The sequence below is a fragment of the Bacillus thuringiensis genome, assembly GCF_022095615.2.
GTDB lineage: Bacteria > Bacillota > Bacilli > Bacillales > Bacillaceae_G > Bacillus_A > Bacillus_A cereus_AG.
In genome coordinates, this window is record NZ_CP155559.1 from 146,980 (window position 1) to 204,650 (window position 57,671).

Here is a 57,671-nt window from a genome sequence, read left to right on the forward strand (position 1 = left end):
CTGGGCTAATTATGGTAACGAAAGAGCAAATAGTGGAAGCGTTAGAAGGGATTGTAGATCCGTTTTTACATAAAACGTTAAAAGAAACAGGGGCAATTAAAGAGGTAACAGTTAAGCCTGAGAAGGAACATGTAAGTGTTAAAATTGCAATCGTAAAAACCGGTACAGCGGAACAAATGCAATTGCAATCTGGAATTGTAAAGTTAGTTAAAGAACTAGGAGCGGCAACAGTAGGGCTTCGCTTTGCAGAATTCACAGAAGAGGAATTAACTCAGTTTGCACCAGAACAGGAAGAAGAGCAAATTGAATCTTTATTGTCACCAAATTCAAAAACTACATTTTTAGCAGTGGCGAGTGGAAAAGGTGGGGTAGGGAAATCGACAGTTTCTGTTAACCTTGCTATTGCTCTAGCTCGTCTAGGGAAAAAGGTTGGTATCATTGATGCTGATATTTACGGTTTTAGCGTACCGGATATGATGGGGATAGAAAAACGTCCTGTTGTAAGAGGGGATAAAATTATTCCAGTGGAGCGTCTAGGTGTAAAGGTAATCTCAATGGGGTTCTTTGTAGAAGATAATGCACCGGTTATTTGGAGAGGGCCTATGCTTGGGAAAATGTTAAATCACTTCTTTACAGAAGTAGAATGGGGCGATTTAGACTATTTAGTTTTAGATTTACCACCGGGTACAGGTGATGTTGCGCTAGACTTACATTCGATGTTGCCGGCTTGTAAAGAGATTATTGTAACAACACCGCATCCAACAGCAGCATTTGTAGCAGCGCGCGCTGGAGCCATGGCTTTACGTACAGAACATAGTATTCTTGGTGTTGTTGAAAATATGGCGTATTTTGAAAGTAAAACAACTGGTGAAAAAGAATATGTGTTTGGAAGAGGTGGCGGAGATAAATTAGCTACAGAACTTCAAACAGAAGTACTTGGCAGAATCCCGCTTCAACAACCTGATTGGAATAAAGAAGACTTTGCACCGTCAGTATATGAAGATACACATATGACGGGTCTTATTTATCGCACGATAGCTGAGACGGTAATTGATAAAATAGCTGTCGCGCAAAAATAAAATAATAATGAGTGGACGATACATATATTGTCCACTCATTATAATTATTATTTTTACTGCTGCTCCTTTTTACCGTCTTGGGAACCACCTTCACCGCCTGCTTCCTTTTTATCGGATCCACTTTTTTCGGCCTTTTGTACACCTTTACTAATAATATCAATCATCTTAGCTTGGAAGAGTGGGCTTTCAGCAGTTTCTGTTAGTACTTGTTGTAAATATTGACGGTATTCTTTGCTCTTCATTGTTTGTAACATCATTTTTTCTACTTCAGGATTTTTCATAATTTCTATAACGCCTGCTTGGTATTCAGGGTCTTTTAGTAATGTTTTCATTAAGGTTGTTTGTTCTTTCCCCATACTTTTAGCGAATTTCGATGAGAACTCAGGGTCTTTAAAGAGCTTTTCCCAGAATTGTTGCCCTTTGTCGGATACCATTGCATCTTCAATCGTTTTCTTTACTACTGTTTCATCTAGTATGAGTGCTTGTTTCATTTTTTCATCAGTTAATACATCTTGAATAGCTTTCTTACCTTGATCGGTTTTTAAAATATCAACAATCATTTTCTTCGTTTGATCATAATCAAGTTCGGACTTTGCTTCTTTTCCTTGTGCACATGCTACAAGTACAAGAAATAAAAAAGAAGAAGTCAAAACGAGCAGCATCCGTTTCATAAGTTGGAACTCCTTTCAGCACAGTTCTCTCTTTTTAATATAAATATCTTTAAGGAATTTATACATGAACATGGCTAGCTTTTTGAAATTGTCATTGATACAATTTAATTAGAAATATAAGGATAATGGGGGATGTGTTGTGAATAGCCGCAAGTGGGTACGACTATTTTTTACGACGTTGTTTCTTGGTGGGATTAGTACAGTCATTCTTGGTTTTGTTTTGGAGTGGGACAAGTATGTTAAATTTTTTCAAAATTTCGACGGAAAGGAAATTCTAGCAGTTTCTTTCTGGTTGATGGGTGTAGGATTTATTTTTAGTGTTATAAGTCAAATGGGATTCTTTGCCTATTTAACAATCCATCGTTTTGGACTAGGTATGTTCCGATCACCTTCTTTATGGAATGCAGTCCAGCTCTTCTTTATTGCATTCGTTTTATTTGATTTCGTGTATTTAAGATCCGTATTGATTGCAAATGGGGAAGTTTCATTAGGGAATAATATACTTGTTGCGGGTGTGCTATTTGTGTTTGGGGCGATTGTTGCTTACATAAAAAGTAAAGAAACGAATAGAAAGGCATTTGTGCCCGCTTTGTTCTTTATGGTTGTTGTAACGATTCTTGAGTGGGTACCAGCGCTTCGTATTAATGATACAGATTGGTTATATTTAATGGTGATACCACTTTTATTATGTAATGCATATCAGTTACTTATATTACATCGTTTAATTGGAAAGACGAGTAAGTCGGCTTAAGTAAGAGAGGTTTTTTGAGTTTTTATGTAGGGTAGTTGGACGAATGAAAATATCGGGATGAAAAAAGCTCTATTACCTGAATGAAAGGTAATAGAGCTTTTTATGTGTGAAGGTAAGAGGGAAAAGAATTACTTTACATCTTCACTTTTCGTACTTGTGTTGGAAATAAGTTGTGATACTGATATTTGCTCATATCCGTCACTTTTTAATTTTTGTAGAAGCAGTGGTAAAGCTTTATTTGTTTGAAGAGCAGAATCGGATGCATGTAATAAGACGATATCTCCACCTTTTAAATTATTAGAGACATTGGAAACGATATTGTTTACACCTGGGTTTTTCCAGTCGTTTGAGTTATTGCTCCAATGGACGATGGTGTATCCGAGTGATTCTGCTATTTTAAGTGTTGCTTTGTTAAAGTCTCCACTAGGTGGACGTAATAGTTTGACTTGTTTCACGCCGAGTTTTGTAAAAACATCTTGTGCTCGTAAAAGATCGCTTCGTATTTCATTTGTCTCTAGAGAAGTGTAGGACGTGTAGTTATAACCCATACTCCCGACTTCATGTCCATCTTTTATGATGCGTTCAACAACATCAGGGTGTCTTTCTGCCCATGCAGCAGAAAGGAAGAAGGTTGCATTCTTAATGTCTTTTTCTTTAAGTGTATCAAGGATTGGAATTGCTTTTTTGTCTCCCCAACTAATATCAAACGTGAATGCAACTTGTTTTTTAGAGATGTCTCCTTTGTAAATAACTTTAGGTCCTGTAGCAGTTGAAAAAGCAGATTCATGTGAATATGTTTTCAAAAAGAGAAGCCATGCTGTAAATAAGGAAAGTATCACTATTAAGCTAATGTGTTTAAAAGCTCGTTTACTCGTAATAAAAAAGAAAAACATAATATTACGCCCCTTTGTCCAATCCTTTTCAGTTACATATATGCTTTAAATATTAAAAAGAGAACAAAGGATTAATATCGTAAGCGGTGGATATAATGAATGATAGGATTTTGATAAGTGAAAATGAGCGGAACGTTTATTGTTTTGTAAGAAATGATTGAGGTGATGATTTGCTTGGGTTTATGTTAACGAAAGAAGAGAAAAAAGAAATGGAATACATATTGAAGAGAGAGTTAGAAGAACTTTTATTTGATTTTGAAGATGAACGTATTCATGATGTTGTAAAAAAGGCGATGGAAGAAAGATATAAAATCATTTTTTGTTTGTTTCGAAGAGTCGCTAATGCAGAAGAATGTATGCGTTATGTAAGGAAAAGAACTTTTTATTAAAAAGTATTGACGCTAATGGTTATTATATGATAAATTAATAACCGTCGCTGATGCGGAAACGCAGAAAACGATAAAAAAGAAATTAAAAAACTTAGTTGACATCGAAAAACGAAGATGTTAACATAAGGAAGTCGCAAATGAGCGACCAAGTAGTTCTTTGAAAACTGAACGAAACAAACAACGTGAAACGTCAATTTTTATTTTTAGATGCTAGACAAACTAACTTTATTGGAGAGTTTGATCCTGGCTCAGGATGAACGCTGGCGGCGTGCCTAATACATGCAAGTCGAGCGAATGGATTAAGAGCTTGCTCTTATGAAGTTAGCGGCGGACGGGTGAGTAACACGTGGGTAACCTGCCCATAAGACTGGGATAACTCCGGGAAACCGGGGCTAATACCGGATAACATTTTGAACTGCATGGTTCGAAATTGAAAGGCGGCTTCGGCTGTCACTTATGGATGGACCCGCGTCGCATTAGCTAGTTGGTGAGGTAACGGCTCACCAAGGCAACGATGCGTAGCCGACCTGAGAGGGTGATCGGCCACACTGGGACTGAGACACGGCCCAGACTCCTACGGGAGGCAGCAGTAGGGAATCTTCCGCAATGGACGAAAGTCTGACGGAGCAACGCCGCGTGAGTGATGAAGGCTTTCGGGTCGTAAAACTCTGTTGTTAGGGAAGAACAAGTGCTAGTTGAATAAGCTGGCACCTTGACGGTACCTAACCAGAAAGCCACGGCTAACTACGTGCCAGCAGCCGCGGTAATACGTAGGTGGCAAGCGTTATCCGGAATTATTGGGCGTAAAGCGCGCGCAGGTGGTTTCTTAAGTCTGATGTGAAAGCCCACGGCTCAACCGTGGAGGGTCATTGGAAACTGGGAGACTTGAGTGCAGAAGAGGAAAGTGGAATTCCATGTGTAGCGGTGAAATGCGTAGAGATATGGAGGAACACCAGTGGCGAAGGCGACTTTCTGGTCTGTAACTGACACTGAGGCGCGAAAGCGTGGGGAGCAAACAGGATTAGATACCCTGGTAGTCCACGCCGTAAACGATGAGTGCTAAGTGTTAGAGGGTTTCCGCCCTTTAGTGCTGAAGTTAACGCATTAAGCACTCCGCCTGGGGAGTACGGCCGCAAGGCTGAAACTCAAAGGAATTGACGGGGGCCCGCACAAGCGGTGGAGCATGTGGTTTAATTCGAAGCAACGCGAAGAACCTTACCAGGTCTTGACATCCTCTGAAAACCCTAGAGATAGGGCTTCTCCTTCGGGAGCAGAGTGACAGGTGGTGCATGGTTGTCGTCAGCTCGTGTCGTGAGATGTTGGGTTAAGTCCCGCAACGAGCGCAACCCTTGATCTTAGTTGCCATCATTAAGTTGGGCACTCTAAGGTGACTGCCGGTGACAAACCGGAGGAAGGTGGGGATGACGTCAAATCATCATGCCCCTTATGACCTGGGCTACACACGTGCTACAATGGACGGTACAAAGAGCTGCAAGACCGCGAGGTGGAGCTAATCTCATAAAACCGTTCTCAGTTCGGATTGTAGGCTGCAACTCGCCTACATGAAGCTGGAATCGCTAGTAATCGCGGATCAGCATGCCGCGGTGAATACGTTCCCGGGCCTTGTACACACCGCCCGTCACACCACGAGAGTTTGTAACACCCGAAGTCGGTGGGGTAACCTTTATGGAGCCAGCCGCCTAAGGTGGGACAGATGATTGGGGTGAAGTCGTAACAAGGTAGCCGTATCGGAAGGTGCGGCTGGATCACCTCCTTTCTATGGAGAATTGATGAACGCTGTTCATCAATATAAGTTTCCGTGTTTCGTTTTGTTCAGTTTTGAGAGAACTATCTCTCATATATAAATGTATGTTCTTTGAAAACTAGATAACAGTGTAGCTCATATTTTTTTAATTTTAGTTTGGTTAAGTTAGAAAGGGCGCACGGTGGATGCCTTGACACTAGGAGTCGATGAAGGACGGGACTAACGCCGATATGCTTCGGGGAGCTGTAAGTAAGCTTTGATCCGAAGATTTCCGAATGGGGAAACCCACCATACGTAATGGTATGGTATCCTTACCTGAATACATAGGGTAAGGAAGACAGACCCAGGGAACTGAAACATCTAAGTACCTGGAGGAAGAGAAAGCAAATGCGATTTCCTGAGTAGCGGCGAGCGAAACGGAACATAGCCCAAACCAAGAGGCTTGCCTCTTGGGGTTGTAGGACATTCTATACGGAGTTACAAAGGAACGAGGTAGACGAAGCGACCTGGAAAGGTCCGTCGTAGAGGGTAACAACCCCGTAGTCGAAACTTCGTTCTCTCTTGAATGTATCCTGAGTACGGCGGAACACGTGAAATTCCGTCGGAATCTGGGAGGACCATCTCCAAGGCTAAATACTCCCTAGTGATCGATAGTGAACCAGTACCGTGAGGGAAAGGTGAAAAGCACCCCGGAAGGGGAGTGAAAGAGATCCTGAAACCGTGTGCCTACAAATAGTCAGAGCCCGTTAATGGGTGATGGCGTGCCTTTTGTAGAATGAACCGGCGAGTTACGATCCCGTGCGAGGTTAAGCTGAAGAGGCGGAGCCGCAGCGAAAGCGAGTCTGAATAGGGCGTTTAGTACGTGGTCGTAGACCCGAAACCAGGTGATCTACCCATGTCCAGGGTGAAGTTCAGGTAACACTGAATGGAGGCCCGAACCCACGCACGTTGAAAAGTGCGGGGATGAGGTGTGGGTAGCGGAGAAATTCCAATCGAACCTGGAGATAGCTGGTTCTCCCCGAAATAGCTTTAGGGCTAGCCTTAAGTGTAAGAGTCTTGGAGGTAGAGCACTGATTGAACTAGGGGTCCTCATCGGATTACCGAATTCAGTCAAACTCCGAATGCCAATGACTTATCCTTAGGAGTCAGACTGCGAGTGATAAGATCCGTAGTCAAGAGGGAAACAGCCCAGATCGCCAGCTAAGGTCCCAAAGTGTGTATTAAGTGGAAAAGGATGTGGAGTTGCTTAGACAACTAGGATGTTGGCTTAGAAGCAGCCACCATTTAAAGAGTGCGTAATAGCTCACTAGTCGAGTGACTCTGCGCCGAAAATGTACCGGGGCTAAATACACCACCGAAGCTGCGAATTGATACCAATGGTATCAGTGGTAGGGGAGCGTTCTAAGTGCAGTGAAGTCAGACCGGAAGGACTGGTGGAGCGCTTAGAAGTGAGAATGCCGGTATGAGTAGCGAAAGACGGGTGAGAATCCCGTCCACCGAATGCCTAAGGTTTCCTGAGGAAGGCTCGTCCGCTCAGGGTTAGTCAGGACCTAAGCCGAGGCCGACAGGCGTAGGCGATGGACAACAGGTTGATATTCCTGTACCACCTCTTTATCGTTTGAGCAATGGAGGGACGCAGAAGGATAGAAGAAGCGTGCGATTGGTTGTGCACGTCCAAGCAGTTAGGCTGATAAGTAGGCAAATCCGCTTATCGTGAAGGCTGAGCTGTGATGGGGAAGCTCCTTATGGAGCGAAGTCTTTGATTCCCCGCTGCCAAGAAAAGCTTCTAGCGAGATAAAAGGTGCCTGTACCGCAAACCGACACAGGTAGGCGAGGAGAGAATCCTAAGGTGTGCGAGAGAACTCTGGTTAAGGAACTCGGCAAAATGACCCCGTAACTTCGGGAGAAGGGGTGCTTTCTTAACGGAAAGCCGCAGTGAATAGGCCCAAGCGACTGTTTAGCAAAAACACAGGTCTCTGCGAAGCCGTAAGGCGAAGTATAGGGGCTGACACCTGCCCGGTGCTGGAAGGTTAAGGAGAGGGGTTAGCGTAAGCGAAGCTCTGAACTGAAGCCCCAGTAAACGGCGGCCGTAACTATAACGGTCCTAAGGTAGCGAAATTCCTTGTCGGGTAAGTTCCGACCCGCACGAAAGGTGTAACGATTTGGGCACTGTCTCAACCAGAGACTCGGTGAAATTATAGTACCTGTGAAGATGCAGGTTACCCGCGACAGGACGGAAAGACCCCGTGGAGCTTTACTGTAGCCTGATATTGAATTTTGGTACAGTTTGTACAGGATAGGCGGGAGCCATTGAAACCGGAGCGCTAGCTTCGGTGGAGGCGCTGGTGGGATACCGCCCTGACTGTATTGAAATTCTAACCTACGGGTCTTATCGACCCGGGAGACAGTGTCAGGTGGGCAGTTTGACTGGGGCGGTCGCCTCCTAAAGTGTAACGGAGGCGCCCAAAGGTTCCCTCAGAATGGTTGGAAATCATTCGTAGAGTGCAAAGGCATAAGGGAGCTTGACTGCGAGACCTACAAGTCGAGCAGGGACGAAAGTCGGGCTTAGTGATCCGGTGGTTCCGCATGGAAGGGCCATCGCTCAACGGATAAAAGCTACCCCGGGGATAACAGGCTTATCTCCCCCAAGAGTCCACATCGACGGGGAGGTTTGGCACCTCGATGTCGGCTCATCGCATCCTGGGGCTGTAGTCGGTCCCAAGGGTTGGGCTGTTCGCCCATTAAAGCGGTACGCGAGCTGGGTTCAGAACGTCGTGAGACAGTTCGGTCCCTATCCGTCGTGGGCGTAGGAAATTTGAGAGGAGCTGTCCTTAGTACGAGAGGACCGGGATGGACGCACCGCTGGTGTACCAGTTGTTCTGCCAAGGGCATAGCTGGGTAGCTATGTGCGGAAGGGATAAGTGCTGAAAGCATCTAAGCATGAAGCCCCCCTCAAGATGAGATTTCCCATAGCGTAAGCTAGTAAGATCCCTGAAAGATGATCAGGTTGATAGGTTCGAGGTGGAAGCATGGTGACATGTGGAGCTGACGAATACTAATAGATCGAGGACTTAACCATATAATATGTAGCAATGTTATCTAGTTTTGAAGGAATATATATTAAAATTCCTTTTGACATTCTGAAAAGAATGTGTATAATGATAAAAGTCTGGTAATGATGGCAGAGAGGTCACACCCGTTCCCATACCGAACACGGAAGTTAAGCTCTCTAGCGCCGATGGTAGTTGGGACCTTGTCCCTGTGAGAGTAGGACGTTGCCAGGCTTGTATTATTCCGCAGTAGCTCAGCGGTAGAGCTATCGGCTGTTAACCGATCGGTCGTAGGTTCGATTCCTACCTGCGGAGCCATTATGCTTCCATAGCTCAGCTGGTAGAGTACTTCCATGGTAAGGAAGAGGTCACCGGTTCAAGCCCGGTTGGAAGCTTGGAAAAAGTTTTAAATTTTTGGCCCGTTGGTCAAGTGGTTAAGACACCGCCCTTTCACGGCGGTAACACGGGTTCGAATCCCGTACGGGTCACCACTTTTGGAGGATTAGCTCAGCTGGGAGAGCACCTGCCTTACAAGCAGGGGGTCGGCGGTTCGATCCCGTCATCCTCCACCATATATATTTTAAATGTCGGAGGGGTAGCGAAGTGGCTAAACGCGGCGGACTGTAAATCCGCTCCTTCGGGTTCGGCAGTTCGAATCTGCCCCCCTCCACCATTTTCTTTAAAATAACCTGAGAGGGTTTATTTTTTTGAAAAGATAACCATACTAGTAAATATTAATGGGCTATAGCCAAGCGGTAAGGCAACGGACTTTGACTCCGTCATGCGCTGGTTCGAATCCAGCTAGCCCAGCCATTTACGAGCCATTAGCTCAGTTGGTAGAGCATCTGACTTTTAATCAGAGGGTCGAAGGTTCGAATCCTTCATGGCTCACCATTTTCGCGGAAGTAGTTCAGTGGTAGAATACAACCTTGCCAAGGTTGGGGTCGCGGGTTCGAATCCCGTCTTCCGCTTTATTACTAAGGGGCCTTAGCTCAGCTGGGAGAGCGCCTGCCTTGCACGCAGGAGGTCAGCGGTTCGATCCCGCTAGGCTCCATCTAATAGAGAAGCTTACATCATATGATGTAAGCTTTTTTTGTGTTTAAAAAGACAACTTTCATATTTGTCATTTAAAATGGAGAAAACGCGAAAATAAAGGATGGGGATAATTGTGAAAGTTGTTATTGCATCGGATTCATATAAAGAAAGCTTAAAAGCTATAGAAGTATGTGAGGCTATTGAAAGAGGTTTTGGAACAATTTTCCCTAAAGCAGAGTATGTGAAAATACCAATTGGAGATGGAGGAGAAGGAACGGTTGATTCACTTGTGGATGCTACAGGGGGAAGGATTATATCACTTCATGTAACAGGACCGCTTAGAGAACGTGTGCAAGCCTTTTACGGTATGTCTAAAGATAAAAAGACAGCGTTTATTGAAATGGCAGCAGCATCAGGATTACAATATGTTCCGATTAAAAAGCGAAACCCACTTATTACAACGACTAAAGGAACCGGAGAGCTTATACTACATGCGCTAGACGAAGGAGCTGAGCACATTATTTTAGGACTTGGCGGAAGTGCTACAAATGATGGCGGAGCAGGTATGTTGTCAGCTTTAGGGGTCAGGTTTATAAATAGAAAAGGGGAAGCAATAGAGCCATCTGGAGGAACGTTACATTCGATTGTCGCTATTGATTTTTCACGAATGGATTCACGCTTAACGCATATAAAGATAGAGGCAGCGTGTGATGTAGATAATCCGTTAGTTGGAATAAGGGGAGCATCTTTCGTATTTGGGAGGCAAAAGGGTGCGAATGCAGAGATGATGAAAGAGCTAGATGAGAATTTAAAGCATTATGCGAATATCCTTAAACAATACTTATCTTGCGACGTATCTAAAATACCTGGCGCAGGAGCCGCAGGAGGAATGGGAGCAGCTGTTATTGGAGTGTTAAAGGGAAGCCTGCGGAGAGGAATTGAAATTGTATTAGACTACACAAATTTTGATAAGCATATAGAAGGTGCAGATTTAATTATAACTGGCGAAGGGAGAATAGATGAACAAACAGCATATGGAAAGGCCCCTGTAGGTGTTGCGGAGCGTGCAAAGTATTTTCGTATTCCTGTCATTGCTATTGGAGGATCTGTATCTCCGAATTATCCAGCTGTTCACGAAAAAGGAATCGATGCAGTATTTAGTATTACAGCGAGTCCGATGACATTAGAAGAGGCATATAAAGTAGCGGAAGAAAATATCGAAATGACAGCAAAGAATATTGCCGCAGTATGGAAAATAGCATCAGAAAAACACTTCTAAATGTAGGAGTGTTTTTTATTATTATCTAATAATAATGATGGTAGTTGTTTCATTAGGTTAACTTTATACATAGAATAGTCTTAACATTTGGATTTTAAAGCGAATATAAGTGAATAATTTGTATATCCATACAGAAAAATGTCGAGTTGAGTCAGAGTATATAAAAGATTTAAAATATTTAGTGAAGGCACAAAAGGGGGATACTATCTATGAAAAAAGAAATTTCAGTTATTGGAGTTCCAATGGATTTAGGACAGATGCGTCGCGGAGTTGATATGGGGCCGAGCGCAATCCGTTATGCAGGCGTAATTGAAAGAATTGAAGAAATTGGATATGATGTTAAAGATATGGGAGATATATGTATAGAGAGAGAAAAAGAAGTAGATGAAAATACAAGCTTAAGAAACCTTACACAAGTTGCAACTGTTTGTAACGAATTAGCAAGTAAGGTGGATCATATTATAGAAGAAGGACGTTTCCCACTTGTATTGGGTGGCGATCATAGTATCGCTATTGGTACATTAGCGGGTGTTGCGAAACATTATAAAAACTTAGGTGTTATTTGGTATGATGCACATGGTGATTTAAATACAGAAGAAACTTCACCATCTGGAAATATTCATGGTATGTCACTTGCAGCAAGTTTGGGATATGGACATCCTTCACTTGTAGATTTATACGGGGCATATCCAAAGGTGAAAAAAGAGAACGTTGTAATTATCGGTGCACGTGCATTAGATGAAGGAGAAAAAGACTTTATTCGCAATGAAGGTATTAAAGTATTCTCAATGCATGAGATTGATCGTATGGGTATGACGGCTGTTATGGAAGAAACAATCGCGTATTTATCTCATACTGATGGTGTACATTTATCATTAGATTTAGATGGCCTTGATCCACATGATGCACCAGGAGTTGGAACGCCTGTAATTGGTGGCCTATCTTATCGTGAAAGCCATTTAGCAATGGAAATGTTAGCGGAAGCTGATATTGTTACATCTGCTGAGTTTGTTGAAGTAAATACTATTTTAGATGAGCGAAATAGAACGGCAACAACAGCGGTTGCTTTAATGGGTTCTTTATTCGGTGAAAAACTAAAATAAATGTAAGAAAAGCAACTGCGAAGTTGCTTTTTTTATTTGAAAATAAGCGTATAATAATGATTTATATTATACTGTACGATAATAATGTTTGACATCGTACCAATTTAGACTAAAGGGGGTTGTTTGTAATTGTTGTTTGTTTCATGTATGGTATAATTAACTAGTTGTTGGAAATACATACAGATAGAGCATAAAACAATATTTCAATATATGGATAGAATTGCTCGTAAGTAGGAGGAAGGGTTAGCATGCCTTTTGAAGATACGACCATTTTGAAATATCTTAGTACGGTATTAGATATTGCCGTTGTATGGTTTATTATATATAAGCTAATTCTCATAATCCGAGGGACGAAAGCTGTTCAACTTTTAAAAGGGATTACAGTTATTATTGTCGTTCGGATGATCAGTATTTTCCTTGAATTGCATACGCTATATTGGCTGACTGAGCAAGTATTAACGTGGGGATTTTTAGCCGTTATTATTATTTTCCAGCCAGAATTGCGAAGGGCACTTGAGCAACTAGGGCGCGGGAGTTTATTTTCGCGTGTTGGAACTCATGAGGATGATGAACCTGAAATCGTTGCAACAGCGATAGCGAAAGCAACGGAATATATGGGGAAACGTAGAATTGGTGCATTAATTACTTTGTCGAAAGAGACCGGTATGGGTGATTATGTGGAAACAGGTATTCCGCTAAATGCAAACGTATCATCGGAATTACTCATTAATATTTTCATTCCTAATACACCTCTTCATGATGGAGCAGTCATTATGCAAGGAAGTACCATTAAAGCAGCAGCTTGTTATCTTCCGTTATCGGAAAGTCCTTTTATCTCTAAGGAGTTAGGAACTAGGCATCGCGCTGCAATGGGAGTTAGTGAAGTTACTGATAGTATTACAGTAGTTGTGTCGGAAGAAACAGGTCAAATTTCTTTAACGAAAAATGGTAAGTTGCATCGTGATTTGAAGACAGAACAACTGAAAGATATGTTGTTAGCTGAATTTAGTGCGAGCGAAAAAACGACTTCTTCGTCTTTATGGAATTGGAGGAGAAAGCGTCATGGATAAGTTAATGGAGAATCATTGGTTTTTAAAAGGGATCTCATTACTATTGGCGTGTATGCTTTTTATGTCAGCGACTTTAACTGAAAAAAATACGACATCGGGGATACTACCTTTTGCAAATGATGCGAAAGAAACATTAACTAATTATGCTATTAACCTTAAGTATGATGAAGAGAAATATATTGTAAGTGGTATTCCGTCAGAGGGCGTTAAGGTGAAATTAGAGGGCCCAAAAGCAGCAGTTGCTACAGCAAAAGCAAAAAAACAATTTGATATACCAGTTGATTTGAGAGATAGCGAAAAAGGAACTTATGAAGTTTCTTTGAAAACGAACGGGCTTCCAGATGATGTGAAAGGAACAGTTCAGCCATCAACAATTAAAATTACTCTACATGAAAAAGCTAGAAAATACGTTCATGTAGACTTAAAATTATCAAATGAGGATCAAATGCCAGCAGGTTCTACTCTAGAAAAATCAAACATTAAACCTGATACTGTTGAGGTAGTTGGGACGAAAGAAGAAATTGAAAGTATTTCATCTGCTAAGGCGTATATTGATTTAAAAGGTGTTAATAAAACTGTTACAAAAACAGCCGAAGTTACATTATACAATAAAGAAGGAAAACGTTTAAATGTAAGAACGAGTCCATCTAAAATTAGTGTAACATTGAATGTGGCGACGCAAGCAACGGCCAATAATACTGAAAAAACTGTTCCTGTAACGTATACGAAAAAGGGGAGTTTACCAGAAGGATTGGCTGTTACAAATATTAGTGTTGAACCGAGAGAAGTAACGATAGCAGGTCCAAAAGATATATTGGATAATATACAATCGATAGAGGGGGTCGAAGTAGATCTTAGTCAATTGACAGAGTCTACAACATTCGATACCTCTGTTTTATTGCCAAAGGGTGTAACAAGTGCACAACCGAATCAAGTGAAGGTTTCAGTAGGCGTGCAAAAAGCAAAACAAACGAAAACAAGAACGATTGATGGTATATCAATTCAAAAAAATGGACTTTCTAAAGATGTTACGGCCCAGCTACTTTCGCCGCAAGATGGGAAGATAAGCGTTGATATTTCAGGAGAAACAAGTATAGTAGATAAAATAACAGCTGCTCAAATAACAGCAGCGATTAATCTGCAAAATGTATCTCCAGGGACGAAGGATGTTTCTATTCAAGTGAGCGGTCCTGGTAATATTTCAATAGAGCCAAAGCAAAAAAGTGCTAAAGTCACAATTGTGAAGAAAGAAAATCCAGATAAAGAAGTACAGGGTAACGGTGAAAAACCAGATTCAAATAATAACCAAGATAATCAAACTGAAAAACCAAAAAATCCTGAACCTGAACATAAGCCTGACCCGGAAAAGGAAAAGGAACAGGAACAAAATAAAGAAAAAGAAACTAGTCAAGAGCCAACAGTAGATAATCAAAAAGAGCCAGAAAAAGGAGCGAATCATAATGGGTAAATATTTTGGTACAGATGGAGTACGTGGGGTTGCGAACCAGGAGTTAACACCTGAATTAGCGTTCAAAATTGGACGTTTTGGTGGTTATGTATTAACAAAAGATACAGATCGTCCAAAAGTAATTATCGGCCGTGATACACGTATATCAGGACATATGTTAGAAGGAGCTTTAGTAGCAGGTCTATTATCAACTGGAGCAGAAGTAATGCGCCTTGGTGTTATTTCTACACCAGGTGTTGCTTATTTAACAAAAGCGTTAGACGCACAAGCAGGTGTTATGATTTCTGCATCTCATAATCCAGTAGAGGATAACGGAATCAAATTCTTCGGTTCAGACGGCTTTAAATTAACAGATGAGCAAGAAGCAGAAATCGAAGCTTTATTAGACAAAGAAGTTGATGAATTACCACGTCCAACAGGTACGAATCTTGGACAAGTGAGTGATTATTTTGAAGGCGGCCAAAAATATTTACAATATATTAAACAAACTGTAGAGGAAGATTTCTCTGGTTTACATATCGCTTTAGATTGTGCGCATGGTGCTACGTCTTCTTTAGCTCCATACTTATTCGCGGATTTAGAGGCTGATATTTCAACAATGGGAACTTCACCAAACGGCATGAACATTAATGATGGAGTAGGTTCTACGCATCCAGAAGTATTAGCTAAATTAGTAAAAGACAAAGGCGCTGATATCGGTCTTGCCTTTGATGGTGATGGTGACCGTTTAATTGCTGTAGATGAAAAAGGAAACATCGTTGATGGCGATCAAATTATGTTTATTTGTGCGAAGTACATGAAAGAAACTGGTCAACTAAAGCATAATACAGTCGTTTCAACTGTTATGAGTAACTTAGGTTTCTACAAAGCACTTGAAGCTAACAATATCACAAGTGATAAAACAGCAGTTGGTGACCGTTACGTAATGGAAGAGATGAAGCGTGGTGGTTACAACTTAGGTGGAGAACAATCGGGGCATATTATCTTACTTGATTACATTACAACTGGTGATGGAATGTTAAGTGCACTTCAACTGGTAAACATCATGAAAATGACGAAAAAACCATTATCTGAGCTTGCAGGTGAGATGACAAAATTCCCACAATTACTAGTAAACGTTCGTGTAACAGATAAAAAACTAGCATTAGAAAATGAAAAAATTAAAGAAATTATTCGTGTTGTAGAGGAAGAAATGAACGGTGATGGCCGCATTCTTGTTCGTCCATCTGGAACAGAGCCACTTATTCGTGTAATGGCAGAAGCACCAACACAAGAAGTTTGTGACGCGTATGTACATCGCATTGTAGAAGTTGTGAAAGCTGAAGTTGGCGCTGAATAATTAGATAAATTTATTGAAAAGGAGCACAAGAAGTGCTCCTTTTTCATATGTTTTATAGACGATGAAAAAAATTTCATTGACGGTTTATCCATGTTTGTTATAAGATGGTCTTGTTCTTTTTCTCAAAGGAAATATTGTAAATTATAGAAGCGCCAGAACTACAAGTAGTGTAGTTGACGAGGTGGAGTTTATCGAGATTTCGGCGGATGACTCCCGGTTGTTCATCACAACCGCAAGCTGTTACTTAAATCATTAAGGTGACTTAGTGGACAAAGGTGAAAGTGTGATGAGAGAAAAGGAACGGATGAAAACTAGCTGTATAAGTATATACGGACTTAAACCCAATCGAGAGGAAGGTGAAAGCCGTTACAAGCTTACAGGGCTAGCAATATGTAATCCGTTTTTTAGTATAAATAAAAATGGTATCGGACTATGTCGTTACATGTTCGCAGAGCAATGTAAGCATTTGTAACGGCGACTAAACATGTGTGGAATCGTAGGATTTATTGGAGAGCAAGATGCAAAGGAAATTTTATTAAAAGGTTTAGAAAAGCTAGAATATCGTGGATATGATTCAGCAGGTATTGCAGTACAAACAGAGAACGGTGTTGTTGTATACAAAGAAAAAGGTCGTATTGCAAAACTTCGCGAAATCGTAGATGTGAACGTAGCAGCAAGCGTGGGAATCGGTCACACACGTTGGGCTACACATGGTGTTCCAAGCAAAGTAAACGCGCATCCGCATCAAAGTACATCAAAACGCTTTACACTAGTTCATAACGGTGTAATTGAAAACTATGAATTAGTGAAAAAAGAATATTTACAAGATGTAACGTTCGTAAGTGAAACTGATACAGAGATTATCGTACAGCTTATGGAACAACAAGTGAGCACAGGATTAAGTGTAGAAGAAGCGTTCCGTAATACGCTATCTCTTTTACATGGCTCTTATGCAATCGGATTACTTGATGCTGAAAATCCAAACATGATTTATGTTGCTAAAAACAAAAGCCCGCTATTAGTAGGTGTTGGTGACAACTTTAATGTTGTGGCGAGCGACGCTATGGCGATGTTACAAGTTACAGATCAATTTATCGAATTAATGGATAAAGAAATCGTAATTGTAACGAAAGAAAGTATTACAATTAAAAACTTACAAGGTGAAACGATTGAACGTGCACCGTTTACAGCGGAATTAGACGCAAGTGATATTGAAAAAGGAACATACCCTCATTTCATGCTTAAAGAAATCGATGAGCAACCACTTGTAATCCGTAATATAATTCAAAAGTATCAAGATGAAAATGGCGAGATTGAATTAAATCAAGACATTCGTAATGCGATTTTAGATAGCGATCGTATTTACATCATTGCATGTGGAACAAGTTATCATGCAGGTCTTGTTGGAAAACAATTTATCGAGAAGTTTGCAAAAATGCCAGTTGAAGTGCATGTAGCAAGTGAATTCTCTTATAACATGCCATTATTAACAGAAAGACCATTCTTCATTTACATTTCACAAAGTGGTGAGACTGCAGATAGCCGTGCAGTACTTGTACAAACAAATGAAATGGGTCATAAAGCATTAACGATTACAAACGTACCTGGTTCTACGCTTTCTCGTGAAGCTGATTATACACTTCCGTTATACGCGGGACCAGAAATTGCAGTTGCATCAACGAAAGCTTACACAGCACAACTTGCAGTACTTTCAATTTTAGCTGCGGACATTGCTAAAGCAAAAGGCGAAGTTCTTGATTTCGATTTAACACACGAATTAGGACTTGTAGCAAATGCAATGATAGAACTTTGTGATCAAAAAGAAGAAATGGACGCATTAGCAAAACAATTTTTAGCAACAACGCGTAATTGTTTCTTCATCGGACGTAGCGTAGACTTTTACGTAGGTTTAGAAGGCGCGTTAAAGCTAAAAGAAATTTCTTACATCCAAGCAGAAGGATTTGCTGGAGGAGAATTAAAACACGGTACAATCGCCTTAATCGAAAACGGTACACCAGTTATCGCACTTGCTACACAAGAGCACGTAAACCTTGGAATTCGTGGTAACGTGAAAGAAGTAGTAGCACGCGGAGCTAACCCATGTATCATCTCAATGAAAGGCTTAGAAATGGAAGGTGACAGCTTCGTATTACCAGCTGTACACGAAGCATTAGCACCGCTAGTAGCAGTTATTCCATTTCAACTTATCTCATACTACGCAGCACTTCACCGCGAGTGTGATGTTGATAAGCCGCGTAACTTAGCTAAGTCTGTTACGGTTGAGTAGGAGATTGATAAGTTAATAAATATAGTTATGGCTTTAAAATAAATTTATGAATTTGTGCCCCTTTAGATATGTTATCTAAAGGGGTACTTTTGTGTCGAAAAAGAATATCTAAAATTGAAAAGTGGATAGAGGGAGATGGACAGAACACTACTAATAAAAGTTTCACTTTATTTTATCGGATTTGGAATAAAACTACTTTTATTTATCTGAATTTTCTATTATCATTTTAAGTATTCGTGAACAATTTCCTTTATTACTACAAAAAGAGACGAGAGATTTATAGACATTACAAGGGGGTATTAATGAAAGTGAATGAAAAAACATATTTAAGTATAGAAGAGATTATTTCATTACCGACCTTATCAAGTACAAATATAAGCGATGACGGAAAAAACGTAGCGTTTGTTAAGAGAACAGCTAACTGGAAGAGCAATACATATAGAAATCATGTATGGATATATGAAACAGATAAAGGGCAGAGTTATCCATTAACGAATATGAATATAGATAGTACATGCCCAATATGGTCCCCAGATTCTAGGGATATCGCATACCTTAGCCCTGTTGGTGATGGGGAAAATCAGATCTTTGTTAAGTCAATGGATGGTTATGATAGGGTTCAAATTACTGATGAGAAAGAAGGGATCAGTACATTCAAATGGGATCCTACGGGTAAAGGTTTTTATTATATTGCACAGTCAAAAGAATGTGAGGAAATAAAGAAACGTAAGGAACTATATGGAGATTTTCAACATGTAGGTAAGGAACACCAGAACAATTGTTTATATTACATTGAAATAAAAAAAGTGATACAAAATGATAAAGAGGAACGCGAGATTAACGGTGTTTATCAACTAACGGATGGTAAGGATTTTTATATACATAATTTTGATATTTCAAATGATGGGAAAAAGGTTGTATGTATGGCTACACCAAGCCTAAATGATCATATGAATGGTGATCTATACATATTAGATGTTGAATCTAAGGAACTACAAAAGATGAATACAGATAAGTTATTGGGAGGGAGTGTTTGTTTTTCTCCTGAGGGCAGCAAAATATGTTACTCAGCAAGCATAAGAGAGAAGGATTACTATAAAAACCATATACAAGAGAGTACATTAGAGATATATGATCTGAATGCTGGAGAACGAATTGTCCCTTTAACAGATTTTGATAGTACGATTATGCCATTACAGTGGACAGCTAAAGGAATTTTAATTCGATGGCAGGATAAAACGAATTACTGTATTGGATTGCTATGTGAGGATGGCACTGTGGAAATGTTAAGTGACAAAGTAGATGGCTTTATAATGGATGCCTTTATAACAATGGATGGAAACCATATAGCTTATAATAAGGCTATAACAAATGAAACTTTTGAAATCTATTTGGATGATAAAAAAATAACGAATGAAAATAGCTTTTTCGAAAGCAAGATTAAAAGTAACAGGGAAATCATCTCATGGCAAAGTAGTGATGGCCTTGAAATAGAGGGTGTTTTATCAACCCCTGTAGAGTTTGAAGCAAATAAAAAATATCCTTTATTAGTAGTAATCCATGGTGGCCCGGCTTGGGCCTCCTTTCCGATATTTTCAGACTGTTTTAATGAGAAGTATCCGATTGAACAGTTTGTTGAAAAAGGCTTTATCGTTTTAGAACCAAACTACAGGGGAAGTTCTGGTTATGGTAATGAATTCTTAAAAGCAAACCATAGGAAACAAGGAATTGCTGACTATGAGGATGTGATATCTGGAGTGGATAAACTAGTTGAAGAAGGGATTGTAGATAAAGATAGAGTAGGAGTAATGGGATGGAGTAATGGGGGATATATATCAGCTTTCTGTTCTACATTTAGTAGTAGATTTAAAGCTATTTCGGTGGGGGGCGGAATTACTAACTGGAGTACTCATTATGTACATACAGATATCCCTTACTTTATTAGAATGTATTTAGGAGATACTCCATGGAATGATCCAGAGATATATAAGAAAACATCAGCAATGACATATATTAAATCAGCTTGTACGCCTACCTTAATTCAACATGGGGAAAAAGATGCAAGAATTCCAATTACAAATGCATATGAGCTACATCAAGGGTTAAGAGATATGGAAGTTGATACAGAATTAATGATATTTAAAGGAATGGCATATAGTTCTAATCAGCCAGGAATTCATGTGGCCATTATGAAGCAGAATTTGATGTGGTTTTCACACTATATTCTTGGAGAAAGTATGAAAGATTTTTAGTACTATATAATGGATATTGGCACAGGTGTTTTTGCTGTGCAACTGAGTCAGCTTGTTGTAAACTGCGTTTAAATCATTACTGAGAAGATTTAAATGACTATAAGATTTAGAGTAAATAAGAAAGAGCCTATACGTAGGCTCTTTTTCTTATTTATATTTTAAAAGTAAACTGTTACTACGCAGTTTTACTTAATTTATATGTTTCATGGTTGTTTTTACGGAAAAGTTTAGGGAAAACATAGCCATCTAATCCAATACGTCCAGCATTCTGTCCTGCAACTAAAATGAACATAGTTAAAATAAGCAGGTTTGGATTTACACTAACAGTTCCGCTTAATAAAAATGAAAGGTTCATTATGATTCCGAAAAATGCAGCTGTTTTTGTTAATCCGCCTAAAATCAAACCTAGACCTACTAAAACTTCGCCCCATTGAACTAAAAAGCTAAATAGATCTGCATTTGGAAGAACAAAGTGTTGAAGGAAATCTGCCCACCAAACTTGTACAGCAGGGTGATCACCTGACGCCTGAGCGATAGCGCCTTTTAGAAAACCACTTGCGTCAAAGGATTGTCCGAAAACTTTACCTATCCCAGCAGTGAGCCATGCATATCCTATGTAAAGCCGTAAAAGTAATAATATGAAAGTAGCACGTTTATCAGTTCTTAAAAAATTGATAACCATTGAAATCCCTCCAATATTGTATTTACAAGTTTATTATATATCCATTGTGAGAAGATTCACAATGGATATAATGTGAACAAATTCTTGGTTTTTTATTTATAAAATTGCACATAAAATATTGTGAAGTTTATTTTTGAAAGTTGAGCAATAAATGAGGGATGGGAGCTATCTATTGTATTGGATAACTCCCGTAGTAAACAGATTCATGTACGTTCTTTAAGTTTATTTGGGCGCTCCTTATTATTTCTCCGGTTTTATATAAGGAACAACTTGCGCAGTCACCCCTACAGAAGCACCGCGAATAAAGTCTTGGTTTTCTAATGCCTTAAAGTTTTCCGTTTTTCCTGTTAGCATAACACCTAAAATTTTCACTTGATCGAATGGTTTATTTTCGTTTGATTTTAAAAATTTTTGAATGTCCTTGTCATACCCATCATTGTATTGTTTAAGGGAATCAAAGAAACCTTTGTACGATTCTTCGGGAGGGGTTCCTGGCTCAAATCCGTAAACTGGCATACCGGCAGGTCCTCCGCTTTCATCTCTAATGGGTGAGACCATATATAGCCATACGATATTTAAGTTATCTGGTATTTTTGTTTGAATTTCTTTTAATGTATAAGGTTGATTGAAAGAGATAGCGACTTCCGCAACATAGTTTTCCATTTTGGAAACTGCACTTAATTCATTTTTGACTCCATCGTAATATTCCTTGATGGCCGGATTATAAAATGTAGCAACTTTATTTTTCGTTTGTTTATCGTAATTATAAGACTCTGTATTAGACCTACCCCAATGAGTTCCTGGTATTAACTCATTGTAATCGATGTTAGAGCGAAACCAATCGTAAGGGCTTGTCAGTGTATTCCATCGCACTACGTAACCATTAATATTTTTAGAACGATTTGATGTAATATTGCCGCCAAACATAGATGAACTACTCGTTACTTGAGAATCAATTTGTACATTCGGCTCTGCAATTGCGTTATGTAAAAAGAGTTGTTCGTGAAGCCTCATAGAGCCTTTCGCTGCGAAGTAATTGCCCACTTTATAAATGATAGGGATTAGCATGATTACAACGATAATAGAAGTAAAGATGATTTTAAGTAACTGTTTCCTTTTAGCTTTTTTCAACGCATTTTTTAAAGAAGTATCCATTAATTTTTTCCTCCTACTTTAGAATGAATGGTCTTACGTGCACGATGTAACTTTTGTTTGACGCTGTTTACTTGAATATCTAGTATTAGGGCGATTTCCTCATATGTAAAATCGTAATAATACTTTAAAAAGAAAGCTTCTTTATATTCTAGTTTTATATCTTTTAATAGATAGAAAATCTCATGTTTATTTAAAACAGCATCCAATTCTCGGTCTGTATATTGTAATTTTGAATAAATCTCTTCAGTTAAATGGATGTTCTGTTGCTCTTTTTTTTTCTTCAAGTCAATGTATTCATTTAATGCGACTCTGAAAAACCATGGACGTATGTTATCCTCCGTTAAGCTATCTAGCAATGTGTATACTTTATAGAAAGTATTTTGGATGATGTCTTCTGCATCTTCTTTGATAGCCCCTTTCACTAGTAGTAGTTTGAACACTTCCTCCCCTAAATTGATAAGGTAGGAGGTTAATATATTTTCTTTTCCCATCATTTTTCCTCCCTACACTTATACAACGAATAGGTAATGGTAAATGTATACACTTAAATTAAAGTTTTGTTCTTTATAAAAATAGAAAAGGCATATAACAATCATATGTTATATGCCTTTTCTATTATATATTTAGTAATTTATTTAGGTAATGTAAATTTAACTTTTTTACCTTGTGAAATATCTTTAGCCTCTTTATTTCTCATAGGTCCTAACTCAATCTCAAAGCTTTTGTCTTTCCAGATCTTTTCATACTGCTCTTGATCTAAAATATATACTTGTAGTAATTCCCCAGACGTTCCTGTTTTGACTGCAGCATTATAGTCGTAATTTAATAGCATACCTTCGTTAATCGTATATTGTGTACCATCGTTCACTCTCAATGTAGAGCTTATAGGAGATAGTGAAACGTCTTGAGCATCTTTGTTATCAAGCTTAAAATTCACTGTTAATAGAACAATACCATTTTTGAAACTTGCAAAGCGTGGAGCTTCGACGGAATTTGGTGTGAATTGAGTGAATTGGTATCCATCTAATGTAACAATAACAGCGCCTAATTCTTGGCTGTTATTAATACTTGATTTCTCTTTTAACATTTTTTTATCGCCCATGTTATTAGCTGTAGCTTTATCTTGGTAGAAAGTTTTATCTGCTGAAACCTTTTCAGCACCTTGTTTGTTTAAGCTTAATGAAAAGCTTCCAGGGCTTCCGATTGGAGCATCGAATTTTCCTTTATTAGCTTGAGCAGTTGGGATTGTTACTGAGACTGTTGAGAGACTTGAAATTTTTGCTAGATCATCTTTTCCGAATGGATACGCGATATAACCAGAAATAGTTTCTCCTGCTTTTACTAAGTAATCATTCGTCGGAGCAAGCTTAGTTGGTAGCTGATCTTCTTTTGGAATTAAGTCTTTATAGTTACTATATACTTTCTGCGCACCAGTAAATGACATGTCCAATGTTGGCATATAATAAATATCTTTAGCTGAACTATTTTTTACGCTATAGTTCACAAGAATGACTCCGCCCTCTGTTTGACGGTTAAATGGAATGTTAAAGGCCGTATGGAATCCATTTAATTCAACTAATGTATAACTGTTCATTGATACTGAAACATCTTCAGCTTTATGAACTTGTGGTTCCTTATTTTCAAAAAGAACTTTTGTTTTCCCGCCTGTTTCTTTTTCCATGTAGGAAATAAGTTTAGAATAATCGCCTGAGCTAGTAGCGATATTTTCTGTCTTTTTATCTTCAGTTTTCTTGTCTTCGGATTTCTTTTCTTCAGGTTTCTTTTCTTTCGTTGAATCCGTTTTTTCTGTTTTGTTTTCTTTGGCTGCATTTTCTTTTTGTTCTTTATTTGTCGTATCACTTTGACCACAGCCAGTTATTACAAAAGCTGCTACAATTATTGTAGAAAATAAAGAAAGTAATTTTTTTGACATGTTTCTTCCCCCTATTTGTGTAAAACTAAACTCTCACATTAGCCCCACGTTATATTATAAAAAAGTTAGTAAAAATTTACCAGTGTTTTTTCTGATTGTTTTAATTGTTTAAATATTTCAATATAATAAAATCGGATAGAAGTTTAGAATGGAATGGTGGTTTGTATTTTTTTATCGTTTGAAATATTACATCATATTGGTATGATAGAAATAGAGATATATGGAAAGGAGACAAGGACTCAATATGTGGATGAACTTGTAATGATTAGAAATTAGATAGATGAATTTTTCTCTCATAAGTGAGGGGTTATTTAGCTATCTGTAAATCATGCAAGGACTGCGTAGTTGGCTTGTACATCCCCTTTGTAAGGATAGATACTTATGTGGGGAAATTCATATCTCTTATATAAAATATGCGTCCTTTAAAATTGGAGGAGTATATGATGAATCAATTAAAACATAAAGTAGCAGTTGTTACAGGTGTAAGTCGTTTAGATGGTATAGGCGCAGCGATTTGTAAAGAATTAGCTGAAGTAGGATACGATATATTTTTTACATATTGGACAGCTTACGATAAAAAGATGCCTTGGGGCGTTGATCAAAGTGAACAAATACAATTAAAAGAAGAGTTATTAAAAAACCGTGTGAAAGTATCGAGTATAGAGTTAGATTTAACTCAGAATGATGCACCGAAAGAGCTTATAAATAAAGTTACTGAACAACTGGGTTACCCTCATATATTAATTAATAATGCGGCGTATTCTACAAATAATGACTTCTCTAATTTGACTGCTGAAGATCTGGATAAGCATTACATGGTAAATGTTCGTGCGACTACGTTGTTAAGTAGTCAATTTGCCCGAGGATTTGATAAGAAATCCGGTGGTAGAATTGTGAATATGACTTCGGGGCAATTTCAAGGGCCTATGGCAGGAGAACTGGCATATGCAACAACGAAGGGAGCTATTGATGCTCTTACTAGTACGTTATCGGCGGAAGTGGCCCATTTAGGAATAACAGTGAATGCAATTAATCCAGGACCAACTAGCACAGGGTGGATGAATGAAGAGATAAAGCAAGGATTAAAACCAATGTTTCCTTTTGGCAGAATTGGTGAGCCAAAGGATGCAGCAAGACTTATTAAGTTTTTAGTAAGTGAAGAAGCAGAGTGGATTACGGGACAAGTTATTCATTCAGAGGGTGGATTTAAAAGATAAAGTGAAACTTTAATCAGTGGGGGGCATCCCCCACTGATTATTAACCCTCACCAATCGGGATTTTACGGGCAGTGGATTCCCCACCTAACTTCTTTTCTTCCGCTGAATTTTGAGGTGGGGGCTTACTGCCCACAAATAGAGGGATAAAAAGAAGGTATCTCACCCTGGTGAGATACCTTCTTTTTTAATCTTTCTTCAATCTTCGTGCAACACCATTTCCTAAAGACTGCAACCCTTGAACGAGGATAATTAAAATAAAGACTGTTGCATACATTACTTCAGGTTCGTAGCGTAAATGTCCGAATCGATACGCTAAATCACCCAAACCGCCAGCACCTACAAGTCCAGCCATTGCTGTTGCACCGATTAAACCAATCGTTGCAATTGTTAAGCCAAGTACAAGGGAGGGACGAGCTTCTTTCACCATAACGTGCCAAATGATTTTTATAGTAGAAACGCCCATTGCTTGGTACGCTTCAATAACACCACGATCCACTTCTAATAAAGCTGTCTCCATTAATCGTGCAATATAAGGAGCCGTGAATACGACAAGTGGTACGATAACACCTTGTACACCAATGGATGTTCCCATTAGAAACTTTGTGAAAGGTAAAATGAAGAATAGTAGAATGATAAATGGAAGAGAGCGAATGATATTAATAACGGTATTAAGAATAGGATAAATGATTTTATTTTCGTGCTGTCCACCAGGTCTCGTTAAAACAAGTGTGACACCAAGTGGCAGTGCAATAAGGATAGAGATGAATAGTGAAATAGATGTCATTTGAAATGTTTGGATTGTTGCTTCCCATATGACTTTACCCCATTCATCCAAAAAGGACTTGTTTCCCATAATCTGTTCTACCTCCTTCTACGATGATCCCTTGCTCTTGTAAGAATGATAAAGCGCGATCTACTTCATTTTTTTCACCCTGCATATGAATGACTAGTTTCCCATATGCTTCATGTTTTAACTGTGTGATATTACCGGATAAAATATTTGGATACACTTGAAAACGTTTTGTAGCGATAGCTAATGCTGGTTCGCCAGAAGAGTTTCCTATAAATGAAAGTATTACGATTTCTCCGGTTCTTTGTAGTTCTTTTTGTACCTCTTCTGGAATTTTAGCTGCAAATGCACTATTTACGAATTTCTTCGTTGTTATATGTTGTGGATTGGTGAAAATATCTTTCACAGTCCCACTTTCGATTACTGCTCCATGTTCCATAACAGCAACTCGGTCACATATACGCTGGATGACATTCATTTCATGTGTAATTAATAAAATTGTAATCCCGATTTCTTCATTAATCTTTAATAACAAATCAAGGATAGATTCAGTTGTTTCGGGGTCTAAAGCACTCGTTGCTTCGTCACTTAATAACACTTCAGGTTCATGAGATAGTGCACGAGCGATTGCTACACGTTGTTTTTGGCCGCCAGAAAGTTCACTTGGATATGAATCTTTTCGATTAAAAAGATCAACAATACGTAAATACTTTTCTACCCTTTTTTCAATTTCATTTTTGGGAAGCCCCGATAGGCGTAAAGGTAATGCAATATTTTCATAAACGGTAACGGTTTTAAGTAAGTTGAACCCTTGAAAAATCATTCCAATTTTTTGTCTCGCTTTTGCTAATTCTTTTGTCGACAGTGTAGTTAAATCTTTCTCGTTTACGATAATATTTCCTGTCGTTGGTTTTTCTAATAAATTTACACATCGAATTAATGTACTTTTACCAGCGCCACTATATCCAATGATTCCAAATACTTCGCCCTTTTTTACTTGAAGGGAAGTAGGTTTAAGAGCTTCTACATTCCCTTTTTTTGTTGTAAATACTTTGGATACATTTTTTAATTCAATCATTATCGTCAGCTCCTACCAAGATGGTAAAACTGAACCATCAAATTTTTTCTCGATAAATTCTTTTACTTCTTTAGATTGATAGGCTTTCTTTAATTTATTTACAACAGCATCATCTTTATTTTCAGTACGAACAACGACCCAGTTCACATATGGTGAATCTTTTCCCTCACGGAAGATAGAATCTTTCGCAGGGCTTAATTTTGCACCTAATGCAAAGTTTGTATTAATTGCAGCTGCTTTCACTTCACTTAGTTGTGTCGGTAATTGAGATGCCTCTAATTCAACAATCTTTAAATTCTTTGGATTTTCAATTACATCTTTCGCAGTAGCTTTTTCTGTAGCCTTTGGATCCACTTTTAAAACACCTGCTTTTTCAAATAGTTTTAAAGCTCGAAGTTCATTCGTTGGATCATTTGGTACAGCGATTGCGTCACCCTCTTTTAAGTCTTTTACATCTTTTATGTCTTTAGAATATACGCCCATAGGGAATGTTACTGTTGAAAATACTTCCGTTAATTTCATATTACGTTCAGCTTTAAATACGTCTAAATAAGATTTCGTTTGATAGCTATTTACATCAAGACTTTTTTCATCTAGGGATACGTTTGGTGCTACATAATCATTAAATACCTTTACATCAATTTCGAGCCCATCTTTCGCTGCCACTTCTTTTACCTTTTCAAAAATTTGTTCATGTGGTCCACCTGTTACACCGACAGTAATCTTTTTCTCATCTAATGCTTTTACCTCTTTGTCAGAATTAGCGCCACATGCGCCTAGCAATAATACCGCTCCACTTACAATGCTCAATAATACTTTTTTCATCTATAAGTCCCCCTTCATATACGTTACAAAATAAAAAGCACCTCTCAAAATAAGAGAGGTGCCGAATAGACAAAATAGGTTCCTCTCTTATCTTCCAAAACGAAAACTCGTTTTGCAGGAATTAGCACCTTAGCTTATACGTCATAAGCTCGGTTGCCGGGCATCATCGGGCCAGTCCCTCCGCCACTCTTGATAAGAGTATGTGTATGTAGTTTTTTAATATGGTACTAATAGTAAATCTTACAAAAAGAATTGTCAATGTTATTTTCTGAATATATTTTGTTTTAAGGTAATCGAAACGTTCCCTTTTTTATGCCCTTTTTCTACATATAAATGAGCTTCAGCAATTTCTTCTAATCGGTAAGTTCTATCAATAACGGGTTTTAAATTTTCTGTTTCCGTTAGTTTTTTTAGTAGAAACATATCTTCTTTACTGACCTTTGCCATCATGCCATTAACAGATACATATACACCAGTAGGCGTTAATGCTTTTTTTCCAAGGGATCTTTTATGTTTTCCAACAGCATCAAATATAACATCATAGTATTCGCCCCGCTTAGTAAAATCTTCTTTCGTATAATCGATTACTTTATCAGCTCCTAAAGATTGCACTAGTTCAAAATTTGAATGACTACAAACAGCTGTAACGGTTGCACCGAAATATTTAGCAAGTTGTACGGCAGCTGTTCCTACTGATCCAGATGCGCCATATATTAGCACTTGTTGCCCCCTTTTTATACGGGTCTTTCGTAGGAAATGTAGTGCCGAAGTTCCGCCAAAGGGAATAACTGCTGCTTCCTCATACGTTACATTGGTAGGTTTTAATGCTATTAATCCACTTTCATGTATACATGTATATTCTGCATAACCACCGACATTAAGCTCTGTTAATGCAAAAATTTGATCTCCTTTTTTAAATTGAGTTACATCTGTTCCTATTTCTTCGATTTCACCGGATAACTCTACACCGAGTATAGGCTTTCTCGGTTTTCTAAAACCTAATATGATTCGCATAGGAATCCAAAATAAGAGAGGGCTATTAAAGCTGCGCATTCTACAATCTCCAGTCGTTACACTTGTTGCGTGAATTCTAACTAATACTTCATTCTTTTTGGGAGTAGGCTTCGCTACATCCTGAAGTTTGAGAACATTAGGTGGTCCATACTTTGTGCAAATTATTGCTTTCATAATGACCTCCTGAAATGAGTTGTTATTACATCATATTTAACTAGTTCTTTAAAAATGTTGCTATGAGAGGAATAAAGTTAAATAGGGAGATTAAAAATTATATAGATTTCAGAGAGAAATAGATGATATCCTTTGGGGAAGGAGGGGGAATTATGAAAAAACTTATTTTAACTTCTAGTCTAGTATTTGCGGTTATGTTAGGTGCAGGATGTAGTAATGAGAAAACAGCAAAGACGGATGAACCGAAAAAAGAATCAGTTCAAAAAGAAAAGGAATTAGCAGCGAAGGATGTTTTCACGAAAACGAACGAAGCTTTTAAAAATGAAGAACATGTAACGATGACATATGATGTAGGGATAAAAGCTGAGAGAACAGAGATGGATATATTAAAGGCTAAGATGCAATTAGAGCCAAAGACAAAGAATTCTCGTTCTGAAATGAATGTTTCTGGTACGGATATTGTAGTATATACTGTGGATGGTAAAGTTGCAGGTCAGGTGAAAAATCCTGCTACAGGAGAAGTTATATCTGTATCAGAGGAGCAATTAAATGCTGGTGGGATGAAAGCAACTCAAGATATTATAGATAATTTAGAAGTGCCAGCAGTAGTGTTAGATAAAATGAAGATGGAGAAAAGCGGAGATAAATACAAACTGAAGTTCACATTAAAAGGGAAAGAAACAGAAAGTATGTTAACTAGCATGGATGAAACGCAGAAGAAAATGCTACAAGCGCAAAACGCAAAGATAGAAGAAGTGGATGGAGAATATATCATTACAAAAGATTTTAAATATGAATCAGCGAAGATTGATATGATTATGAGTAGTAATGGTAGGGATAAGGCACACATTATTACGAATGCAAAATATACATCGTACGAAAAGTTTGAGCCAATACAGATACCAGTAGCAAAGTAATGAATGTTAAGGGAGGTACCTGAAAGAATGGGTATCTCTTTTTGTTGCTAATAAGGAGAGTGTCATTTGAAAAAAAGAAAGATAGCAGTTGTCATTGTAGCGTATACCGTTTTGCTTGCAACGTCTGTACATACATATAAAAAACAACTTGATCATCCTATTATGAGTGATGTAGGCAAATTGCTTCCGACAAAAATAAAACGTGTTGAAAGTGCTACAGATGAGCGCTCGTTAATACAATTAGTGCGAGATGCAAATGTTTCAGGAGAGAAGATTTCTATCGCTGGTATGCAACATAGTCAAGGAGGACAAACATATTATCCGAACGGTACGATGCTCGATATGAAAGGATATAATAAAATATTAGAATTTGATCCGAAGAAGAAGCGAATCACGGTTCAAAGCGGTGTCACGTGGAATGATATTCAGAAGAAAATAAATCCATATGGTCTGGCAGTTCAAGTAATGCAATCTCAAAACATTTTTACTGTTGGTGGTTCATTAAGTGTAAATGTACATGGGCGTGATATTCGTCATGAAGCATTGATTGATACAGTAGAGTCGTTTAGGTTGTTAATGGCAGATGGTACGGTGCGTAATGTAAGTAGAGAAGAAAATGCTGATTTGTTTCCGTATGTAATTGGAGGGTACGGATTGTTTGGCGTGATTTTAGATGTGACGCTACAGTTAACAGATGATGCATTGTATGAAACGCATACGAAGGTACTAGATTATAAAGAATACGCGTCTTATTTCAAAGAAAAAGTGAAAAAAGATGAAAATGTTCGTATGCACTTAGCGCGTATTTCTGTTGCTCCAAACTCATTTTTAAAAGAGATGTATGTGACAGATTATACAGTGGCACAAAATCAAAATATGAGGGAAGAGTACAGTGAATTAAAGGAAGAAAATATTATAGCTGCACCGAAATTTTTGCTTGGGTTATCGCGTTATAGCGACTGGGGAAAGAATACGTTTTGGGATATACAAAGAAATTATTTTGAACGTACAGATGGAAAGTATGAGACGCGAAATAATGTTATGAGGTCAGATAGTGCTTTTATGGAATATGAAAATCCGAATAGGACAGAAGTGTTACAAGAATACTTTGTGCCCGTAGATTCTTTCACAAAATACATAGATGATTTACGTAACACATTAACCGAAGAAGAGCTGAATTTGCTCAACATTACGATTCGTTATGTGGAAAAGAATGAAAATGCAGTTTTATCCTATGCGAAAGATGATATGTTTGCGCTGGTTCTTTTAATTAATCAGGGACGCTCAGAGGGTGAGATAAGGAAAACAGAGGATGTCATTCGGAAGATGATCGATGTTACTTTAAAGCATAATGGTAGTTATTATTTACCGTACTATTCTTACCCAACGAAGGAGCAGTTAAAGAGGGCATATCCTCGTATAGAAGAATTTCTTCAAAAGAAGAAGGAAGTAGATCCAGAAGAGAGATTTGTGAATTTATTTTATAGGGAGTATACGAAATGACATATAGAAGATTTGTAGCGTCACAAAGCATAATTATGATGGCAGGAAGTATGGTATTTCCTTTTTACATTCTATTGCTTCGGAATGTTGGGAATAGCTTCTCACAGTTTGGTTGGGCGTATGGTTTATTTTCCTTAACTTCAGCTCTAGTATATCCATTAGTTGGAAGAATCTCTGATAGAGTAGGTGATAGAAAGTTATTAATTATATACGCCTGGTCCATGGCTATATTAATGCTTTGTTTTCCTATTGCAACAGAAGTATGGCATGTATATATTCTTCAAATTGTAATGGGTATTTTAGGGGCTGTGCAGCGTAATACGGAGAAGACATCGTTAGCACGAAAAGTTGTGCAAGAAAATGCTGGTTATGAGATTGGAAAATACCATGTGTGGACATCGATTGGAGGAGCATTAGCAATTATTGCAACGGGATATTTAGTAGATTTCTTTACGATTGGCACCATTTTTTATATTGCATCTATCTTATATGTAGTGAGTGGGATTGTATTAAGTAGTAAAAAAATATAATCATCCCCATTTTTACCTGAATACCCTTTATTTGCTATACTAAAAGGGAAAATAAAAGAAAAGGGGACATTGCCTTTGATGAAATTTTTAATTTTAGCTATTCTCACTTTGTTTTTGATTCCATGGACAAGAAGCGGTAGTAAACTTCGAGCAGTGGATAAGAAAGGGGATGAGAAGGTTGTAAAGGGTAAGAAATCATCCATTTTAGTTATTCCTGTTTTATTTTGGATAGGTATTGCAATCTACGAATATCTTTGGCTAATCGATGATCGAGCAGATTCGATTCTTACTCATTATTCCGTTGCAGTAGCAGTTTTAATTGGGCTTGTTTTATTTTCACAAAATCAAATAGGGAAATTAGAAGGTACGTTAAAGGGACTTCTAATGTTTGTTTTACTCGCAAGTTATGGCTATTTTGGTTATTTGCACGATATAGTAATCACGCAAACGAAATATGATTCTGTTGTGAAGATCGAGAAAGATATTTCAGAGCCATTTACTGAAAATGATCAACCGTTTACAGTGCCGCCAAAGACAGCGGAGAATAAGATGAAAAAAGTATTTGGGGATATTCCGAAAGTAGCTTATTTTGAGCTAGGAGAATTAACGCCACAAATGGTAAATGGCGAGGCCTTATATGTAGCACCAATTGAAGTTTCAGGATTTTTTAAAGCGCGTAAAGCTGAGACAATTCCAGGGTACGTAACGATGTCAGGTACGAATCCTGATGCGGAAGCGAAACTGCACCTTGGTTATAAAATGAAATATGTGCCAAGCATGTTTTTTGGTAATAAATTAGAACGTGTCGTTCGAAAAGCAGAACCGGATTTAATTTTTAAAGGGAAACCTAAATTTGAAGTGGATGATAAAGGGAAACCGTATTATACAATGACGTATGGTGAATTTATTTCAGGAAGATCTGGATTTGAAGTAGAAGGCGTTGTAGTAGTAGATGCACAAACAGGTGAAGTGAAAAGATACGACAAAGGAAAGGCACCTAAATTCGTTGATGGCGTATTAAATCACGAGACTGCATCTACATTAAATACGTATTTCGGTAAATATATTCACGGATTTTGGAATACAAAATTCTCGCAAACGGATATGAAGATTCCGACTGAGTGGGGAACGAAAGAAGGAGTTACACCAATCTTCGGTAAGGATGGAACGTTATATTATTTTACTGATTTCACCTCTCCGAAAGAAGGAGTAGATTCTGCACTAGGTTACTCGCTTATTGATGCACGTACAGGTAAGTTGTATTACTATAACGGAAAAGAAGTAAAGGGAATTATGGATGGTTCGGCTGCTACAGAAGTAGTGGATAATTCCTTTAAGAGAGAGAAGTGGCACGGAACGATGCCGGTTATTTATAACGTGTACGGTAAACCTTCTTGGATTGTACCTGTTATTGATGACGGAGGATTAGTACGTGCTCACACGGTTATCTATGCTTCTAATGCGAAAATATTTGCAACAGGTTCGACGCAAAAAGAAGCACTTGAGAATTATAAAAATGCGCTGAGCGGAAGTGGAGATTCATTTAGACCGACTTCAAATGGTAAAGAAGCACAAAAAGAAGGCGTTGTACAACGTGTATATAAAGAAAAATCAGGTGAAAATACAATTGTGTACGTACTGATAGAGAATGAACAAAAAGTATTTATGATACCTGTGAAGAAATTCCCATATGCTATGTTTACAGAAGTGGGAGATCCGATTCAAATCACATATTTAGATACAGGCGAGGCGATGTCTTCCGTATCTAAATTTACAAATAGCAATTTGAAAAAGTAAAGCGATAGAAATTCTATCGCTTTTTTTTACGATATGAAACAGGAAAATGCACTATACTTGACGTATGTTTATGTTGTAACTATAATTGTTACGATTTAGTGTTTATAAGAAAGGGTGAACGAAAAAAGTGAATGGAGTTAATCACGAAATATATAAACCTGTAAAGACAAATAGGTTATGGATGATTCTTGTACTAGGGACACTTACGGCGATTGGGCCATTATCTATTGATATGTATTTGCCTTCTTTACCGAAATTAACGGATGATTTGCAAACAGGTGCATCCCTTGCACAGCTTACATTGACAGCTTGTTTACTGGGGCTTTCAGTTGGGCAATTATTTGTCGGTTCAATTAGTGATATTTATGGAAGGCGCAAACCTCTTATTATTGCTCTTATTATTTATGTTGCTTCTTCTTTACTTTGTGCTATTGCGCCATCTATTTGGAGTTTAGTGTTATTGCGCTTCTTACAAGGAGCTTCAGGATCGGCTGGGATTGTTATATCACGTGCAATGGTACGTGACATGTATTCAGGTTCTGAAATGACGAAGTTTTTCTCGTTGCTCATGTTAGTAAACGGAGCAGCGCCTATTTTGGCACCGATTATTGGGGGACAATTGCTACAGTTTACAACATGGCGCGGTGTCTTCATCGTTCTTGGAGCAATTAGTGTATTCATGTTAATATCAGCTACTTTCGTATTACGTGAAACATTACCTCCTGAAGAAAGAGAAACAGGTGGTTTGTCAGGGACATTGGCGACGTACGGAAAACTGTTAAAGGATCGTTTGTTTATGGGATATGCATTATCACAAGGGCTAGTAACGGCGGCGATGTTTGCATACATTTCGGGCTCACCATTTGTGTTGCAGAACATATACGGAGCATCACCACAGCAATTTAGCTTATTCTTTGCGATTAACGGTATCGGTATTATTATTGCTAGTCAGGTTACGGGCCGTTTAGCAGGGAAAGTGAATGAGAAAACATTATTCGTTTCCGGTATTATTATTGCAGCTATTGGTGGTCTATCTTTATTACTGACAATCTTACTAGGAATAGGTTTAATTGGTGTTTTATGCTCGTTATTCCTTGTTGTATCAAGTGTCGGGGTTGTATCAACAACTGGGTTCTCGTTAGCGATGAGAAATCAGAAACAGGCTGCAGGAACGGCATCGGCTTTATTAGGTTTATTACAGTTCATTTCAGGAGCACTTGTTGCACCGTTAGTAGGTATTGGTGGAAGCAACACCGCATTACCGATGGGGGTTGTGATAGCTCTTTGTGAAATTGGTGCTGTGTTATGTTATCTATTTATGGCCAGAAGAAGTGAGAAGCAGTTTGAACTGCAACAAAGACAAAATTTAGAGGCTTAACAAAAAAGAACTGATTCAGAGGGAATATTTGAATCAGTTCTTTTTTTCATTTCTTTGAAATACCTCATACATATTATTCATGATCGTATCATATAAAACAGCAAGTTTATCCCACACCCAGCGATTACTATCGACTTCTTTTTCCCCGCAGTCGATAATATCGGTATGGTCGGTAATTTTATACGCCTTTTTAACGATAATAGGAGCAATTTTCGGTATACGTGGGATTTCTTTTAAGATATCTGCGAAGTTTCCAATGTAGACATGACCGATGATTTCGATTGTTAATGATTTATCTGATATATTTAGCACGGTATGAAATTGATTTGTATGTTGTTGTTTTAAATATTGGGCTAACTTAAATGGAGCATGTTTCTTTTTTAATACGCGGCGAAGGCTCTCTGTATTTTCGATATGAAGTGATTTTTCGCGAATAAGGACACGAATATCTTCTCCCATAAAAGGCATTGTGTTGTACATAGATGATTCTCCTTAAAAATTTACATATGTTTGCGTTATGCATATGTAAGTCTAGCATGGTTTGTTCTTTATGTGTGCTTACAGTTTTGTAAGGTGATGTAGTAAAGCAGTGCAAAAGTTATTTGTATAAAGTGACGATACTGTGACAAACATGTTGGTATATATATTAGGATGTCGTCTTAAGTGTAAAAAGTAGGATGTTCTCGGTATAATAACAAGTGGAGATAAAAGAAACTATAATGAGTAATAGCTGTAGATAAAAGGAGAAGAAGAGATGAAGAAGGTTTTGGGTATTGCTGTAATGGGAAGTATGCTCCTTCTAGCAGGGTGTAATGGAAATAAAGATACGAAAGAACCGAAAGAAAAGGTAGAGCAATCTACTGAACAAACAGAAGAGATGAAAGAATACCTTGCAGTACATGAAAAATACGATATAAAAATGAATAAAGAAATTAATAAAGCACTGCAGTTATTTGAAGTGGCAAAAGAAAAGGGCGGTAAGGAAATAACGAATGCTACATATAAAGAAGATGTGCAAAAGGTAACAACGAGCATGTTAGAGGATATTGATCATATACGTAAAGAAATTCGTGTACCAAAGTCGAAAGAGAAAGAACATGAGGTATATGTTGGTTTCCTGGATGAATCGGAACAAGCGATGAAAAAATTACAGAAGTTAGCTAAAGAAGAAGATTCATCATTGATTCGTGATATTGAAATTAACTTTGCAACAGCATCGACATACTATAAACGTTTTCAAACAGAAGCGAAAAAATAACCTTGCCTGGGCAAGGTTATTTTTTCTTCTTACCATCACCGTCTTCATCCTCGGATACTAATACCTTCTGTTCTTCGTGAAATTCGGAAATAGTTTGTCCTGTAATAGTATCGAAAGGAGTATAAAAAGAGGTGATACTTCTTCTTTTAATGAAGAGTGTGTAGAACCCGATGATGACAAGAATGACGATTGTTAATGGTAATCCTATAGTGGCAAGAAGTAAGGGATCCATCATATAACTCCTTTAACATCTTTTCTTTTTATTATAAGTGAAAACTATAATTTCGATAAAAGGATTAAAGACTGATTTTTCTAAATATATCCAATTTGATTGACTTTTCATTTTTTCAGAATTATAATTCGAAATATACAATTTGAACCAAATAATTATATAGCAATTTACTTATCCAGAGAGGTAGAGGGACTGGCCCTATGACACCTCAGCAGCGGGTTCTGTAAGATGAACACCGTGCTAATTCCAGCAAGCAAGTCTTGAAAGATAAGTGATGGGCCTTTGTTTATTAAGCCTTGATCTTATTTTTTAAGATCAAGGCTTTTTGTATTTTAAGAAGAGAAAAGGGAGTAATGGGAAAGATACGTCAATAAAACAAAGTAAATTTATGAGTTTAGGGGGTTATTAGAGTGTATGTTGTTAAAAAACTATCAGTTATGGTTTTCACATTATGGGTTATTACGACAGTGACATTTTTAATTATGCATATTATTCCGGGAGATCCATTTTCATCAGATGCGAAAATCTTTCCTGAAGAAGTGATACAAAACATGAGGGCGAAGTATCATCTTGATGAACCGTTATGGAATCAATATGTTGCTTATTTAGACGGTGTAGTTCATTTTGACTTTGGTGAATCCGTTCAATCGACAGGGCAAGGCGTATCAGAGATTATAACGACAGGATTTGGTCCATCAGCAATTATCGGTCTACAAGCACTTATTATTTCATTGTTAGTTGGGATTGCAGCAGGCACATTTGCAGCTCTCTATCACGGGAGAGTAATTGATTATGGTGTGAGTTTGCTTGCAATTCTCGGCATATCTATTCCAAGCTTTATTCTAGCACCATTATTTATACAAGTATTTGCTATCCAATTTGAACTTTTACCAGTAGCGTCTTGGGGAACATTCGAACATACGGTATTACCATCTTTCGCATTGGCGCTAGGTCCAATCGCGGTTATTACAAGATTTGTTCGTTCTAATATGATCGAAGTATTGCAGAGTGATTATATTAAGCTAGCGAGAGCGAAAGGTATACCAATTAAGAAAATCATTATAAGACATGCTCTTCGAAATGCGATTGTTCCAGTACTTACATTTGTTGGACCATTAATGGCTGGACTGCTAACAGGGACTTTCGTTATTGAAAAAATCTTTTCAATTCCTGGTCTAGGAAAATATTTTGTAGATAGTATTTTCAATCGAGATTATCCGGTGATTATGGGAACAACGATTTTCTATAGTGCATTATTAATTTCTTGTATTTTCATTACAGATATTATTCATCGCATTGTGGATCCACGTATTCGTTCTATTACGTAAGGAGGGGGGATATTTAAATGGGAGCTTATGAAATTAATAAACAGTTATTAACGAATGAAGAGAAAAAAGAATTAACGATAAATAAAGATCAGCAAACGATTAGCCGAAAAAAGGAAGTGATTCGTAAGTTTATATCAAATCCAATCGCAGTTCTAGGATCAGTGACGTTATTACTAATTATTGTATTCTCTCTTATTGGTGAAAGTTTAACGCCATTTACTGCGAGTGAGCAAGTAAAAGAGGCAACAAACTTACCGCCTAGTAGTGAGCATTGGTTTGGAACAGATGATTTAGGTAGAGACATATGGGCACGTACATGGGCTGGTGGGAAAATTTCACTAACGGTTGGATTGGTAGCAGCAGCTCTTGATATAGGACTAGGTGTATTAATCGGTGGCTTTAGTGGATATGTGAGAGGACGCAGTCGCCTTGGAACGTTAATTGATGAGTGGATTATAAGAGGGATTGAAGTGTTATATGGTATCCCATATTTGTTAATTGTTATTTTACTATTAATCGTTATGAAACCAGGTCTTTTTACCATCATTATCGCTCTTGCATTAACAGGATGGATTGGAATGGCACGTCTCATTAGAGCTCAAGTCTTGTCTTTAAAACAAAGAGAGTTTGTTATTGCGGCAGAACGATTAGGCACATCTCATATGAAAATTATATATGGGCATTTAATTCCGAACTTAACAGGTATTATTATCGTAAATTTATCATTTACAATTCCAGCAGCTATTTTCTCAGAATCATTTTTAAGCTTTATTGGCCTTGGAGTGCAATCACCAGCAGCGAGTTGGGGAACGATGACGAACGATGCGCTCGGGACATTACTAAGCGGAGAGTGGTGGCAACTATTCTTCCCGGCAATCATGATTGCACTTATTATGTTCGCATTTAATGCGATTGGTGATGGTTTGCAAGATGCAATTGATCCAAAAATCGTGAAACGGAATCGAAAGGAGAAAAAACATGGCACAAATCTTATCTTTAGAAAACGTAACGTTAGCCGTTGAAAAAGAGACTAGTAAGCAAGCGATTGTGAAGCATGTTTCCTTTTCTATTAACGAAGGTGAAATAGTTGCGCTTGTAGGAGAAAGTGGTTCAGGAAAAAGCGTTACAGCACAATCTATTATCGGCTTAAATCAAGAATCCATTCATATCGAAGATGGAAATGTGTCTTTCCAATCAAAAGAATTAACGAATTTACAAGAATCAGAATGGAATCAAATTCGCGGGAAAGATATTTCCTTTATCTTTCAAGATCCACTTTCATCTTTAAACCCAACGATGAAAGTAGGAAGACAAATTACAGAAGTAATTTTGCAACATGAGAAAAAATCGAAAAAAGAAGCAAAAGAAATTGCAATTAACTTATTAAATGATTTAGGGATACATGAAGCAGAGAAACGCTTTGAACAGTACCCACATCAATTAAGCGGAGGCATGAGGCAGCGTATTTGTTTAGCAATTGCGTTTGCTTGTCATTCAAGACTTGTTATTGCAGACGAGCCAACAACAGCGTTAGATGTAACGATTCAAAAGCAAATTATGGGGTTATTAAAAGAGCGGAAAGAAAACCAAAATACGAGTATTTTATTAATTACACATGATTTGGCACTTGTACGTGAAGTAGCTGACCGAGTGGTTGTTATGTACGGGGGGCGTGTTGTTGAAAAAGGAACGATACAGGAAGTAATAGGTTCTCCTAAACATCCATATACGAAAAGCTTATTACAAGCAATTCCGAATATGGATGATTCCGAAAAAATATTACGTGCAATAGAAGGAACGACACCCTCTATTGAAACATTAAATAGCTTTGGTTGTCCTTTTGTGAATCGTTGCCCAGTAGCGATCAAGGAATGTATTCATCGCTTCCCAGAGAGAACAACATATTCTGAGGAGCATAGTTCACATTGCTGGCAGCATGTTCTTGAGCATAACCAAGCGAAATCAAAAGAGAAGGTGAATGCCTCATGACGACAGATTTAATTACTGTAAAGCAAGTAAGGAAAACATATGGAAGTAAAGATAAAGAAATCGCAGCGTTAAAAGATATAACACTTTCTATTCCGAAAGGAACAACGCTTGGCATTATTGGGGAAAGTGGTTCAGGAAAGACAACACTTGGTAAGCTCATAGCTGGGATTGAGAAACCAACGTCTGGTGAAATTGATTATAACGGTCAAGTTGTCCATAAGTTGAAGGCAGCTCATAAGCGTGATTTCTTACAGAAAGTACAGTTCATTTTTCAAGATTCAACAGCTGCATTAAATCCGCGCTGGAAAGTACGCGATATTGTAACAGAAGGCTATATTTCATTCGGTTTAGGTGATAAGAGGTTGAAAGATAAAGTCGCAGGTGATGCGCTAGAGCGTGTTGGATTAGATAGACGATATATTGATCGTTACCCGCATGAATTTAGTGGAGGGCAACGTCAACGTATCGCTATTGCAAGAGCCTTATTATGTGAGCCAGAAGTATTGATTCTTGATGAACCAATTTCAGCATTAGATGTTTCATTGCAAATTCAAATTGTACATCTGCTGCAAAAGATTCAAAAAGAACAAGGTTATACATATTTATTTATCGCGCACGATTTACCGATGGTTCACTATTTATGTGAAAAAGTGGCTGTCTTATATAAAGGAGAACTTGTTGAATTTGGAAATACGGACGAAGTATTTCGTAATCCACAACATTCTTATACAAAAACATTATTAGCATCAACACCAAAAATTTCAGGGTAAAGGGGAATGTAAGATGAAGAAGTTTTTACTGTTTGTCATTATGACCGTATTAGCAATTACTTCTGTCGCTTGCGGTAAGAAAGAGACGCAAAAGGCAAGTGCTGGTAAGGGAGAAGGAGACCGATTAGTAACGAATATTGGTAGCGATCCATATACACTTGATTCCGCTATTGCAACAGATAGCACGTCAGGTTATGTAATTGGACATTTATTCTCAAGTCTATATACGCAAGATAGTGATGGGAAATATCAAAATGAATTAGCAGAGAAAGAAGAAGTAAATGCTGATGGAACTGAGTATACAATTCATTTAAAGAAAGATATTAAATGGTCAGATGGTTCTGCTATTACAGTAAATGATTTTGAATTTGCATGGAAGCGATTATTAAATCCGAAAACGGGTTCTATGAATGCGACAGAAATGTATTTTATTAAAGGGGCAGAGGCATACAATACAGGAAAAGGTGAAGAGGGACAGGTTGGTATTCAAGTTGTTGATCCTCAAACATTAAAGGTAACACTTGAGCACCCGGTGTCTTCTATTAAACAAAAATTAGCAAGCTCATTATTCATTCCATTATCTAAAAAATCAATTGATGATAATAATAAGTTAAAAACAGATCCAAAAGAGTTAATTACGAACGGACCATTCACGTTAAAAGAATGGAAGCATAATCAGGCTATTACAGTACAAAAAAATAAAGAATACTATGATAAAAAAGTAACATTAAAAGAAATTGAGTTTCGTATTATTCCAGATTCTAAAACAGCGTACCAATTATATAAATCAAAAGAATTAGATTTACTAAGTGGTTTACCACAAGAAATGATTGAGAAAGAAAAAGGAAATAAAGAATATAAGCGTGTTGCAGGATTCTCATCTTATATTTATTCGTTTAACGTAGAAAAAGAGCCATTCACAAATGCGAAAGTGCGTAAAGCATTCTCATTAGCAGTTGATCGTAAGTTCATCGTCGAAAAACTGTATAAGAATAATGCACAAGAAGCAAATGCATTCGTTCCAGAAGGAGCAAAAACACAAAGTGGCCGTGATTTCCGTAAAGAAAAAGGTGGTTACGTTAAATTTGATCCAGCAGAAGCGAAAAAATTATTAGAAGAAGGTATGAAAGAACAAGGCTGGTCTACATTACCTGAAGTAACATTAAAATTCACTACAGATACACAACATAAAAAAGTAGCAGAAGCAATGCAAGAAATGTTTAAGAAAAACCTTGGTGTAGATATTAAATTAGAAAATAAAGAGTGGAAGAGTTACATCGACACATACAAGCAAAGTGATTTCCAATTAGCTTATATGGGATGGGGCGGCTCTTTATTAGATCCAATTACTAAACTAGATTTATATGCAGGTGATGGTCCGAATAACTATGCAAAATGGCATAATAAAGAATTTGATGCTTTAGTAAAAGAAGCGGAAGTTGAACAAGATGAAGATAAGCGCTTTGACTTATTGCATAAAGCAGAAGATATTATGTTTACAGATTCACCATTAATTCCGGTTATATTCCCTTCTGATTCTTATTTACAAAAAGAATCAGTATCTGGACTTCAATATTATGTTGGATCTAAACCAGATTTAAGATATGCAAAAATAAAGAAGTAGGCAATCGCCTACTTCTTTATTTTATTTCTCTTTTATATTCTTTTTTCGTTCCATCAGAGAAGACAACTTCTAAATCAAATTTTTGGTAGTCTTTATCAAGTTTGAACACGTTCACTACTTGATCGATTACTTCTTGATCAGGAGTATCCTTATCAAATTTTAATTCTTGTAGAAGAGGGCTTAATTTTGTGATAGCCTCGTCTCCTGTTAATTTTACATCTGCTTTATGATCTTCAATTTTTGCTTCCATTTTTTTATCAGCTGCTACATTTTTATAGTCTGCTTCGTAGTCTTTCTTTGTATCTTGGTAGTCTGCTTTTAAATCAAATTCATTGAAGTTTAATTTTAAATCAGCAGGAGCTTCATTTTTTGCCTCTTCTGTAGTCTTTTTATTAGAAGTTGTGTCTTCTTTTGCAGGAGCTTTACATCCTGTTAATGCAGGTACTAGCATAAGAGCTAATAAAACTGATAGTAAAATTCTCATTATAAATTCCTCCTTATGTAAATTCGTTCTATACAAGTTTTTCCCAAAATCATGTAATTATGTATGTGCTGAAAATAAATTATTATCCTGTAGCCACATGGGCTAATCCGCAATTTAAATCAAAAACAATTTGTATGTATATGGTAAATTGAAGTTGTGAGGAGGTACTAAAATGCATGAAGAATATAAAGAGATGATAAAAAAAGCGATTAAATATATAGAGGATCATTTAGATGAGGAGCTTACAACAGAAAAAGTGGCATCTCACAGTGCCGTATCGATGTACCATTTTCATCGTATTTTTCAAAGTTATGTTGGGATGAGTGTAACGGATTATATTCGAAAGAGAAGGTTAACTCATGCTGCGCAAGTTTTAGTGTCAACTGAGAGAACTGTTATTGATATTGCAGTGCAATACGGTTTTTCCTCACAAGAGGCATTTACTAGAGCTTTTAAAAGAATGTTTCAATTACCACCAAAGAAATATCGAAAGTACTTCCAGTCATTTTATATAGAAAGAGAGGGTGTTTCAATGCAAAAAGGTATACCGAAAGGATGGATCTTAAGTGGAAGTCATCCTGCTGAATATGAGATGGGTTTAGATTATGAAGTTGCCCATCAAGGAAAAGTAGCTGCATATATAAAAGCAAAAGAGAATGTTACGCACGGAGGGTTTGCGACATTAATGCAAATGTTCCGAGCAGATAAATATGTAGGTAAAAGATTACGTTTAACAGCATTCATTAAGAGTGAAAACGTAAGAGATTGGGCAGGATTGTGGATGCGAGTAGACGGAAAAGATACAGAACCGCTCGCTATGGATAACATGCAAAATCGCCCCATTAAAAATACAAATAACTGGCAATCGTACTCCGTTGTATTAGATATAAAAGAAGAAGCGCTTGGTATTGCATTTGGTGTTTTATTATCGGGAGAAGGTTGTGTCTGGCTAGATAGTATTCGATTTGATGAAGTGGATGAAAAAATCCCTTCAACAGATTTGACTGAAAATTTTTATGAAACACTTCTAGAAGAGCCGGTAAATCTGCAATTTGAAGAGATAGAAAAGTAAAAAATAAGGAGAAAAGACATGCTCAAATATGTAAAACTAATAAGTATTAGTTTAGTAATAGCGTCTTGTATTATGGGAATTAACTATTTAATTAGCTATCTTTGGTCGGGGCATATACCTTCTTTGACATGGAGAACATATTTGATATTTATCGTTATATTTATTATGAGTTTTAGTTCAATGCAAAAAGAGAGCTATGAAGAGAATTGATAATCGTTTTGTTTGCCTTCGTATTATTGATCCGCAAATATTTATCACTAGATTAGGGGTATTTTCCGTAACAGAAGGTTATCATACAATAATATTTTGTGAAGTTAATTGGGGGAGAAATACTATTGTATTATTACTTATTGTACTAGTTACAAAATGGGTAGCAGGAATTACCATAGGTATAAAAGGAATGGTAAAGGAAAGAAATCCTGTCGTTAAAGAAGTATAAAGTAAAAAAGGTATCCTTCTTGGGATACCTTTTTACTTTATTATTTCGCAACTTCTGTCCACTTGTAGTTAAATTCACCGCCGAAGTCAGTTGTTACAAGTCCTTTAATGAAAGAGCGTTGTAAGTAAGAGCGACCTTGTTGGTATAAAGGAGCGACAGCGCCGTCTTGTAATAGAATTTTTTCAGCTTGTTTCATTGCTTCAAAGCGTGCTTTTTCATCGCCAGCTAAATCTGTTTTCACTTTATGAATGAGCTCATCGTACTCTTTGTTAGAGTATTTATCGAAGTTATAAGCACTATCTGTTGTAAATAAATCTAAGAATGTAATTGGATCAGCGAAGTCAGGGCCCCAGCCATCAATCCCGATTTCATAGTCACCACTTAATAGTAGTTTTAACTGTTGTTTACGTGGCTGTGGTTTTAACGTCACTGTTAATCCATCTAGATTCTTTTCTAGTTCACCTTTTAAATATTCACCAGTCTTTTTAGCTAAAGCATTATCACTTGTTAATAGTTCGATTGTTACTTTGTCAGTACCAAGTTCTTGTTTCGCCTTTTTCCAGTTTTCTTTTGCTGTTTTCACATCGTCTTTGACTAGGTTTCCATTTTCTTTACGGAAGTCAGTGCCTTCTGGGCTTTTCGCGAATTTTGCAGGAACCATTCCTTCAGCTGGAACAGCACCATTATTTAAAATTGTTTCTACGTATGCTTTTTTATTCATTGCTCCGTTAATAGCAAGGCGTGCATGTTGATTTTTTAATGTTTCATTTTTTTGATTGAGTCGTAAGAATTGAATACCAACTTCAGCGCGGTCTTTGAAGTTTGGATCGCCCTTATATTTATCAACAAACTCTGCAGTTAAAGCAACACGATCAATTTGTCCTGAATCATATAAGTTAACTTCTGTAGACTTATCTTTAACGACATTGAAGTTGATTTCTTCTAATTTTACAGTTTTAGCATCCCAATAGTTAGGGTTCTTCTTCAATTGGAAGCTTTGCTCGTGTTTCCAGTTATCTAATGTGAAAGCACCGTTGTAAATTAAATGATTTGTTTCTAAACCATATTTATCGCCCTGAGATTTTAAGTAATCTTCATTAATTGGTAAGAATGTTGAGAATGTCGTCAAGCTTAAGAAGTAGGGAACAGGACGGTCTAGTTGTACTTCTAACGTTTTATCATCAAGAGCTTTGACACCTAGTTGATCAATGGGCAATTGTTTCTGGCTTATTTGTTTCGCATTCTGTATATCGAAGAATAAGAATGCATATTCAGCTGCTGTATCAGGATTTACGGCACGTTGCCAAGCAAAGACAAAGTCCTTTGCTGTAACAGGAGTACCATTTGACCATTTTGAATCGCGCAGGTGGAATGTATATTTTGTTTTATCGGGACTAACGTCAACCGACTCAGCAACACCAGGAATCGGTTTATTATCTTCTCCCATTGCATATAAACCTTCAAAAACATTTCGCATTACGTTCATGGATTCCGCATCCGTTGCTTTTGCAACATCCATTGTTGGAATTTCTGAAGCGAATGATAAGTTAATTGCCTGTTTATCAGGTGCTTTATCATTTGCTTTCGCTCCGCTTGCATGATCTTTATTTCCCCCGCAAGCAGTTAGTAATAGACTTGCCCCTAAAACAGATGCAACAACAGGTACAACTTTTTTCTTCATTGTTCGTTCCTCCCTAAATGTGTTGTTCGTAACGTCATAATGTCCATGTCTTGAAGTGTATCTATAGAAGAAGAGAAAACCTATTATAGATATGTGCATGTAGGTAATCAGGTGTTCTATATGTATATACATGTTGAACTATAATCTATTGTTATATATTTCAACATAGGAGACGTTATATTTTGGTGGTGAAATATTTCGTTTCTTTGATTATTTAGAATATTAACACTGGAAAGAACTATATGTCAATAATAAAAATAGAATGTTAATTTCTTGAAATAATATATTGAAAAAGTAGATTCTTATGTATTAAGGAATCTACTTTTAATGCGTTTTGTGAAAAAATAATTAGTATGGTGGAATAACGTTGGTCAAAGTTACAATTTATTTTTCAATTTTTGCCCATTTGAAGTTTAATTGACCTGCAAAGTCTACTTGCACAATTCCTTTCACATAAGAACGTTCTAAATAAGATTCGCCCTTTTGGTAAAGAGGAGCGATAACAGAGTCTTTAAATAATATTTTCTCGGATGCTAGTAATGCTTCCCAGCGAGCTTTTTCATCACCAGCTAAAGTTGTTTTCACTTTTGCTATTGTTTCATCGAACTCCTTATTAGAGTAATGATCTAAGTTATAAGGGTTATTCGTTGTAAATAGCTCAAGGAATGTAATTGGATCTGCAAAATCAGGGCTCCAGCCATCGATTCCGATTTCGTAGTCTCCTTTTAATAAAAGCGAAACTTGTTGCTTACGCGGTTGCGGTTTTATATTTACTGTTAAGCCATCTAAATTCTTTTCTAGTTGTCCTTTTAAGAATTCACCAGTTTTCTTCTCAAGGTCACCATCACTTGTTAATAATTCTAATGTTATTTTTTCAGATCCAAGTTCTTGTTTTGCCTTTTTCCATAATTCTTGTGCCGATTTTGTATCAACCTTTGTTAAATCGCCGTTTGCAACGCGGAAGTCTGTTCCGTCAGGTCCTTTTGCAAAGTTTTTTGGCACGAGACTAGAGGTTGGTGTAGAGCCATCATTTAATAACGTATTTACAAAGGATTTTCGATCAATTGTTTGATCGATTGCTTGGCGTGCAGAAACGTTTTGAAGTACTTTGTTTTGTTGATTCATACGTAGAAACTGTACCCCTACGTTTGGCCGTTCTTTAAAGTTAGCATCCTTTTTATATTTATCAACGAAGTCAGATGTTAGTTTGATACGATCTAATTGTTTTGATTCGAATAAATTTACTTCTGTAGATTTTTCTTTTACGACGTTAAAATTGATTTCTTCCAGTTTGACAGTATCTTTATCCCAATAGGTAGGGTTTTTCTTGAATTTAAAGCTTTGTTCGTGCTTCCAATCGCTTAGTGTAAAAGCTCCGTTATACAAAATTGTATTGTCTTCTAAAGCATACTTATCACCTTGTGCTTTAAAGAATTCCTCGTTAATTGGTAGAAATGTTGGGAACGCTGTTAAGCTAATAAAATACGGAACAGGACGCTCTAATTCTACCTCAAACGTATGGTCATCAATTGCTTTTACACCAAGTTGTTCGGCTGGAAGTTCTTTGTTGTTAATTTTTGTTGCGTTTTTAATATCAAAGAATAGAAATGCATATTCAGAGGCTGTTGCTGGATCGACAGCTCTTTGCCAAGCGAAGACAAAATCTTTCGCGGTAACAGGAGTGCCGTTTGACCATTTTGAATCTCGTAAATGGAATGTGTATTTCGTCTTATCGCCACTTACTTCATGAGATTTTGCAACACCAGGGACAGGTTTGTTACCTTCACCAAGATTATACAAACCTTCAAATACGTTTCTCATTACTTGACCAGAATCAGTATCTGTAGCACGAGCTGTATCCATTGTTCGTATTTCAGTAGGTGAAGATAAGTTTAAAACCTGTTTACTAGGCGCCTCGTCTTTTGCATTTGCTCCGCTTGCTTCGTTTTTATAACTACCGCAACCAGTTAATAAAATACTTACTCCTACAACTGATGCAATACCGGGTACAAACTTCTTTTTCATTTGATTTTCCTCCTAAATAATTAAGTTTGGATGATGATGAGGGAAATGAAAAATAAAAAATCCCTCTTTTCGTATTGAGAAAGAGGGATTTTTACGTACAAGTTATGCACCCGTATATAAACGTAGTCCCTCATTCTATCTTTCAAGCACAAAGCTTGCAGGAAGTGGCACAGTATTCAAAATGAACCTGCTGCCGAGGTTTCAAAGGGCCAGTCCCTCCACCTCTCTTGATACAATGAGTAAACGAATAAACTTTATTAATTTTTGTGTTTCTTTGATAATTCAAAATCTTACACCTTGGATAATGAAGTGTCAACCGAATGAAATATAGTTTAAATTTTCAGTTTTCTTAGGAAAGAAAAACCACTGCATATGGCAGTGGTTTTTCTATTAGAAGTTAAAGTTATCTGGATCTGGACCAACGCGACGATCTTCATTTAGAGCTTGAATTGCTTTCATGTCATCAGCACTTAATTCAAAATCGAATATATTTGCATTTTCAATAATGCGATGTTCTTTAATAGATTTAGGGATTGTTACAACTTCGTTTTGTAGATCCCAGCGTAAAATAACTTGTGCAGTTGATTTATTATATTTTGTTGCAATGTCTTGTAATGTTGGGTTGTCTAGCAGTTGACCTTGCATTAATGGTGACCAAGCTTCAAGTTGGATGTTATGTTCTTTACAGAAAGTATGCAGCTCTTCTTGTGCTAAACGTGGGTGATATTCCACTTGGTTGATCATTGGCTTAATTTCAGCAATTTCAAGTACGTCTTGTAAGTGGTGAATATGGAAATTACTCACACCGATAGCGCGAACACGGCCGTCTTTATAAAGCTTTTCTAATGCTTTCCATGATTCAGTATATTTCCCTTTTACAGGCCAATGTACTAAGTATAAATCTAAATATTCTAGGCCTAATTTCTCTAATGTAGTTTCAAATGCTTGAAGTGTTGTTTCATACCCTTGATCGCTATTCCATACTTTTGATGTGATAAATAATTCTTCACGTGCAACACCTGATTCACGGATCGCTTGTCCAACGCCTTCTTCGTTTTGATAAATTGCTGCAGTATCGATGCTGCGGTAGCCATTTTTAATTGCTGCTTTTACAGATTCAATTACTTCTGAACCATCTTCTACTTTAAAAACACCTAAACCGAACCAAGGCATTTTTACACCGTTATGTAATGTTGTATAGTCTTTTAAACTTGTTAAATTCATATTATTTCCCCCTAGCTTTTTTGTTTGTTGCTTCTACTGCTTTTTGAATTGCCTCTGAAAAATTATATTCATATAAAGCTTTGAGACCCTCAGCTGTGGAACCGCCTGGTGTTGTTACTTGTTCGCGGAGGTTAGCTGGATCTTGCGTTTGTTCAAGCATAGAAGTAGAGCCGGAAATCATTTGAATGACAAGGTGTTTTGCGGTTGCTTCATCGACTCCATAACTTTTTGTTGCTTCAATTAAGCTTTCAGCAAAGTAATAAAGGAAAGCAGGTGCACTTCCAGTAACTGCAGTAAGCTGATGAACTTCCTCTTCAGTGCAAAGTTGCGAAGTACCAATACCTCTTAAAAGCAGTTGCAGGGTTTCTTGATGCATCTCGTTTACTGATCGTCCCATTGTATATAAGGAGATAGACTTTCCAATTTCGGCAGCTGTATTTGGCATAATCCAAGCGACAGGTGTTCCCCCGGGAAGTCTTTCTTCTAAATATGATGGGCCAATGCCAGCGGCTACCGTTACGACAAGTTGATTCGATAGTAACGGAGATAATTCTGCTAATAATTCTTCATGTGCAGAAGGTGGCATTGCTAAAACAATCGTATCAACAGATGTAACATGCTGCTTCCAATCTGTTGTAGTAGACACATTATATCGCGCTCGTAATTGTTCTAGCTTTTCTACGTTGCTTCGGTTAGAAACGATAATTTCTTCGATATATTCTTTGCTTGTTTTAAGTAATCCGGAAAATATAGCTTCTGCCATACGACCAGCACCAATAAATAGAATTCGATGTTTAGTTAGCATATCCTTTATTCCTTTCTAGTGGAGATATGTTATAAAAAACGATACCATTTTTAAGGGAATTTTGTAAAAAGAAAAGACTTATCTTAGATGGAATGGATAATGAAAATGAGGAAATTCATGGTAAAGGGAAGAGCTATTCCTTATACTGTTGATAGGGAATTTATTATACATCTGGGGAGAGATGATCATGGTCAGAAGTCCACTTTTTTTATTCATTTCTAGTATTATTTGCGTATTGGTTGGATTTTATATTCAATCGAGTTATATTGAAATTTTTGCATCGGTTATGGGGATTATTAATGTTTGGTTATTAGCGAGGGAAAGGGTATCTAACTTTTTGTTTGGCATGATTACAGTTGCGATATTTCTGTATATTTTCATTACACAAGGTTTATATGCAATGGCAGTATTGGCAGCCTTTCAATTTATATTTAATGTATATGGTTGGTATTATTGGATTGCACGTAGTGGGGAGGACGAGGTAAAAGCAACAGTTCGTTTAGGTGTAAAAGGGTGGGCTATTTATATAATCTTTATGTTAGTTGCTTGGATTGGTTGGGGCTATTATCAAATCCGTTATCTAGAATCAACTAGTCCATATTTAGATGCTTTAAATGCTGTACTAGGATTAGTAGCTCAATTTATGCTAAGTCGAAAAATTTTAGAAAACTGGTATTTATGGATTGTATATAACGTGGTTAGCATTGTGATTTATATTTCCACAGGTTTATACGTCATGCTAATATTAGCTATTATTAATCTCTTTATATGTGTAGCTGGTTTACTAGAGTGGAAGAGCAACTATAAAAGACAGGGGCATGTAAATAATTATATTTAGAAAACAATTGGCAGAGAAAAACCCCTGAAGCACATATGCTTCAGGGGTTTATTAATAGATTATCAGATTATGCTTTTGTCATACCTAACAATACAGCGCCGCCGATAATTAAAACACTACCTAGTGCAATAAAGATTAATTGACGTTTTGTTTTCTTTTCACCTAAGAAGACAATCGCACCGAATGTTGAGATAACGATTCCAGTTTGAGATAATGGGAAGCTTGTTGCTACTCCGACACGTGGTAATGAAAGAAGTAAGAATAAGTTTCCAGTTCCCCATAGTAAACCAGATAAAGCATTACGGATTGCATATTTGTTAAATGGTTTATGTTTAGATGTCAATACAACCGCACCAACAAACATACCAACTGCTTGTGGTAAAATAGCAGACCAACCATCGATATTATACCAACGAATAATAATTACATATACAAGGTAGCCGAAAGTAGAAACAATTAAAGTAAGAAGTCCTTTTTTCAATTGTCCTGGTGGCTGTGCATTTTCTTTGTCATCTAGTGATGTGAATACAACACCAACTACGATTAATAGGATTGCAATCGTTCCCAGAACAATCGTTGTTGTAGTAGTCCACTCACGGAAAGCGATAACCCCAAAGATAGAAGTTGCAACAAGTTGCATACCAGTAGAAATTGTTACGGTAGTTGAAACACCTAGTTTTTCAACTGTTTTTAATTGGTTTACTTGTCCTAAAGCCCAGAATAAACCTGAAATAAAACCAACAATCAAGACTGTCATTGTTAAAGCTGGTTGAGTAAATACATACATAATTGTTGCGAAGAATAGAGCACCGATTGTCATACCTACCGTTTGGCTATATGCACCACCGCCCATTTTTACGCTTACTAATAAGATGTTTCCCCATGCAATTGCAGGAAGAAGCGCTAATAAAATGTCCATTACAAGACTCCCTTCGATTTCCTATACCAATATAATTACATATCGTTCTAACGATCGGTAATGCCCCACTAATAGAGTAGAAGATTACCGATCGCTAAAACAGGATGAAGAATTCACAATATAAATGCGTTTTCATTTCTTCATTTTTTGAAACACCTCCATATAATAACAGGAAATTGCCTATTTTAGAAAGTGAATTCAAATAAAATGTATATTTAAATAAAAGGTAAAATTCAGTTATTTCCCGTTAGTATATTTTATTTCCTAAGAAATAAAGAAGCAGCTTCGACAGAAGCTGCTTTAAGAGTGAGTGATTCTTTTATTAATAAGCTGAATACATAGCAGGAATAGGAGTGACATACTAATAGTGATAACTACTAGTGTCCAAGCAAGTTGCATATTACTTGCATCAATCGCCATATAAATTGCAGTTGGGATCGTCTGTGTTTTACCAGGAATATTTCCGGCAAACATGAGTGTAGCACCAAATTCCCCTAGTGCACGAACAAAGCTCAAAATCATTCCGCTTAGTAAGGTAGGAAACGCAAGAGGGAGTGTGACGTGTAGAAAAACTTGATATTCACTTGCACCAAGATCCCGAGCACTTTCTTCAATTTGTACATTTGCGATAGAAAATCCTGTTTTTGCTGATTGGTACATAAGCGGAAATGCAACAACTGTAGAAGCGATGATAGCAGCAGTAGATGTGAACATAATAGACTGCTGAAATATTGCTTCTACCCACGTTCCAATGGGACTATTATTTCCAAAAATGATAATGAGAAAAAAGCCGATTACAGTTGGCGGAAGTACCATTGGTAATAAGAAAATAGTTTCTAATATTACTTTATATCTCCATGAAGAGCGTGCTAGCGCTCGTCCGATTATCGTTCCTAAAATTGTAACGATTAGGGTGGCACATGCAGCTACTCGTAAAGATAGAAAGATTGGTGACAAAATAGCATCAAAGCTCATGGTAATTAGGATAGGACTGTAAATCCATATTTCTTAAAGATAGATTGTGCATCTTTTGACTGCAAATACTCATAAAATGAAGTCGCCTCTTTCTTGTGCTTAGATTCTTTTATAACACCTAAAGGATAGTGAATTGGCTCATGAGAAGTAGCTGCTGCTGTCTCACCAATTTTTACTTTGTTTGAAATAAGAGCATCTGTTTTGTATACAATACCAGCATCGACATTACCTGTTTCTACATATGTTAACACTTGGCGAACATCTTTTGTAAATACGATTTTATTTTGAATATCATTCCATAGATTTTCATGTGTGAGAGAAGCCTTTGCATATTTTCCAGCAGGTACTGATTCAGGTGTACCAAGTGCGATCTTCTTAATTTTTTCATCTTTTAAATCTTGAATTTTTGTAAGAGAACTATCCTTTGGGACGACTAGAACGAGTTCATTTCCAAGAAGATTTTTCCCTTCTTTTTCATTAATAAATCCTTTTTTAACAAGGGTTTGGAATTTATCTTCGGCTGCTGAGAAGAATAAATCAGCAGGTGCACCTTGCTCAATTTGTTGTTGAAGTGCACCAGAAGCACCGAAGTTAAAAGAAAGTTTAATATTAGGTTCTTTTTCTTTATATTTTGTTTCAATTTCTTTTAGTGCATCTTGTAAGCTTGCAGCAGCTGATATAGTCAGTTCTACTGTTTTTCCTTCTTTAGCAGTTGATTTTTCTTTCTTTTCACCGCTTGTACATGCAGCACTAAATATAAGAAGAAAAGAGAGTATAAGTGCTCCGATGGATCGTAATGTAAACTTGTTCATAAAAAAATCCCCTTTCGTTTTGACATATTCAATTATAACTAATTATAACTAATTATAACTAATTATAACTAGTTATAATTGAATATAATTTGAACGATGTAGTTGTTTTTAAAATATAGGAGAAAAATTCTTTTCTTTGTTACAATGAAGGAAGAAAGTGAGGAATCGTCTATGGATTATCATTCCTACACAACGGAAGAAGTAGCGAAGCGATTAAAAGTATCAAAATTAACTGTATACGATCTAATTAAAAAAGGAGAACTGCCTTCTTATAGAATCGGTAGACAGATGCGCATTGATGCAACGGATTTAGAACAATATATAAAGCAAATGAAAACAGGGAAAATACAAGGTACTCCTGTAAAGAGCGAAGATAGTAGAGGCTTGGATACATGTATTATTAGTGGACAAGAACTAACGTTAGGTATGTTGGCAAAACGTATAGAAAATCGCCTGATAGGTTCAAATGTATTAAGGGCATATCAAGGTAGTTTAACGAGTTTAATAAAAATGTATCAAGGAGAAGGAAGTATCGTTAGTCTTCATTTGTTTGATGGAGAAACGGGTACATATAATGTTCCTTACGTAAAACGTATTTTAGTTGGACAACCATGTACTATGATTAATTTATTAGCAAGGAACGTTGGGTTTTATGTGCAAAAGGGAAACCCTAAAAATATAAAAACATGGGCTGATTTATCTCAATCATCTATACGATTTGTAAATCGAGAAAAAGGTTCTGGTATTAGGGTGTTAGTCGATGAACAATTGCGCATTCAAAAGTTAAATAAAGAACGTATTAGTGGATATGAATGGGAAGAATCGAATCATCTTGGTGTTGCCACGCAAGTCGCAAATGGAAAAGCTGATGTGGGAGTAGGATCAGAAAAGTTTTCGCAAATTGTAAATGTAGATTTTATTCCAATCATGAAAGAACAGTATGATTTGGTGATTTTGAAGAATAAAGAAAATGAAGAGTTGATTGAAGCCGTGAAAGACATTCTGCAATCGGAAGAATTTCATAATGAATTAAAAGCAATTGGCGGATACGATATGATGAAAACAGGTCAAATTATATATGAAACAAACTAAAAAGCTGCTTGTCTATAAGACAAGCAGCTTTTTCTATATATAAAGGGGTTTGGGGAAACAAAGTGTTAAACAAGACTTTGAGCAAGTGTGTAAATGAAAGCTGTAAGAAGAGTAGCTCCACTTGCAAGTCCGATAAAGTCTGATTTGTTGAAAGTGATGTTGTTCATTATAATCTCTCCTTATTTGTTTAATGTAGTTGCAACGGCTTTTGCATCGACAAGCGCGGATAGCACCATGCCCATTGTATTGAAAAATTTGTTTGATTTCGTTTTGTTCATCATGCGTATCCGCTCCTTTTCGAATTGTTGTTGCCCTGCTTTATGTCTTAATTATAGGAAATATGATCGCCTGCAACTATCGAATTAGCTTACGGGAGACTTACATTTTTGTAAGAAAAAAAGACATTCGTGTAAGAATGTCTTTTAAAGCATATTGATATGATGATGCTCTTCAATTGTTTTTAAAAAGCTACGCATTGAATTCGTCATATAGCTATCTTTACGGCGTATGAAAACTGTTGAAATACTACCATATTTTTCAGGGATTGCATGACAATGTACCTTACCAGCTTTAGAAAGATGGTGGACAGCAGACTGTGGTACGAGTGTAATTCCAAGGCCGAGTGCAACACTGTTTAATATCGTCTCTAATATATTAAATTCCATAATTCTTTTTGGGAGCAAACCCTCATCTTTAAGCCATCGTTCTAGTTTGGAACGGTATCCACATCCTTGGTTAAAAACGAGTAGGGGCGTTGTTGTGAATTCTTCTATATGAAAAGCTTTATTTTGTGTTACAAGCATTAATTTTTCTGTACTAACATCGTATTGTTCGATTAGTGGATGTTTAATAGGACCTGATATAAAGGCACCATCTAATTGATGATCAAGTACTTCTCTAATCAATTCTTCCGTTAGACCTGCTTGTAATGATAAATCGACATTCGGATAACGTTTATAGTAAGAAGATAGAATGGTAGGTAATGTACTTACTGTTTCGACCGTGCCGATTTTTAAAATACCAGATGGTGTTTCACTATCTAAAAATACTTGTTTTAGCTCGTCAACATCTTGCAAAATTTTATTAACATAAACGAGCATTTTTCTTCCTTCAGCTGTTAAAGTCATGCCTCGTTTATGACGATAAAAGAGCGGTGTTTTCAGTTCATTTTCTAGTTGTTTAATACGTGCAGTTACATTTGATTGTACGTAATTTAATTCCTTTGCGGCGCCGCTTACACTACCTTTGTCGGCAACACTCTGGAAGATTTGTAAGTCTCTTAATTCCATAGTAGGATCCTCCTTGATGTTAACTATCATTATAAATGATAGTTAACATCATTTTGAATCATTTTACGTGATATATTTTTTCTTTTACAATTCTCTTTGTGCAAATAGAAAGAAGTGGGGGATTGTGGTGAAAAAGGTCAAATGATAATAGGGGCTTTAGCGTGTTTAATTGCAAGTATGTCATGGGGAGCAATGTTTCCAGTTGCTGATCATGCGCTAGAATACATAGATCCGTTTTATTTTTCGCTTATTCGCTATGGAGCGGTGGCAATCGTACTGATTGTATTATTGTTAGCGAAAGAAGGAAAGCAGGCATTTCGTTTAGAGGGAAGAGGAAAGTTACTCGTCTTTTTCGGAACGATGGCGTTTACTGTATATAATGTACTTATATTTTTAGGTCAAATGTTAATGGGAAAATCAGGCGTGATGGTAGCCTCTATTATGGAAGCACTGATGCCGATGATTTCGATTTGTATTCTATGGGGATATAAGCATGTAAAACCGAAAAAATATATGATAACGAGTATGATTATTGCTTTTGTAGGAGCTGTATTTGTTATTACAAAAGGTGATATGAGTTTCTTTTTAACGTTGAAAGATAACATATTTTCACTAGCATTTATATTTGTTGGGGTTGTAGGTTGGGTTATTTATACGATGGGTGGTCAAACGTGTAGCGATTGGTCAACATTACGTTATTCTACATTGACTTGTGTATTCGGTACGACTGTTACAGGAATTATAACGGTAATTATAACGGCACTTGGCTATATTTCAGTTCCTAGTATGGAAACGATTTCTATTGTGAAATATGATTTGTTATTTATGATGACATTACCGGGAATCGTAGCATTACTCGCTTGGAACTACGGTGTGAAAATTTTATCATCTATTAATGGGATTTTATTTATTAACTTTGTACCGATTACGACTTTAATTATTATGATGATGCAAGGATATCAAATAACGATGTTTGATATTGTAGGAACTTTACTTGTTATTGCAGCACTTATTCGCAATAACGTTTGTCAGAGAAAAGAAGAGAATATAAATAAGAAGGTTTTACAAGAAGAGCAATTACGCCAAGCTGTTTAATAGGCAATTGGAGGATTTCACATGTTAGAAAGTGTATTGTTTTTCTTTGCTGTCGGAGTTGCTTGTGAGCTTGCAGCAATTAACCGAAATGGTCGTAAGAAGATAAAACAACAAGCTGAAATGATACAGCTTTTAAAAGAGTTAAAAGAAAGAAACATTTAAAAAGACGACCGGGCATAGACGGTCGTCTTTTTCTATATAAAGGGGAAAGGGGACACAAAGTTATACAAGCGTAGCAGCGTAAATAAAAGCAGTAAGAAGAAGAGAGCCGCTAGCTAATCCTAAAAAATCTAATT

53 protein-coding genes, 9 tRNA genes, 3 rRNA genes and 3 riboswitches (1 of these 68 running past the window's edge) are annotated in these 57,671 nt (G+C 37.1%); of the genes, 42 read left to right on the forward strand and 23 right to left on the reverse strand.

Annotated features, from left to right (window positions below; translation table 11 throughout):
• Positions 1-11: 11 nt before the first annotated feature.
• Positions 12-1,079 carry an Mrp/NBP35 family ATP-binding protein gene (locus tag KZZ19_RS00855; RefSeq protein ID WP_237982303.1) on the forward strand — a complete coding sequence of 356 codons (1,068 nt, stop codon included), beginning with the start codon at positions 12-14 and terminating at the stop codon, positions 1,077-1,079.
• 53 nt (positions 1,080-1,132) lie between these two features.
• On the opposite strand, the gene gerD is transcribed toward KZZ19_RS00855, so the two are convergent.
• A complete protein-coding gene (gerD, locus tag KZZ19_RS00860; RefSeq protein ID WP_000827523.1) occupies positions 1,133-1,750 on the reverse strand; it encodes a spore germination protein GerD in 618 nt (205 codons plus the stop codon).
• Between the two features lie 139 nt (positions 1,751-1,889).
• Between gerD and kbaA the strand changes: the two genes are divergently transcribed.
• Positions 1,890-2,501, forward strand: coding sequence for a KinB signaling pathway activation protein KbaA (gene kbaA, locus KZZ19_RS00865; RefSeq protein ID WP_237982302.1), 612 nt, complete (start codon positions 1,890-1,892; stop codon positions 2,499-2,501).
• Positions 2,502-2,629: 128 nt separating this feature from the next.
• Here kbaA and pdaB read toward each other — a convergent pair whose 3' ends face one another.
• A complete protein-coding gene (gene pdaB, locus KZZ19_RS00870) occupies positions 2,630-3,394 on the reverse strand; it encodes a polysaccharide deacetylase family sporulation protein PdaB (protein WP_088094814.1) in 765 nt (254 codons plus the stop codon).
• A 170-nt stretch (positions 3,395-3,564) separates the two neighbouring features.
• Here pdaB and KZZ19_RS00875 point away from each other — a divergent pair, with 170 nt between their 5' ends.
• The 21 genes from KZZ19_RS00875 to KZZ19_RS00975 all read left to right on the forward strand — a co-directional run bounded on the left by KZZ19_RS00875 (position 3,565) and on the right by KZZ19_RS00975 (position 20,431).
• Complete coding sequence (locus KZZ19_RS00875) at positions 3,565-3,783, forward strand: hypothetical protein (RefSeq protein WP_000900298.1); 219 nt, start codon at positions 3,565-3,567, stop codon at positions 3,781-3,783.
• Between the two features lie 225 nt (positions 3,784-4,008).
• Positions 4,009-5,560, forward strand: a 16S ribosomal RNA gene (locus KZZ19_RS00880).
• 146 nt (positions 5,561-5,706) lie between these two features.
• Positions 5,707-8,627: ribosomal RNA gene (locus KZZ19_RS00885) — 23S ribosomal RNA — on the forward strand.
• Positions 8,628-8,716: 89 nt separating this feature from the next.
• A 5S ribosomal RNA gene (rrf, locus tag KZZ19_RS00890) occupies positions 8,717-8,832 on the forward strand.
• Together the 16S, 23S and 5S rRNA genes with 9 tRNA genes alongside form the textbook arrangement of a ribosomal RNA operon.
• A gap of 9 nt (positions 8,833-8,841) precedes the next feature.
• Positions 8,842-8,916: transfer RNA gene (locus KZZ19_RS00895), tRNA-Asn, on the forward strand.
• A gap of 4 nt (positions 8,917-8,920) precedes the next feature.
• Positions 8,921-8,993: transfer RNA gene (locus KZZ19_RS00900), tRNA-Thr, on the forward strand.
• A gap of 21 nt (positions 8,994-9,014) precedes the next feature.
• A tRNA-Glu gene (locus tag KZZ19_RS00905) sits at positions 9,015-9,089 on the forward strand.
• A 5-nt stretch (positions 9,090-9,094) separates the two neighbouring features.
• Positions 9,095-9,170, forward strand: a tRNA-Val gene (locus tag KZZ19_RS00910).
• A 17-nt stretch (positions 9,171-9,187) separates the two neighbouring features.
• Positions 9,188-9,271 (forward strand) — tRNA-Tyr (locus KZZ19_RS00915).
• Between the two features lie 65 nt (positions 9,272-9,336).
• A tRNA-Gln gene (locus tag KZZ19_RS00920) sits at positions 9,337-9,411 on the forward strand.
• A gap of 5 nt (positions 9,412-9,416) precedes the next feature.
• Positions 9,417-9,492, forward strand: a tRNA-Lys gene (locus KZZ19_RS00925).
• Positions 9,493-9,497: 5 nt separating this feature from the next.
• Positions 9,498-9,569, forward strand: a tRNA-Gly gene (locus KZZ19_RS00930).
• Positions 9,570-9,579: 10 nt separating this feature from the next.
• Positions 9,580-9,652 (forward strand) — tRNA-Ala (locus KZZ19_RS00935).
• A gap of 114 nt (positions 9,653-9,766) precedes the next feature.
• On the forward strand, positions 9,767-10,912 hold the full coding sequence (locus tag KZZ19_RS00940) for a glycerate kinase (protein ID WP_237982620.1): 1,146 nt from the start codon (positions 9,767-9,769) through the stop codon (positions 10,910-10,912).
• Between the two features lie 209 nt (positions 10,913-11,121).
• Positions 11,122-12,015 carry an arginase gene (rocF, locus tag KZZ19_RS00945; RefSeq protein WP_088094877.1) on the forward strand — a complete coding sequence of 298 codons (894 nt, stop codon included), beginning with the start codon at positions 11,122-11,124 and terminating at the stop codon, positions 12,013-12,015.
• A 248-nt stretch (positions 12,016-12,263) separates the two neighbouring features.
• Positions 12,264-13,085 carry a diadenylate cyclase CdaA gene (gene cdaA, locus KZZ19_RS00950; RefSeq protein ID WP_048528662.1) on the forward strand — a complete coding sequence of 274 codons (822 nt, stop codon included), beginning with the start codon at positions 12,264-12,266 and terminating at the stop codon, positions 13,083-13,085.
• On the forward strand, positions 13,078-14,553 hold the full coding sequence (locus tag KZZ19_RS00955) for a CdaR family protein (RefSeq protein WP_348638018.1): 1,476 nt from the start codon (positions 13,078-13,080) through the stop codon (positions 14,551-14,553). Before cdaA ends, KZZ19_RS00955 begins: the two co-directional genes overlap by 8 nt.
• Positions 14,546-15,892 (forward strand): phosphoglucosamine mutase, encoded by a 1,347-nt coding sequence (gene glmM, locus KZZ19_RS00960; protein WP_088094875.1) that lies wholly within the window; start codon positions 14,546-14,548, stop codon positions 15,890-15,892. Before KZZ19_RS00955 ends, glmM begins: the two co-directional genes overlap by 8 nt.
• Positions 15,893-16,178: 286 nt before the next feature.
• The gene (locus tag KZZ19_RS00965; protein ID WP_033659100.1) at positions 16,179-16,364 is read left to right on the forward strand and encodes a hypothetical protein; all 186 of its coding nucleotides are present in this window, start codon (positions 16,179-16,181) and stop codon (positions 16,362-16,364) included.
• Between the two features lie 12 nt (positions 16,365-16,376).
• Positions 16,377-18,179 carry a glutamine--fructose-6-phosphate transaminase (isomerizing) gene (gene glmS / locus KZZ19_RS00970; protein ID WP_237982622.1) on the forward strand — a complete coding sequence of 601 codons (1,803 nt, stop codon included), beginning with the start codon at positions 16,377-16,379 and terminating at the stop codon, positions 18,177-18,179.
• Between the two features lie 302 nt (positions 18,180-18,481).
• The gene (locus tag KZZ19_RS00975) at positions 18,482-20,431 is read left to right on the forward strand and encodes a S9 family peptidase (protein WP_237982623.1); all 1,950 of its coding nucleotides are present in this window, start codon (positions 18,482-18,484) and stop codon (positions 20,429-20,431) included.
• A gap of 175 nt (positions 20,432-20,606) precedes the next feature.
• Here KZZ19_RS00975 and KZZ19_RS00980 read toward each other — a convergent pair whose 3' ends face one another.
• The 4 genes from KZZ19_RS00980 to KZZ19_RS00995 all read right to left on the reverse strand — a co-directional run bounded on the left by KZZ19_RS00980 (position 20,607) and on the right by KZZ19_RS00995 (position 24,201).
• The gene (locus KZZ19_RS00980; RefSeq protein ID WP_088094861.1) at positions 20,607-21,113 is read right to left on the reverse strand and encodes a DoxX family membrane protein; all 507 of its coding nucleotides are present in this window, start codon (positions 21,111-21,113) and stop codon (positions 20,607-20,609) included.
• Positions 21,114-21,353: 240 nt separating this feature from the next.
• Positions 21,354-22,268, reverse strand: a complete 915-nt coding sequence (locus tag KZZ19_RS00985; RefSeq protein WP_237982624.1) for a sigma factor regulator N-terminal domain-containing protein — start codon at positions 22,266-22,268, stop codon at positions 21,354-21,356.
• Positions 22,268-22,759 carry an RNA polymerase sigma factor gene (locus KZZ19_RS00990; protein ID WP_237982625.1) on the reverse strand — a complete coding sequence of 164 codons (492 nt, stop codon included), beginning with the start codon at positions 22,757-22,759 and terminating at the stop codon, positions 22,268-22,270. The genes KZZ19_RS00985 and KZZ19_RS00990 overlap by 1 nt, the downstream gene beginning before the upstream one ends.
• A 140-nt stretch (positions 22,760-22,899) precedes the next feature.
• Positions 22,900-24,201: a DUF5068 domain-containing protein gene (locus KZZ19_RS00995; RefSeq protein WP_237982626.1), complete on the reverse strand. Its 1,302-nt coding sequence runs from the start codon at positions 24,199-24,201 to the stop codon at positions 22,900-22,902.
• Between the two features lie 440 nt (positions 24,202-24,641).
• On the opposite strand from KZZ19_RS00995, the gene KZZ19_RS01000 reads away from it, so the two are divergent.
• On the forward strand, positions 24,642-25,418 hold the full coding sequence (locus tag KZZ19_RS01000) for an SDR family oxidoreductase (protein WP_237982627.1): 777 nt from the start codon (positions 24,642-24,644) through the stop codon (positions 25,416-25,418).
• A 184-nt stretch (positions 25,419-25,602) separates the two neighbouring features.
• Here KZZ19_RS01000 and KZZ19_RS01005 read toward each other — a convergent pair whose 3' ends face one another.
• From KZZ19_RS01005 to KZZ19_RS01020, 4 genes are all read right to left on the reverse strand, one after another.
• Positions 25,603-26,271 (reverse strand): methionine ABC transporter permease, encoded by a 669-nt coding sequence (locus tag KZZ19_RS01005; protein WP_088094859.1) that lies wholly within the window; start codon positions 26,269-26,271, stop codon positions 25,603-25,605.
• The gene (locus KZZ19_RS01010) at positions 26,246-27,286 is read right to left on the reverse strand and encodes a methionine ABC transporter ATP-binding protein (RefSeq protein WP_237982628.1); all 1,041 of its coding nucleotides are present in this window, start codon (positions 27,284-27,286) and stop codon (positions 26,246-26,248) included. Before KZZ19_RS01010 ends, KZZ19_RS01005 begins: the two co-directional genes overlap by 26 nt.
• A gap of 12 nt (positions 27,287-27,298) precedes the next feature.
• On the reverse strand, positions 27,299-28,111 hold the full coding sequence (locus tag KZZ19_RS01015; RefSeq protein WP_131934686.1) for a MetQ/NlpA family ABC transporter substrate-binding protein: 813 nt from the start codon (positions 28,109-28,111) through the stop codon (positions 27,299-27,301).
• A gap of 84 nt (positions 28,112-28,195) precedes the next feature.
• Positions 28,196-28,310, reverse strand: a riboswitch (SAM riboswitch).
• A 62-nt stretch (positions 28,311-28,372) separates the two neighbouring features.
• The gene (locus KZZ19_RS01020) at positions 28,373-29,299 is read right to left on the reverse strand and encodes an NAD(P)-dependent alcohol dehydrogenase (RefSeq protein WP_237982629.1); all 927 of its coding nucleotides are present in this window, start codon (positions 29,297-29,299) and stop codon (positions 28,373-28,375) included.
• Between the two features lie 152 nt (positions 29,300-29,451).
• Between KZZ19_RS01020 and KZZ19_RS01025 the strand changes: the two genes are divergently transcribed.
• The 5 genes from KZZ19_RS01025 (at position 29,452) to KZZ19_RS01045 (ending at position 35,424) form a co-directional block, all read left to right on the forward strand.
• Complete coding sequence (locus tag KZZ19_RS01025; RefSeq protein ID WP_237982630.1) at positions 29,452-30,216, forward strand: hypothetical protein; 765 nt, start codon at positions 29,452-29,454, stop codon at positions 30,214-30,216.
• Positions 30,217-30,282: 66 nt separating this feature from the next.
• Complete coding sequence (locus KZZ19_RS01030) at positions 30,283-31,719, forward strand: FAD-binding oxidoreductase (RefSeq protein WP_237982631.1); 1,437 nt, start codon at positions 30,283-30,285, stop codon at positions 31,717-31,719.
• On the forward strand, positions 31,716-32,249 hold the full coding sequence (locus KZZ19_RS01035; protein ID WP_237982632.1) for an MFS transporter: 534 nt from the start codon (positions 31,716-31,718) through the stop codon (positions 32,247-32,249). Before KZZ19_RS01030 ends, KZZ19_RS01035 begins: the two co-directional genes overlap by 4 nt.
• Before the next feature lie 78 nt (positions 32,250-32,327).
• Complete coding sequence (locus KZZ19_RS01040) at positions 32,328-34,046, forward strand: DUF3981 domain-containing protein (protein ID WP_237982641.1); 1,719 nt, start codon at positions 32,328-32,330, stop codon at positions 34,044-34,046.
• A 127-nt stretch (positions 34,047-34,173) separates the two neighbouring features.
• Positions 34,174-35,424 (forward strand): multidrug effflux MFS transporter, encoded by a 1,251-nt coding sequence (locus tag KZZ19_RS01045; RefSeq protein WP_044440642.1) that lies wholly within the window; start codon positions 34,174-34,176, stop codon positions 35,422-35,424.
• Between the two features lie 33 nt (positions 35,425-35,457).
• Here the strand turns inward: KZZ19_RS01045 and KZZ19_RS01050 are convergent, their stop codons facing one another.
• On the reverse strand, positions 35,458-35,904 hold the full coding sequence (locus KZZ19_RS01050) for a hypothetical protein (RefSeq protein ID WP_000282867.1): 447 nt from the start codon (positions 35,902-35,904) through the stop codon (positions 35,458-35,460).
• 274 nt (positions 35,905-36,178) lie between these two features.
• On the opposite strand from KZZ19_RS01050, the gene KZZ19_RS01055 reads away from it, so the two are divergent.
• On the forward strand, positions 36,179-36,682 hold the full coding sequence (locus KZZ19_RS01055; RefSeq protein WP_088094851.1) for a hypothetical protein: 504 nt from the start codon (positions 36,179-36,181) through the stop codon (positions 36,680-36,682).
• Positions 36,683-36,698: 16 nt separating this feature from the next.
• On the opposite strand, the gene KZZ19_RS01060 is transcribed toward KZZ19_RS01055, so the two are convergent.
• Positions 36,699-36,914, reverse strand: coding sequence for a DUF3951 domain-containing protein (locus tag KZZ19_RS01060; protein ID WP_237982633.1), 216 nt, complete (start codon positions 36,912-36,914; stop codon positions 36,699-36,701).
• Positions 36,915-37,082: 168 nt separating this feature from the next.
• Positions 37,083-37,188: riboswitch (SAM riboswitch) on the forward strand.
• 136 nt (positions 37,189-37,324) lie between these two features.
• On the opposite strand from KZZ19_RS01060, the gene KZZ19_RS01065 reads away from it, so the two are divergent.
• The 5 genes from KZZ19_RS01065 to KZZ19_RS01085 are packed head-to-tail and all read left to right on the forward strand — an operon-like array spanning position 37,325 to position 42,625.
• Positions 37,325-38,242 (forward strand): ABC transporter permease, encoded by a 918-nt coding sequence (locus KZZ19_RS01065; RefSeq protein WP_088094849.1) that lies wholly within the window; start codon positions 37,325-37,327, stop codon positions 38,240-38,242.
• A 17-nt stretch (positions 38,243-38,259) separates the two neighbouring features.
• The gene (locus tag KZZ19_RS01070) at positions 38,260-39,264 is read left to right on the forward strand and encodes an ABC transporter permease (RefSeq protein WP_088094848.1); all 1,005 of its coding nucleotides are present in this window, start codon (positions 38,260-38,262) and stop codon (positions 39,262-39,264) included.
• Complete coding sequence (locus tag KZZ19_RS01075) at positions 39,221-40,231, forward strand: ABC transporter ATP-binding protein (protein WP_237982634.1); 1,011 nt, start codon at positions 39,221-39,223, stop codon at positions 40,229-40,231. The genes KZZ19_RS01070 and KZZ19_RS01075 overlap by 44 nt, the downstream gene beginning before the upstream one ends.
• The gene (locus KZZ19_RS01080) at positions 40,228-41,001 is read left to right on the forward strand and encodes an ABC transporter ATP-binding protein (RefSeq protein WP_000205652.1); all 774 of its coding nucleotides are present in this window, start codon (positions 40,228-40,230) and stop codon (positions 40,999-41,001) included. The genes KZZ19_RS01075 and KZZ19_RS01080 overlap by 4 nt, the downstream gene beginning before the upstream one ends.
• 13 nt (positions 41,002-41,014) lie before the next feature.
• The gene (locus KZZ19_RS01085; protein WP_237982635.1) at positions 41,015-42,625 is read left to right on the forward strand and encodes a peptide ABC transporter substrate-binding protein; all 1,611 of its coding nucleotides are present in this window, start codon (positions 41,015-41,017) and stop codon (positions 42,623-42,625) included.
• Positions 42,626-42,641: 16 nt separating this feature from the next.
• Here the strand turns inward: KZZ19_RS01085 and KZZ19_RS01090 are convergent, their stop codons facing one another.
• Positions 42,642-43,109 (reverse strand): YusW family protein, encoded by a 468-nt coding sequence (locus KZZ19_RS01090; RefSeq protein ID WP_001221552.1) that lies wholly within the window; start codon positions 43,107-43,109, stop codon positions 42,642-42,644.
• A 172-nt stretch (positions 43,110-43,281) separates the two neighbouring features.
• On the opposite strand from KZZ19_RS01090, the gene KZZ19_RS01095 reads away from it, so the two are divergent.
• The 3 genes from KZZ19_RS01095 to KZZ19_RS01105 are packed head-to-tail and all read left to right on the forward strand — an operon-like array spanning position 43,282 to position 44,620.
• The gene (locus KZZ19_RS01095) at positions 43,282-44,181 is read left to right on the forward strand and encodes a helix-turn-helix transcriptional regulator (RefSeq protein WP_237982636.1); all 900 of its coding nucleotides are present in this window, start codon (positions 43,282-43,284) and stop codon (positions 44,179-44,181) included.
• Positions 44,182-44,199: 18 nt separating this feature from the next.
• Positions 44,200-44,391 (forward strand): hypothetical protein, encoded by a 192-nt coding sequence (locus KZZ19_RS01100; protein ID WP_237982637.1) that lies wholly within the window; start codon positions 44,200-44,202, stop codon positions 44,389-44,391.
• Positions 44,378-44,620 (forward strand): hypothetical protein, encoded by a 243-nt coding sequence (locus tag KZZ19_RS01105; protein WP_237982638.1) that lies wholly within the window; start codon positions 44,378-44,380, stop codon positions 44,618-44,620. The genes KZZ19_RS01100 and KZZ19_RS01105 overlap by 14 nt, the downstream gene beginning before the upstream one ends.
• Before the next feature lie 40 nt (positions 44,621-44,660).
• On the opposite strand, the gene KZZ19_RS01110 is transcribed toward KZZ19_RS01105, so the two are convergent.
• The 4 genes from KZZ19_RS01110 to proC all read right to left on the reverse strand — a co-directional run bounded on the left by KZZ19_RS01110 (position 44,661) and on the right by proC (position 50,355).
• On the reverse strand, positions 44,661-46,301 hold the full coding sequence (locus KZZ19_RS01110) for a peptide ABC transporter substrate-binding protein (protein WP_348638019.1): 1,641 nt from the start codon (positions 46,299-46,301) through the stop codon (positions 44,661-44,663).
• Between the two features lie 384 nt (positions 46,302-46,685).
• Positions 46,686-48,326 (reverse strand): peptide ABC transporter substrate-binding protein, encoded by a 1,641-nt coding sequence (locus KZZ19_RS01115; protein WP_237982316.1) that lies wholly within the window; start codon positions 48,324-48,326, stop codon positions 46,686-46,688.
• A gap of 132 nt (positions 48,327-48,458) precedes the next feature.
• A riboswitch (SAM riboswitch) is annotated at positions 48,459-48,563 on the reverse strand.
• Between the two features lie 153 nt (positions 48,564-48,716).
• Positions 48,717-49,550 (reverse strand): aldo/keto reductase, encoded by an 834-nt coding sequence (locus KZZ19_RS01120; RefSeq protein ID WP_237982317.1) that lies wholly within the window; start codon positions 49,548-49,550, stop codon positions 48,717-48,719.
• Between the two features lies 1 nt (position 49,551).
• Positions 49,552-50,355, reverse strand: coding sequence for a pyrroline-5-carboxylate reductase (gene proC, locus KZZ19_RS01125; protein ID WP_237982318.1), 804 nt, complete (start codon positions 50,353-50,355; stop codon positions 49,552-49,554).
• A gap of 187 nt (positions 50,356-50,542) precedes the next feature.
• Between proC and pnuC the strand changes: the two genes are divergently transcribed.
• Positions 50,543-51,193, forward strand: a complete 651-nt coding sequence (gene pnuC, locus KZZ19_RS01130) for a nicotinamide riboside transporter PnuC (protein ID WP_237982319.1) — start codon at positions 50,543-50,545, stop codon at positions 51,191-51,193.
• Positions 51,194-51,260: 67 nt separating this feature from the next.
• On the opposite strand, the gene KZZ19_RS01135 is transcribed toward pnuC, so the two are convergent.
• The 3 genes from KZZ19_RS01135 to modA all read right to left on the reverse strand — a co-directional run bounded on the left by KZZ19_RS01135 (position 51,261) and on the right by modA (position 53,899).
• Complete coding sequence (locus KZZ19_RS01135; RefSeq protein ID WP_000353549.1) at positions 51,261-52,112, reverse strand: GRP family sugar transporter; 852 nt, start codon at positions 52,110-52,112, stop codon at positions 51,261-51,263.
• 300 nt (positions 52,113-52,412) lie between these two features.
• The gene (gene modB / locus KZZ19_RS01140) at positions 52,413-53,087 is read right to left on the reverse strand and encodes a molybdate ABC transporter permease subunit (protein WP_237982320.1); all 675 of its coding nucleotides are present in this window, start codon (positions 53,085-53,087) and stop codon (positions 52,413-52,415) included.
• A 5-nt stretch (positions 53,088-53,092) separates the two neighbouring features.
• Positions 53,093-53,899 carry a molybdate ABC transporter substrate-binding protein gene (modA, locus tag KZZ19_RS01145; protein ID WP_076542571.1) on the reverse strand — a complete coding sequence of 269 codons (807 nt, stop codon included), beginning with the start codon at positions 53,897-53,899 and terminating at the stop codon, positions 53,093-53,095.
• A gap of 144 nt (positions 53,900-54,043) precedes the next feature.
• Here modA and KZZ19_RS01150 point away from each other — a divergent pair, with 144 nt between their 5' ends.
• Positions 54,044-54,991 carry a helix-turn-helix transcriptional regulator gene (locus tag KZZ19_RS01150; RefSeq protein ID WP_237982340.1) on the forward strand — a complete coding sequence of 316 codons (948 nt, stop codon included), beginning with the start codon at positions 54,044-54,046 and terminating at the stop codon, positions 54,989-54,991.
• 65 nt (positions 54,992-55,056) lie between these two features.
• Here the strand turns inward: KZZ19_RS01150 and KZZ19_RS01155 are convergent, their stop codons facing one another.
• Positions 55,057-55,158, reverse strand: coding sequence for a DUF3948 family protein (locus tag KZZ19_RS01155; RefSeq protein ID WP_001060020.1), 102 nt, complete (start codon positions 55,156-55,158; stop codon positions 55,057-55,059).
• Positions 55,159-55,413: 255 nt separating this feature from the next.
• A complete protein-coding gene (locus KZZ19_RS01160; RefSeq protein ID WP_237982321.1) occupies positions 55,414-56,280 on the reverse strand; it encodes a LysR family transcriptional regulator in 867 nt (288 codons plus the stop codon).
• A gap of 141 nt (positions 56,281-56,421) precedes the next feature.
• On the opposite strand from KZZ19_RS01160, the gene KZZ19_RS01165 reads away from it, so the two are divergent.
• Together KZZ19_RS01165 and KZZ19_RS01170 are read left to right on the forward strand one after the other, a co-directional pair.
• Complete coding sequence (locus tag KZZ19_RS01165) at positions 56,422-57,375, forward strand: DMT family transporter (protein ID WP_237982322.1); 954 nt, start codon at positions 56,422-56,424, stop codon at positions 57,373-57,375.
• 21 nt (positions 57,376-57,396) lie between these two features.
• Positions 57,397-57,537 (forward strand): YrzO family protein, encoded by a 141-nt coding sequence (locus KZZ19_RS01170; RefSeq protein WP_061677922.1) that lies wholly within the window; start codon positions 57,397-57,399, stop codon positions 57,535-57,537.
• Between the two features lie 60 nt (positions 57,538-57,597).
• Here KZZ19_RS01170 and KZZ19_RS01175 read toward each other — a convergent pair whose 3' ends face one another.
• Positions 57,598-57,671, reverse strand: partial view of a DUF3948 family protein gene (locus tag KZZ19_RS01175; protein ID WP_001061782.1) — the 3' portion only. The gene runs 22 nt beyond the window's last position; 74 of the gene's 96 nt are visible here — the last part of the coding sequence; its start codon lies beyond the right edge, outside the window — the gene reads right to left on this strand; the stop codon is at positions 57,598-57,600.

Bases quoted from the DNA above. Each gene is read 5' to 3' on its own strand.
- KZZ19_RS00855 (WP_237982303.1), top strand. From the start codon at position 12: ATGGTAACGAAAGAGCAAATAGTGGAAGCGTTAGAAGGGATTGTAGAT.
- gerD (WP_000827523.1), bottom strand. From the start codon at position 1,750: ATGAAACGGATGCTGCTCGTTTTGACTTCTTCTTTTTTATTTCTTGTA.
- pdaB (WP_088094814.1), bottom strand. From the start codon at position 3,394: ATGTTTTTCTTTTTTATTACGAGTAAACGAGCTTTTAAACACATTAGC.
- rocF (WP_088094877.1), top strand. From the start codon at position 11,122: ATGAAAAAAGAAATTTCAGTTATTGGAGTTCCAATGGATTTAGGACAG.
- cdaA (WP_048528662.1), top strand. From the start codon at position 12,264: ATGCCTTTTGAAGATACGACCATTTTGAAATATCTTAGTACGGTATTA.
- KZZ19_RS00955 (WP_348638018.1), top strand. From the start codon at position 13,078: ATGGATAAGTTAATGGAGAATCATTGGTTTTTAAAAGGGATCTCATTA.
- glmM (WP_088094875.1), top strand. From the start codon at position 14,546: ATGGGTAAATATTTTGGTACAGATGGAGTACGTGGGGTTGCGAACCAG.
- KZZ19_RS00965 (WP_033659100.1), top strand. From the start codon at position 16,179: ATGAGAGAAAAGGAACGGATGAAAACTAGCTGTATAAGTATATACGGA.
- glmS (WP_237982622.1), top strand. From the start codon at position 16,377: ATGTGTGGAATCGTAGGATTTATTGGAGAGCAAGATGCAAAGGAAATT.
- KZZ19_RS00975 (WP_237982623.1), top strand. From the start codon at position 18,482: ATGAAAGTGAATGAAAAAACATATTTAAGTATAGAAGAGATTATTTCA.
- KZZ19_RS00980 (WP_088094861.1), bottom strand. From the start codon at position 21,113: ATGGTTATCAATTTTTTAAGAACTGATAAACGTGCTACTTTCATATTA.
- KZZ19_RS00985 (WP_237982624.1), bottom strand. From the start codon at position 22,268: ATGGATACTTCTTTAAAAAATGCGTTGAAAAAAGCTAAAAGGAAACAG.
- KZZ19_RS00990 (WP_237982625.1), bottom strand. From the start codon at position 22,759: ATGGGAAAAGAAAATATATTAACCTCCTACCTTATCAATTTAGGGGAG.
- KZZ19_RS00995 (WP_237982626.1), bottom strand. From the start codon at position 24,201: ATGTCAAAAAAATTACTTTCTTTATTTTCTACAATAATTGTAGCAGCT.
- KZZ19_RS01000 (WP_237982627.1), top strand. From the start codon at position 24,642: ATGATGAATCAATTAAAACATAAAGTAGCAGTTGTTACAGGTGTAAGT.
- KZZ19_RS01005 (WP_088094859.1), bottom strand. From the start codon at position 26,271: ATGGGAAACAAGTCCTTTTTGGATGAATGGGGTAAAGTCATATGGGAA.
- KZZ19_RS01010 (WP_237982628.1), bottom strand. From the start codon at position 27,286: ATGATTGAATTAAAAAATGTATCCAAAGTATTTACAACAAAAAAAGGG.
- KZZ19_RS01015 (WP_131934686.1), bottom strand. From the start codon at position 28,111: ATGAAAAAAGTATTATTGAGCATTGTAAGTGGAGCGGTATTATTGCTA.
- KZZ19_RS01020 (WP_237982629.1), bottom strand. From the start codon at position 29,299: ATGAAAGCAATAATTTGCACAAAGTATGGACCACCTAATGTTCTCAAA.
- KZZ19_RS01025 (WP_237982630.1), top strand. From the start codon at position 29,452: ATGAAAAAACTTATTTTAACTTCTAGTCTAGTATTTGCGGTTATGTTA.
- KZZ19_RS01035 (WP_237982632.1), top strand. From the start codon at position 31,716: ATGACATATAGAAGATTTGTAGCGTCACAAAGCATAATTATGATGGCA.
- KZZ19_RS01040 (WP_237982641.1), top strand. From the start codon at position 32,328: ATGAAATTTTTAATTTTAGCTATTCTCACTTTGTTTTTGATTCCATGG.
- KZZ19_RS01050 (WP_000282867.1), bottom strand. From the start codon at position 35,904: ATGTACAACACAATGCCTTTTATGGGAGAAGATATTCGTGTCCTTATT.
- KZZ19_RS01055 (WP_088094851.1), top strand. From the start codon at position 36,179: ATGAAGAAGGTTTTGGGTATTGCTGTAATGGGAAGTATGCTCCTTCTA.
- KZZ19_RS01060 (WP_237982633.1), bottom strand. From the start codon at position 36,914: ATGGATCCCTTACTTCTTGCCACTATAGGATTACCATTAACAATCGTC.
- KZZ19_RS01070 (WP_088094848.1), top strand. From the start codon at position 38,260: ATGGGAGCTTATGAAATTAATAAACAGTTATTAACGAATGAAGAGAAA.
- KZZ19_RS01075 (WP_237982634.1), top strand. From the start codon at position 39,221: ATGGCACAAATCTTATCTTTAGAAAACGTAACGTTAGCCGTTGAAAAA.
- KZZ19_RS01080 (WP_000205652.1), top strand. From the start codon at position 40,228: ATGACGACAGATTTAATTACTGTAAAGCAAGTAAGGAAAACATATGGA.
- KZZ19_RS01085 (WP_237982635.1), top strand. From the start codon at position 41,015: ATGAAGAAGTTTTTACTGTTTGTCATTATGACCGTATTAGCAATTACT.
- KZZ19_RS01090 (WP_001221552.1), bottom strand. From the start codon at position 43,109: ATGAGAATTTTACTATCAGTTTTATTAGCTCTTATGCTAGTACCTGCA.
- KZZ19_RS01095 (WP_237982636.1), top strand. From the start codon at position 43,282: ATGCATGAAGAATATAAAGAGATGATAAAAAAAGCGATTAAATATATA.
- KZZ19_RS01100 (WP_237982637.1), top strand. From the start codon at position 44,200: ATGCTCAAATATGTAAAACTAATAAGTATTAGTTTAGTAATAGCGTCT.
- KZZ19_RS01105 (WP_237982638.1), top strand. From the start codon at position 44,378: ATGAAGAGAATTGATAATCGTTTTGTTTGCCTTCGTATTATTGATCCG.
- KZZ19_RS01110 (WP_348638019.1), bottom strand. From the start codon at position 46,301: ATGAAGAAAAAAGTTGTACCTGTTGTTGCATCTGTTTTAGGGGCAAGT.
- KZZ19_RS01115 (WP_237982316.1), bottom strand. From the start codon at position 48,326: ATGAAAAAGAAGTTTGTACCCGGTATTGCATCAGTTGTAGGAGTAAGT.
- KZZ19_RS01120 (WP_237982317.1), bottom strand. From the start codon at position 49,550: ATGAATTTAACAAGTTTAAAAGACTATACAACATTACATAACGGTGTA.
- proC (WP_237982318.1), bottom strand. From the start codon at position 50,355: ATGCTAACTAAACATCGAATTCTATTTATTGGTGCTGGTCGTATGGCA.
- pnuC (WP_237982319.1), top strand. From the start codon at position 50,543: ATGGTCAGAAGTCCACTTTTTTTATTCATTTCTAGTATTATTTGCGTA.
- KZZ19_RS01135 (WP_000353549.1), bottom strand. From the start codon at position 52,112: ATGGACATTTTATTAGCGCTTCTTCCTGCAATTGCATGGGGAAACATC.
- modB (WP_237982320.1), bottom strand. From the start codon at position 53,087: ATGAGCTTTGATGCTATTTTGTCACCAATCTTTCTATCTTTACGAGTA.
- modA (WP_076542571.1), bottom strand. From the start codon at position 53,899: ATGAACAAGTTTACATTACGATCCATCGGAGCACTTATACTCTCTTTT.
- KZZ19_RS01150 (WP_237982340.1), top strand. From the start codon at position 54,044: ATGAAGGAAGAAAGTGAGGAATCGTCTATGGATTATCATTCCTACACA.
- KZZ19_RS01155 (WP_001060020.1), bottom strand. From the start codon at position 55,158: ATGAACAACATCACTTTCAACAAATCAGACTTTATCGGACTTGCAAGT.
- KZZ19_RS01160 (WP_237982321.1), bottom strand. From the start codon at position 56,280: ATGGAATTAAGAGACTTACAAATCTTCCAGAGTGTTGCCGACAAAGGT.
- KZZ19_RS01165 (WP_237982322.1), top strand. From the start codon at position 56,422: ATGATAATAGGGGCTTTAGCGTGTTTAATTGCAAGTATGTCATGGGGA.
- KZZ19_RS01170 (WP_061677922.1), top strand. From the start codon at position 57,397: ATGTTAGAAAGTGTATTGTTTTTCTTTGCTGTCGGAGTTGCTTGTGAG.